Origin of the sequence: Acidovorax sp. Root568, from assembly GCF_001427445.1 — a bacterium.
GTDB lineage: Bacteria > Pseudomonadota > Gammaproteobacteria > Burkholderiales > Burkholderiaceae_C > Acidovorax > Acidovorax delafieldii.
Genome location: NZ_LMGP01000020.1, coordinates 56,600 through 111,892, shown reverse-complemented (window position 1 = coordinate 111,892; position 55,293 = coordinate 56,600). Strand labels below are relative to the sequence as shown.

Sequence of the window (55,293 nt, the reverse complement as noted above, 5' to 3'; positions counted from 1 at the left end):
AGGATGTAGCGGCCCGCCACGCCCATGCGCGAGGGGGCATCGGCCGCCTTGGGCTTTTCGACAATGCGCTGGATGCGGATCAACGGGCCACCGGCAGGCTCGCCCGCCACGATGCCGTACTTGTGCACCTGGTCCTCGGGCACCTCTTGCACGGCGATCACCGATCGGCCTTGCTGGCGGAACGCGGTCGCCATCTGCGCCAGCACGGGCTGACCGCCCTGGGGGCCCACCATCAAATCGTCAGCCAGCAGCACGGCAAAGGGCTCCTTGCCCACCAGGGGCTCCGCGCACAACACTGCGTGGCCCAGCCCTAACGAGCGCGGCTGGCGCACAAAGGCGCAGTCCATGTCGCTGGGCTGGATGGAGCGCACCAACTCCAGCAGTTCCTTCTTGCCGGCTGCCTCCAGCTCGGCCTCCAGCTCGTAGGCGGTGTCGAAGTGGTCTTCAATGGCGCGCTTGCTGCGGCCGGTCACAAAAATCATGTGGCGGATGCCGGCGGCGTATGCCTCTTCCACTGCGTACTGGATCAGCGGCTTGTCCACCACGGGCAGCATCTCCTTGGGGCTGGCCTTGGTGGCGGGCAGAAAACGCGTGCCCAGTCCGGCAACGGGGAAAACGGCTTTGCGAACGGTCGTGGCAACAGTCATGGGGCTCCTCTGGACGGATGGGTGACGGTGTGCCCGGGCTGCACTGCAGTCCGTAACCCACACCGGCAAAACATGAAAACGGGGCGGACAGCCCCTACGGGACGGGCTGCCATGGCGCAGTATGGCCCGGGTTTTAGCCCAGCCTTGTCAGCTGATCGCGCAATCTGCCCAGCGTGGCGCCGAAGTCGGCAATGCGCTTTTTCTCCTGCTCGATCACCGCCGCAGGGGCCTTGGCCACAAAGGCTTCGTTGGACAGCTTGTTGTTCGCCTTGGTGATCTCGCCGTCGATGCGGGCGATTTCCTTGGACAGGCGCGCCTTCTCAGCCGCCACGTCGATCTCCATGTACAGGCACATGCGGGCGTCACCCACCACGGCCACGGGCGCGGCCTGTGCGGCGGCGGCCCAGGCGGACTCGTCGTCAAACACCTTCACCTCGCTGAGCTTGGCCAGCGCCTGCAGCACCGGGCCCACGCCACGCATGAACTCGGTGTCGCCCACCACGTACAGGGGCAGGCGGGTGGAGGGAGACACGTTCATCTCGCCCCGCAGCGCGCGGCATGCGTCCACGAGGCCCTTCACGCGGCCCATGTGGGCAATCGCGGCCTCGTCGATCTTCTCGGGCTGGGCCTGGGGGTAGCGCGCAATGCTGACCGATTCGCCCGGGATGCCGGCCACAGGTGCCACCACCTGCCACAGGGCCTCGGTGATGAATGGGATGATGGGGTGGGCCAGGCGCAGGATGGCTTCCAGCGTGCGGATCAGCGTGCGGCGCGTGGCGCGTTGCTGCGCTTCGGTGCCGTTCTGGATCTGCACCTTGGCGATCTCCAGGTACCAGTCGCAGTACTCGTTCCAGACAAAGTCATAGATCGTGTTGGCCACGTTGTCCAGGCGGTATTCCTCAAAGCCCTTGGCGACTTCGGCCTCGGTCTTTTGCAGCAGCGAGCTGATCCAGCGGTCGGCCTGGCTGAACTGCATGTAGCCGTGGGCCGCGCCGCCGGGCTGGCACTCTTCCTTGGTGTGCTCTTTCAGGCCACAGTCCTGGCCTTCGCAGTTCATCAGCACAAAGCGGCTGGCGTTCCAGAGCTTGTTGCAGAAGTTGCGGTAGCCCTCGCAGCGCTTGCTGTCGAAGTTGATGCTGCGGCCCAGCGATGCCAGTGCGGCAAACGTGAAGCGCAGCGCATCGGCGCCATAGGCCGGAATGCCCTCGGGGAATTCCTTTTGCGTGTTCTTGCGCACGGTGGGCGCGGTCTCTGGCTTGCGCAGGCCGGTAGTGCGCTTGTCGAGCAGGGGCTCCAGCGCAATGCCGTCGATCAGGTCCACCGGGTCGAGCACGTTGCCTTCGGACTTGGACATCTTCTTGCCCTGCGCGTCGCGCACCAGGCCGTGGATGTACACATGCTTGAACGGCACGCGGCCCGTGAAGTGCGTGGTCATCATGATCATCCGGGCGACCCAGAAGAAGATGATGTCGTAGCCCGTGACCAGCACGGTGCTGGGCAGGTACAGGTTGAAGTCGTCGGTGGCGCTGTCGCCCTGGTTGGGCCAGCCCATGGTGCTGAAGGGCACGAGGGCGGACGAGTACCAGGTGTCCAGCACATCCTCGTCGCGACGCAGCTTCTTGCCGGGCGCCTTGGCCTGGGCTTCGGCTTCGTCGCGGGCCACGATCACGTTGCCTTCTTCGTCGTACCAGGCCGGAATCTGGTGGCCCCACCACAGCTGGCGGCTGATGCACCAGTCCTGGATGTTGTTCATCCACTGGTTGTAGGTGTTCACCCAGTTCTCGGGCACAAAGGTCACTTCGCCGCTGGCCACCGCGTCGATGGCCTTTTGCGCAATGCTCTTGCCCGTGGGGTCCTGGTCGCTCACCTTGCTCATGGCCACGAACCACTGGTCGGTCAGCATGGGCTCGATCACCTGGCCGGTGCGGGTGCAAATGGGCACCATGAGCTTGTGCTTCTTCACCTCGACCAGCGCGCCGATGGCTTCCAGGTCGGCCACCACGGCCTTGCGGGCCACGAAGCGGTCCATGCCCTGGTACTTGGCGGGGGCGTTCTCGTTGATGGTGGCCTGCAGCGTCAGCACCACGATCATGGGCAGCTTGTGGCGCTGGCCCACGGCGTAGTCGTTCTGGTCGTGCGCGGGGGTGACCTTAACCACCCCGGTTCCGAATTCCTTGTCCACGTACTCGTCGGCGATCACCGGGATCTGGCGGTCGCACAGCGGCAGGTTGACCATCTTGCCGATGAGGTGCGTATAGCGTGCATCCTCGGGGTGCACCATCAGCGCCACGTCGCCCAGCATGGTTTCAGGCCGGGTGGTGGCCACCGTCAGGCTGCCCGATCCATCGGCCAGGGGGTAGGCGATGTGCCACAGCGATCCGTCTTTTTCTTCGCTCTCGACTTCCAGGTCGGACACGGCGGACTGCAGCTTCGGGTCCCAGTTCACCAGGCGCTTGCCGCGGTAGATCAGGCCCTGCTCGTAGAGCTTCACGAAGGTGTCGGTGACCACCTTGGAGAGCTTGTCGTCCATGGTGAAGTATTCACGGCTCCAGTCCACGCTGTCGCCCATGCGGCGCATCTGCGTGGTGATGGTGTTGCCGGACTTTTCCTTCCACTCCCACACCTTGCTCACAAAGTTCTTGCGCGCCTCGGGCGGGGTGGGGCCCATGTCGTAGCGGCTGATGCCTTGCTCCTGCAACTGGCGCTCCACCACGATCTGCGTGGCGATGCCCGCGTGGTCGGTGCCCGGCACCCACACCGTGTTGAAGCCGCGCATGCGGTGGTAGCGCGTGAGGCTGTCCATGATCGTCTGGTTGAACGCATGGCCCATGTGCAGCGTGCCCGTCACATTAGGCGGGGGCAGCTGGATGGAAAAGGCGGGCTCGCCCGCCTGGGGCTGGCCCGTGCCACGGTGGCCTGCGGTGCCATACCCGCGCTTTTCCCATTCGGGGCCCCAATGGGCTTCCAGCGCGGCAGGTTCAAACGACTTGGACAGGCTTTCGAGGCCGGGTTGTGGTTGGGGCGTGCTCATGGGGTGTCGCAGTGGGGGCAGTGGGGCGGAGCGGCCGCAGGGAGCGCTCCGACGAACAAGAGGGTGAACCGCACATTTTAAGGGACCGCCACCCCGGCGCTGGCCCCGCGGGGGCTTGGGCCGTTTGGCAATTGCGCGCCGTCTGTCGGCCGATTCTTTCCAATGGTTACCTTGAGCCTGGGTGCGCGGGTGAATGCGTCCCGATAATCCCGCCCCACAGAGCGAGGAGGGCGCGGCAACGCGGACCAGGCTCTGAGAGCGGCTAACAAAACTCCCCTGGCGTCGTTGTCTCGCCTTGTCGTACTGCTTGTACTGCCTGCGGCGAAACGCCTAGCCAGGGCCGCTCCGCTGAGTTTTGTTAGCCGCTCTAAGGATCACGATTTACAACAAGGACTGGTGCAGTGGCTTGCGGGGGGCGTTCAGCCTTCCGGTGCCACGGTGCCGGGCCGTCACAACCATCTGAACCTATGACGTTTCAATCTGCCTGGCGCCTGGGCCTGGTCAAGGTCTTTGCCTATGCGCTGCTGGCGCTGTTTCTGGTGCCTGCGGTGACCTACGTGTTCACCCGCCATGTCCAGACCGACCAGGACACCCGTTTTGTGGCCGGTATCAGCCAGCGCATCGATGCCGAAAAGGGCCTGCCCGCCGACGAGAAGCAGGCGCGCAAGGACTACTACCGCAGCAACCCGCCGTCCACCATCTGCAGCAATGCGGACCCCGAGGCCCGCGAATACCGCGAGGCGCTGTGCGACACCTTCTCCGATGTCTGGCAGTTCCACATGGCGCGCAAGCTGTCGCTGTGGACGCTGGTGGCCAGTGCGGCGCTGCTGCTGGCGGTGCTGGGGCTGGGGGCACTGGCGTTTGCTGACCGCACCCTGCAGTACGCGAGCTTTGTGGCGGGCTGGCGCCTGACCTCCTGGGCCAGCGCCACGGCGCTGGTGGTGCAAGGGGCAATGGCAGTGTGGCTGTCGTTCTGGGTGACGGCGTTTTTCTTCCACAAGTACTCGCCCAAGCTGGTGCTGTTTGTGGGGTTTGCCGTGGCGGCGGGGGTGCTGGTGGCGGTGGCGGGCATCTTCAAGCGGGTGCAGTCCAGCAACCAGGTGGTGGGCGAGCTGGTGGCCGAGGCCGATGCGCCGCTGCTGTGGCAGCGCATCCGCCACCTGGCGCAGCGCCTGAAGACCGAGCCGCCCCGGCACATCGTGGCCGGCATCGATGCCAACTTCTTCGTGACCGAGGCTCCGATCACCGTGGGCCAGCAAACCCTCACGGGCCGCACGCTGTTTGTGAGCCTGCCGCTGCTGCGCATCCTGGACCAGACCGAGGCCGACGCCGTGCTGGGCCATGAACTGGCCCACCTGCGCGGGGGCGACACGCGGCGCAGCGCGCAGTTGGGGCCCAAGCTGGTGCAGTTTGACCACTACCGCCATGCCATCCGCACCGGCGGGCTGTCGGCCATGGCGTCGCCCCTGCTGGACCTGTACCGCACCATCTTCGAAATCGCCCTGGCCAGCGACAGCCGCGAGCGCGAGTTCAAGGCCGACCGCCTGGCGGCCAAGCTGGTGAGCCCGGCGGCGATTGCACAGTCGCTGGTCAAGATTGCCGCCTACGCCCAATACCGCTACCGCATCGAGGACGAACTGTTCGGCCGCAACGAGCGGCACGACAACAGCACGCTGGGCATTGCCAGTTTTGTGGCCCAGGGCCTGGCGCCGTACGCAGCATCGCCCGACTTTGTGGATGCGATGAAGACGGCCAATGTGCCGCACCCCTTCGACTCACACCCCGCCATGCCCGAGCGCCTGCGCAACGTGGGCATGGCCCTGAAAGAGCGCGACTACGGCGCCATCGCCGTGCGAGTGCCCGCCACCACCTGGGTGCAGGAGATCCTGACTGCCGACGCCATCGAGCAGCGGCTGTGGAGCGCCTACGAGCAGCAGTTTGCGCAAGATCACGAGCGCAGCCTGGCCTACCGCTACGAGCCCGCCAACGACGAGGAGCGGGCCCTGGTGCTGCAGTACTTCCCGCCCGTGGTGTTTGCCCTCAAGGGCGACGCGACAGTGGAGGTGAGCATTGACGGGATCCGTACCTCGGCCGATGAGACCACGGTGTTCTGGGACGCCATCAAGGGGCTGGAATTCAAGGAAAGCAGCTTTGGCAACGCGCTGATCGTGACCCACCCCGAAAAGAACGCCCTGGGCCTGGGCGCCAAGACCAGCAAGATCAAGCTGCCCGGTCTCAAGAAGGACAAGGACCAGTTCAACGCCGTGGTGGGGGCCTACTGGCAGCGCCACCAGATCATGCGGGCGCAGCAGCAGGCAGCGGGATAGCTGCTATCTTTTGTATAGCTTTTGGGGCAATGGGATGTAGCGCTTCAGCGCTGCAGGGCCAAAAATCCCATCGCAAAGCGGTGGGAGGGCCGTTGGACGGGGCTGCGCACCACAGCCAGTGCAGCCGGCCCCATGGACCGTGGAGGCCTCTGGGGTCAGGTCGGCTTACTTGCGCACAAACTCCGGCCGGTCGTTTTGCTGGGGCTTGAGCGGCGCATCCACCTTGCCTTCGGCGCGTTCCTTGCGCCATTGCTCCTTGCGCGCCGTCCACTCGCGCAGGCGGGCGTGGGCCACGGTGCTGTCTTTTTCCATCTGCTCGTCATTGGCCAGCTGGGCCGACAGCTCCAGGCGAATGCCGTTGGGATCGAAGAAATAGATGCTCTTGAAGATGTGGTGGTCCGTCACGCCCAGCACTTCCACACCATGCGCCTCCAGGCGCTGCTTGGTGTTCTCCAGCTCCTGCACGGTGTTCACGCGGAACGCGATGTGGTTGACCCACAGGGGCGTGTTGGGCGAGGGCTCGGCCTTCACATCGTCGCCCAGGTCGAAAAAGGCGATAAACGAGCCGTCCTGCAGGCGGAAGAAGAAGTGGGTGTAGGGGCAGTACTCGCCGGTGCTGGGCACATAGTCGCTCTGGATGATGTGGTACAGCGGCAAGCCCAGGATGTCTTCATAGAACTGGCGCGTTTCCTCGGCGTCGCGGGCCTTGTAGGCGTAGTGGTGCAACTGCTGGACGGCGGCGGGTGCCGGCAGGTTGGCCAGGTCGGTCGGGTTCAGAACGGCGTTCATGCAGAGTCTCCTCAAATCGGTGAATGCAATTCTACTATTCGTAATTGATTTACGTTAAGTTAATTTTTTATACCCAGAAGGCTTGCAGATGAGGAAGGGCTGGCCCAAAGAAAAAGCCACCCGGTGCAAGGCGCACGGGTGGCTGGTCGCAAGCAGCCGGAGGCAGGGCGGAGCAAGTCAGACCGCTGCACCCCAGGTCTGCTCGGCCTGGTTTACTGCTTCACGGCTTCGATCTGCACCACCAGGCGCACGTTCTTGGGGAAGCCCCATTCCACGCCGTAGTTCATGCCCCACTGGGTGCGGTCAATGGTGGCTTCAAAGTCGCCGCCGCACACTTCGCGCTTGAGCATGGGGCTGTCGTAGCAGTTGAACTGGTTGGCCTTGAGGGTCAAGGGGGCGGTCTTGCCCAGCAGCGTGAGCTGGCCTTCCACGCTGGCGACCTTGTCGCCGTTGAAGACGAACTTGCTGGAGACAAACTTCATCGTGGGGTGCTTGGCCGCGTCGAACAGGTCAGCGCTTTGCAGGTGCTTGTCAAAGGCGGGCGTGCCCGTGTTCACCGAGGTCACATCGAACGTGATCTCGGCCTTGCCCGACTTGCCGGCCTTGTCGAACTGGACGGTGCCTTCCTTCTTGTCGAAGCGGCCACGGTTCACGGCAGCGCCAAAGTGGCTGATCTCGAACGAGGCAAAGGTGTGCGTCGGGTCGATGGCGTAATTGGCCGATTGAGCTTGGGCAGCACCGGCGAACAGGGTGGCAGCGGCGGCCAGGGCGAAGAGGGACTTGCGCATGGAAACTCCTGATGGGTCAAAAAGGAAAGGACAAAGGGAAAGGGGAGGTCGCTAGCAGCGGCGGCCAAATGCAGAGGGGCGCAGCGCTCAGAGCTTGCCGATGCCGGTCAGCGCGAGCTTGAACTTGACCTGTACGTCGTCGGCCACCATGGAGGTGTCGGCCCACTCGTTTTCGCCAATCTTGAAGGCCAGCCGCTTGATGGGCAGCGCGCCTGTGGCGGTGGTGGTGGTGCCGTTCTGGGTCAGCGTCACGGGCACCACCACGTTCTGGCTGTTGCCCTTGATGGTGAGCGCTCCCGCCACTTCAAACTTGCCGCCGCCCAGGGCCTTGATGCTGGACGACACGAACTGGGCCTGCGGGAACTTGGGCACGTTGAACCACGCGGGCTTGGGCAGCTCTGCATCGGTCTCGCGGGAGCCCAGCGTGGCGCTGCCGGTGTCCACCGTGAAGGCGATCTTGCTGGTGGCCAGTTTGGCCGGGTCAAACGCTACCTGGGCGCTGAACTTCTTGAACTGGCCTTCCAGTGGCACGCCCATCTGGCGGGCGGTGAACTGCACCTCGCTCTGCGCGGGCACCAACTGCTGCTGGGCCAGGGCGGCTTGCGCGCCCGCAACGAGGGCAGCGCCGATCACGATGCGGGACAAGGTAGAAGACAGATGCATGCAGAAACTCCGTTCAATTCACAAAAGGTGGAAGCGGTGGTCGCAGGGGGGCGAGCGACCTTTGAGGTGCGCAAGGCGCCCACCAGGGGTTGCCATGGCGCCCTGGAGGTGGAGGCTGGTTATTTCCCGGGGAGCATGCGGTGCAGCAGGCCATCACGGTCGACCAGCTGGTGCTTGAGCGCTGCGGAGATGTGCAGCAGCGCCAGCGCGGCCAATGCAAACGCGGTGTACTGGTGCCAGGGCTTGATGGCCTCGGCCAGGTCCTTGCTCACCGGCACAAGGTCGGGCAGCTGCCACAGGCCCAGGAACACGATGGGGAACCCCGCCGCCGAGCTGTAGGCCCAGCCAATCAGGGGCACGGCGAAGAAAAGCACGTACAGCAAGTGGTGGGTGCCGTGGTGTGCCAGCTTCTGCCAGCCGGGCATGGTCTTCTCGATCGCCTTGGGCAGCGCCGGTGGGCGGTGCGTGGCGCGCCACAGCAGGCGCAGCGCCGACAGCACCAGGATGGTCACGCCGGCCCATTTGTGCCAGTTGTACAGCTTCAGCCGTTGGGGCGAAAAGGGCAGGTCAGCCATGTAGACGCCGACGCCAAACAGAGCGATCAGCGCCAGGCCCAGCACCCAGTGCAACAGCATGGCGGTGCGCGTGTACCGGCGCGGGGTGTCGAGGGTCGTCGTGGAAGTGGCTGTCATCAGCGAATCTGGAGGTCGGTGTAAAAATGAGGTGAGCGAAGGCTGCAAGGGCCGCCGGACTTGGCGGCACAACGCGCTGGGCGATGGCGCAGTGTAGGAAGCGCTGGCTGTGATCAGCTTCAGGCAGATTGATGCCTTGATTCAAATTTATTGAATCGATATGCCTTGAGCGCTCAAAGTTCCCCAATGCTGTGCAATTTCTGCGGAGCGGCTATTTGCTGGCATCCGCAGGGCACCGGCGTGGCGCCTGCATGGACCTTGCTGGTGCGCCGGTGCCCCTGTGGAGACACCTTGGCGAATGGGGGAGGTGGCGTGGCTGCATCAAGTGCAGCGATGGCGGGCGGTACGGGGGCGGGGCGCCAGAGCAACCCGCGATGCCCGGGTTATCGGGCCAGCGCGGCCTGTTTCCAGGCGCTGACGGCGGCGCTGTCGTCGCCGCGTTGCTCGGCCAGTTCGGCCACGTGGCGCCAGGCGCTGGCGCGCATTGGCGCGTCGTTGAGCTGCTGGGCTGCCTGGGTCAGCAGCTGCTGGGCTTTGCCCCACAGCTGGCGCTTGAGGCAGGCCATGCCCGCCAGGTATTGCAGGCGGGCGTCGCGTGGGTTGGCTTGCTGGGCGGACTCGATGCGGGCCAGCCAGGGGCCGTCGAGCGCATCCAGCCCCGCCTCCAGCGCACGCACCAGCTTGAGGGCGTGTTGCTCGGCCAAGGCATCGGGCAGCTCCACCATGCGTTCCCACACGGGCAGCAACCAGGCACGCACCTGCGTGGCATCGCCACCCAGTGCAGCCAGCCGCTGGGCGGCGTGGATGGCCAGCTCGGGCATGTTGCGCTCGCTGGTCTCCAGCGACAGCCAGATCTGCTGCAACTGAGCGACATCGTGCGCGCTGTTGATGAGTTCGGTGGCCAGGCCGCGCACGATGCTCTGTGCGGCATTGGGTGAGAACGCACGGTGCTTGCCCAGCAGGCGTGCGGTGTCCAGCGCCTCTTGCGTCTGGCGCGCCAGACGGGTGGCCTTGAGCTTGATGCGCAGCGCCAGAGTGCGCCGCGCGGCTCCCTGGGGCAGGGCTGCCAGGCGGTCGAGCGCCGCGTTGGCATCGCGGTCGTCCAGCGACCAGCGGGCGGCGCGCATCTGGGCGCCTTCGTGCATTTCCTGCTCGTTGATGGAGCCGCGCATGGGGGCTTCCTGCAGTGCGTCCTGCAGGTGGCTTTCGCGGGTGGCGCGGTCTTGCAGTGCGTGTGACGCCTCGGCGGCGATCATGTGGGCCAGCGCGCGCAGCTGCTTGCCGTGGGGCACCGCCTCGCCGCTGGCCTCCAGCGCGTGTTCTTGCGACAGCGCGGCCACAGCGGCCTTGCGCGAGCGGATGAACCGGCCTCCCAGCATGTGGGTCAAAGCGTCGAGCAGTGCACCGTGCATGGCACGCTCTTTTTGCTGCACGCGCCAGCGGCGTGCCTGGTGTGGCAGCGCCAGCAGCGCCGCCAGGGCCCGCAGCGCCGCATACACGGTGACAAAGCCGCCCACCAGCAGCAATACCACCATGTTGAGCGACAAGTCGATGCGGTAAGGCGGCCAGTACAGGGTGACGGTGCCCTGGTTGTTGCCCGCAAACAGCGCGGCCGCCACCGCCACGCCAAACAACGCCAAAAGCCAGAGTGCAGCGCGCATATTGTCAACGTCCCGCAGCGGCGGTGGCCAGGGCCGACAGGGTTTCGTCCAGGCGCGGCAGCTCGGCCGCCTTCATGCTGGCCTGGGCCTGCTGCAGGGTGGAGGCCACGTTCTGGGTGCGGCGCGATGCGGGGTCGAAATACTTGTTGAGCGCTGCGGTGGCCGCGGTCAGGTCGGCACGGGCCGACTCGAACTGGCGTGCCAGGATGCCCAGGCGTGCATTGAGCAGCTTGAACTTGAGGTTCTCGCGCAAAAAGAAGGTCTGCTCAGGGGCCAGCAAGATGGCTTCGGGCTGGTCGATGCGGCTCACGCGCACCAGGCTGCGGGCCTCGTCGCGCACCACCTCCCAGCTACGCTGCAGGGCCGCTTGCCACCAGGCCAGGCCCTCGGTGGGGGCGGGGGCACTGCCAGGGGCTGCGGGGCCGGCGGACAGGCGCTTGGTCGAGGCGGCCTGGGCCACGGCATTGAGCACGGGCAGGTCGTCCACCTGGCGCACCAGGTCGTCCAGGCGGGCCAGCAGGCCAGCGGTGTCGGTCACGGTGGCGCGGGTCAGGCGGTCCAGGTCGCGGCCGATGGCGCGCTGCACGGGGGCCAGGCGGGGCTGGGCAGAGCGCTCGATGCGTTGGTTGGCGCTTTTGAGCGCTGCCACCAGCGGCTCCAGGCTGCCGGTGAGCTGGGCCTGTTGCTGCGCCAGGCGGATGGCCGACTCAATGTCCACCACCAGGTTTTCATCGCGCGAACGCGACAGGCTTTGCATGAGTTCTTCGAGCTGGCTGCGCTGCAGGGCGACCTCGCTCACGCGGGCCTCCGCCACCGAGAGGCGAGCCGCTGTGTCGCGCACCAGCTCTTCGGCCTGGCGGGCCATGGTGCGGGCCTCGATGGCCAGGGCGCCCGAGTCGGCGGACTGCCGGGCCAGTTGCTCCTGAATGGCGCTGAGCTTTTGCCACAGCAGGCCGCTGCTGACCAATGCGGCCACCGCCACCGTGCCCAACAGCAAGGTCATGGCGCCACTGCGGCCGGTGGCAGCGGCTGGCGCAGCGGCCGAGGGGGCCGGGCTCACTGCTGGCGCGCCCACAGCGGCGGCCACAGGGGCTGCAGGGGGCGTGGAGGGCAGATCGTCGGGGGGCGCAGAACTCATGCGGCCGATTCTATCGAGGCCACCACGTCTTCCAGCGCCGGACGGCATTCCCGCACGGTGCCAAAGCCCGCTGCGCGGGCCGCTTCGGCGATGCGCGGGTGGGTGGTCAGCGCCTGTGCTGCGCCCCAGTATTGGCCGGGCAGGGCCTCGGCCAGGTGGGCCACCGCCTCGGAGCTGCTCAGCAGCCAGACAGCGCCGTCGTGCGCCGCCTGTTGCGCCAGCGCCACCTCCTGGGCCGTGAAGCGGGGCGCGCCGCGTTGGTAGGCCACCACAAACTCCACCTGACCGCCCTGCGCCTCGATCTGCTGGGCCAGCCACTCGCGCCCATTGCCCTGGGGCGATTCGTGTGCGCCCTGCGGCGTGGCGGAGCGACCGCGCACGATCAGCACGCGGTCGCCAGGCCGCACCTGGGGGGCCACTTGGCGCCACAGCGCTTCCGAGTCGAACTGCGGCGCGTCGGGCGCGGGCCCGTCGATGGCGCTGCGCGGCACGCCCGCCTGCTCCAGCGCGCGGGTGGTGCCTGGGCCGGGCGCCCATGCTCTTGTTTTTGTAGCTGCCAGGGCATGAATATCCAGCACTACAGGGTGATTTGGCTCAAAGAAGTGCGCCACGGCGTTGCCGCTGACAAACATCAGAGCGCGGTAGGTGCCGACGTTGGCGCGGGCCTCGTCCAGCGCCTGTCGCAGGGCAGCGTCCGTGCAGGGGCCAATCGCAATCAGGGGCAGCGCCACAGCCTGTATGCCGTGTGCGCCCAGTTGCGCCACCCAATGCGCCGCTTCGCGGGCAGGGCGTGTGACGATGACCCGGGGCGCTGAGGTGCCCATCTCAGGCTCTTAGGCCGGGGTGACGCCGCGCGCACCCCCAGCACGCAGGCGCTGCGCAATCGCGTCGCCCAGTGCTTCCGCTTGCGCCAGTGTGGTGACCGGGGCAGAGGCCTGGGCGCGCACCAGCGGGGCTTTGTCCTCGGGGTCGCCCCAGGCGGCGTCCAGCTGCAGCACGCCCTGGGTGAAGGTGCCGTGCGCTGCCAGGGGCATCGAGCAGCTGCCCCCCATGGCGCGGCTCACGGCGCGCTCGGCGGCCACGGTCAGCCAGGTGGTCTGGTGGGCCAGCGGTGCCAGCGCGTCGATCAGGTCTTGCCGGTCGCTGCGCACCTCGATGCCCAGCGCGCCCTGGCCTGCAGCAGGCAGCATGGCGCTAGGCTCGAACGTGGTGCGGATGCGGGCTTCCAGCCCCAGGCGCTTGAGGCCTGCGGCGGCCAGCACGATGGCGTCGTACTGGCCTTCGTCCAGCTTGCGCAGACGGGTGTCGAGGTTGCCGCGCAGGGGCTCGATCTTCAGGTCAGGCCGCAGAGCCTGCAGCAGCACCTGGCGGCGCAGGCTCGACGTGCCCACCACGGCACCCTGCGGGAGGGCGTCCAGGTTCTCGTAGCGGGGGGAGACAAAGGCATCGCGCGGGTCTTCACGCTCCATCACGCAGGCCAGGGCAAAGCCCTCGGGCAGCTCCATGGGCACGTCCTTGAGCGAATGCACGGCAATGTGGGCGCGGCCTTCTTCCAGCGCCACTTCCAGCTCTTTCACAAACAGGCCCTTGCCGCCCACCTTGCTGAGGGACTTGTCCAGAATCTGGTCGCCCTTGGTGGTCATGCCCAGCAGTTGCACGCTGTGGCCACGGGCTTCGAGCAGCGCTTTGACATGCTCGGCCTGCCACAGCGCAAGGCGACTTTCGCGGGTGGCGATGACGATGAGGGGCGTTGGCGAGGGGCTCAAGTTCGTAACCTGTTTGTAATTATTCAGCGGCGCAGGATGCTAGCATGCGCCCGCACTGGGGCTGGTGCGGCCTGCGGCCATGCGGGCTCAACGCGCCAGGCCATCCCACCCATCCCGGAGACTCCTGCATGAAACGATCCGACAAGGACCAGCCCCTGATTGATGACATCCGCCTGCTGGGCCGTATTCTGGGCGACGTGATCCGGGAGCAGGAGGGGGTGGAGGCTTATGAGCTGGTCGAGCAGGTCCGCAAGCTCTCCGTGGCCTTCCGCCGCGACGCCGACCAGGAGGCCGACCGCGCGCTCAAGAAGCTGCTCAAGTCCCTGTCGGGCGACCAGACGGTGAGCGTGATCCGCGCCTTCACCTATTTCAGCCACCTGGCCAACCTGGCCGAAGACCGCCACCACATCCGCCGCCGCGCGGTGCACGAGCGCGCAGGCGACACGCAAGAGGGCAGCATCGAGGTCGCCCTGTCGCGCCTGCGCTGGGCAGGCATTGCGCCCAAGACGATTTCGCAGACGCTGGCGGGCAGCTACGTGGCCCCCGTGCTCACGGCTCACCCCACCGAGGTGCAGCGCAAGAGCATTCTGGACGCCGAGCGCGACATCGCCCAGTTGTTGGCCACACGCGACGACATCCAGGTGCGCGCCCAGCTCTACAACAGTGCCAAGGACGCGCTCACCCCGCGCGAGCTGGCTGCCAACGAAGCCCTGCTGCGTGCCCGTGTGGCGCAGTTGTGGCAGACGCGCCTGCTGCGCTACAGCAAGCTCACGGTGGCTGACGAGATCGAAAACGCGCTTTCTTATTACGAAGCCACCTTTCTGCGTGAGATCCCCAAGATCTATGCGGACCTGGAAAACGAGCTGGGCCAGTACCCTGTGCACAGCTTCTTGCGCATGGGCCAGTGGATTGGTGGCGACCGTGACGGCAATCCCAACGTCACCGCGCAGACCTTGCAATATGCCCTGAGCCGCCAGGCCGAAGTGGCCCTGCGCCACTACCTGACCGAGGTGCACTACCTGGGCGGCGAGCTGTCGCTGTCGGCCCGCCTGGTGCAGGTGTCGGCCGAGATGGAGGCCCTGGCCCAGCGCTCGCCCGACACCAACGAACACCGCGTGGACGAGCCCTACCGCCGTGCGCTGACTGGCATCTACGCGCGCCTTGCCGCATCGCTCAAGGATCTGACCGGTGGCGAAGCCGCGCGCCATGCGGTGGCGCCACAAAACGCCTATGCCAGTGCCGAGGAGTTCCTGGCCGACCTGCAGGTGATCGAGGCCTCGCTGCAGTCCCACCATGGCCAAGCCTTGGCTGCCGAGCGACTGCACCCGCTGATCCGCGCCGTGCAAGTGTTTGGCTTCCACCTGGCCACGGTGGACCTGCGCCAAAGCTCCGACAAGCATGAGGAGGTGGTGGCCGAGCTGCTGGCCAAGGCCCGTATCGAGCCCAACTATGCCAACCTGCAAGAGGCCGCCAAGCGCGCACTGCTGATCAAGCTGCTGAACGACGCGCGCCCGCTGCGCGTGGTAGGCGCCGAGTATTCCGCGCACGCCCAGGGCGAGCTGGCCATCTTTGAAACCGCCCGTGTGATGCGCGAGCGCTTCGGGCATGAGGCGATTCGCCACTACATCATCAGCCACACCGAAACGGTGAGCGACCTGCTGGAGGTGCTGCTGCTGCAAAAGGAAGTGGGGCTGATGAACGGCACGCTGGATGCCGAGTCGAAGAACCTCCTTATCGTGGTGCCCCTGTTCGAAACCATCGAAGACCTGCGCAATGCCGCGCCCATCATGCGCGAGTTCTATGCGCTGCCCGGTGTGGCAGCTCTGGTGCAGCGCAGCGGCGGCGAGCAGGACATCATGCTGGGCTACAGCGACAGCAACAAGGATGGCGGCATTTTCACCAGCAACTGGGAGCTGTACCGCGCCGAGATCGCCCTCGTCGAACTCTTCGATGAACTCGCCACCACCCACGGCATCCAGCTGCGCATGTTCCATGGCCGGGGCGGCACTGTCGGCCGTGGCGGTGGCCCCAGCTACCAGGCCATTCTGGCGCAGCCGCCCGGCACCGTGCGCGGCCAGATCCGTCTGACGGAGCAGGGCGAAGTCATCGCCTCCAAATACGCTAACCCCGAAATCGGCCGACGCAACCTGGAAACTCTGGTCGCCGCCACGCTCGAAGCCACCCTGCTGCAGCCCACCAAGCCCGCCACCAAGGCGTTTTTGGATGCTGCTGCGCAGCTCTCGCTGGCCAGCATGGGCAGCTACCGTGCGCTGGTGTACGAGACCCCGGGCTTTACCGACTACTTCTTCAACTCCACGCCCATCCGCGAGATCGCCGAGCTCAACATCGGCTCGCGCCCTGCCAGCCGCAAGGCCAGCCAGAAGATCGAAGACCTGCGCGCCATCCCCTGGGGCTTCAGCTGGGGCCAGTGCCGCCTCACGCTGCCCGGCTGGTTCGGTTTTGGCTCGGCTGTGGAAGCCTTCATCAACACCGAAGGCAAGGACCCCAAGGCCCAGCTGGCGCTGCTGCAGAAGATGTACCGCCAGTGGCCATTCTTCCGCACCCTGCTGTCCAACATGGACATGGTGCTGGCCAAGAGTGATCTGGCCCTGGCGTCGCGCTACAGCGAACTCGTGACCGACGCGCGTCTACGCAAAAAGGTGTTCACCAGCATCGAGGCCGAGTGGCACCGCACGGCCGATGCACTCACCCGCATCACGGGCGACAAGCAGCGCCTGACGCACAACACGGCGCTGGCGCGGTCCATCAAGCACCGCTTCCCGTACATCGATCCGCTGCACCACTTGCAGGTCGAGCTGGTGCGCCGCTGGCGCGCAGGGCAGGGCGACGAGCGGGTGCAGACCGGGATTCACATCTCCATCAACGGGATTGCAGCGGGGCTGCGCAATACAGGCTGATCTGCGGGCACAGCGGTCCGAACCCGCACTTTCCGGCTCGCTGCCATCGCAGGCACCCACAACAAAAAGGGCTCCCAATGGGAGCCCAGTTTGTTTGGCCAGTGTGGAACTGTGTGTCTAAAACACCTCCCATGGCAGCAGCATCCGCACCGCGCGAAGTGCCACCACCATGGGAAGTCCCGCAACTGCGTCAATCGGTCATGCGATTACATGGCGCTGAATTCGCCCGAAGGGATCTGGCCGGTGCGCACGGCTTCGGCAGCCTGGGCACGCACGGCAGCGCGGTCAGCGGTGGATTGGTAGGTCACTACACGCGAGCCTGCGGGTTCCATGTTGTGGGTGCGGGCTTCGACGACAGCTTCGGTAGCCACTTCAGCGCGGGTGCGGTTGGTGTCGAACTTCAGGGCAAATTGCGAGCCATCGGCTTCGTCTGCATGGGCGCCAAAAGCAGCGAAAGCGGCAACAGCGGCGACGGAGAGGAAACGAGCGGTCTTGTTCATGATGAAAATCCTTGAAAGTTAAAAAGCGTCTCAAAAAAGCCAGTCGCCTTGCGGGTTCGGCTCATCGATGGGATGAACTGTACGCCGATGGTGTTCAGGGAAAAACCACCCAGTCGCAAACTAACTGTTCCAGTATTGGAAACAATCACCAATGACAGTTGGGTGGCGCAGTTGCGCCCTGGTGTTCGGTAATTCGGGGAGCTGCATCTCTGGTGCGATGCCAGAGTCCACGTGTGGAACAGGTGCAGAGATCCGGACCGCCCGAGCCGCAGTGACGGCGTCAGTGGCAGACGCCGCGTCGCTCGGTGGCCAAGTCGCTCAGTCGCCCAGCAACTCGCCCACGGCCTTCAGGTCTTCCACCCGGTCGCACACGGCCTTCACGGCCATCATCACCGGGATGCCCAGCAGCAGTCCCCACAGGCCCCACAGCCAGCCCCAGGCCAGCACGCTGATGAACACGGCCACGGGGCTCATGCTGCTGGTGCGGCTGGTGAGCCAGGGGGTCAGCAGGTTGCCGATCAGTGTGTGGATGACCAGCGAGGCACCGCCAATGGCCATGGCCATGTCGAGCGTGCCGAACTGCAAGAAAGCCACCAGGGCCGAGGCCCCTGTGACCAGCGCCGAGCCGATGTATGGCGCGAGGTTGAGCACGGCTGCCACCACCCCCCATACGGCGGCGTTTTCCAGCCCCAATGCCCAATAGGCCGCGCCGGTGGCCAGGCCGACCAGCACGCTGGTGAACACCTGCAGCAGCAGATAACGCTGTATCTGCTGGGTGATGTCCTGCAGCACATGGATGGTGACCTTGCGCCGCTCCAGGCTGGTGCCCGCAATGCGCAGCAGCTTGTCTCGGAACAGGTTGCCCGAGGCGAGGGCAAAATAGGTCAGGAACACCACCACCATCAGCTGCCCCAGCGCCGACATCAGGCCCATGGTGCCGCTCCACAGGTAGTCGCGGATGTTGAAGGGCGGACGCTCCACGATCACCCGCTGCACGCCCCGGCGGGGCGCTGCGCTGGCGGCGCTGTTTTCGTTGGCGGCCTGCTCGATCTGGGTGGCCGCCTTCTGCACAGTGTCCAGCGGACTGCTGCCACCCGCGCGTGCCTTGAGGTTGTCGCGGACCTTCTTGGCGGCGACAGGAACCGAGTCCACCAGTTGGGCCGCCCCGTCGCTGAGCGACCAGGCCGTGCTGGCCAGCCCGGCGACGATGGCCACCAGCAACAAGCCCGCCCCCAGCGCCCGCGGCACATGCCACCGGGCCATCATCTCCACCGCTGGCCGCAGCGCAATGGTCAGCAACAAGCTCAGCATGATCGGGATGAACACCGCACTGGCCCAGTGCAGCAGCGCCACGCTGGCGAACAGTGCCAGCAACGCGAGGGAGAGGTTGCGCACGTCCACGGGCATGTGGAGCATGAGAGGGGCTGCGTGGGACGCCGGACCGGCTGCCGGGGCGTACCCTGCTATTTCAGGGGCATCGGAGTCCTGGCGGGGTGCAGCGTCTGCTACCGATGCGGCTGTTGCTTGTCCCTCCTCCAAGGGAGTTTGCGAGGAGGGCGTGGAAGTGGGCTCAGTCGTCATGCGCCGATTGTGAGGGGGCCTTCTAACAATGCATGTAGGCGTTCAGCGCTTGGTACGGCACGGCCCACGGTCCTCAGCAGAGCGGCAAGGTGCGTTCCTTGTTGAGAGCATCTACGGTGCCCAGCAACTGTGGCCAGTAGGTGGGCAGGGCCGACCATGGGGCTCCGATAGCCAGGTTGGTGGCGTACACCATGCCCGTGTTCAGGCGTGGGCGGTTCGCATTCTTCACGGCTGCTTGCATCTCGGTGCAGGTGCTGGCCGAGTGCACCAGCATCGCTTGCGCTGTGTTGGCCTTGGCATAGACCCAGGTGCTCGACGGCTGTGGATCCACGTTCTGGTACGCGGCTGAATTGCCTGCGTAGGTCACCAGCGTATCAGCAACCGCGGCGTAGGCCGGGACAGGGTAGGTGCCAGGATTGCCAACCAGGAGAGGGGTGCCTGGAGCGCTGGCACCCGTACTCATGCCCGAGGTCAATCCCTTGACGTAGTTGTAGATGTCCTGGAAGTAAGCGACCCGCGCGCTGTCGGTGGCCATGCCGTCCAGAAAAAAGCCATCAAGCAGTTTGGGATAGAGCCTGATGTAGTTGTCGATGGTGGTCTTGACGTCGGCGACGGAGAGCGTGCCGCCGCTGCTCGATGAGGTTGCCACATACCCGATCACGCGGTTGCTGGTGCCTGACACCGCCCGGAAGGCTTTGACTGCGGTGGTGAGGTCGCTATCTTCCTTGGTGGAAGCTGTCAGGATGCCGCTGTTGGTGCTGGCGATAACGTTGATCTGAACATCGGGATAGCTGGTCGCTCCGCTCGTCAGCGTGGCCCAGGGGGACGATGTACCGGTGGCCGTGAAATAGGCGGGGACCAACACCTGCAGCGGCTTGTGAGCGGGGCGCACATAGTACGTCAGGCTGTCACTGGCCGAGTTGGCGCTGCTGGTGGCAGTGGCTGTCACCTGAAATGTCGCGGTGGGCGGCAGGCTGCTGACCGTCAAGGTGGTGCTGGCGACACCACCAACCGTTGTGGGTGCCACAGGGGCCAGGGTGCCCGCAGTGCTGGGGTTCACGGCGAAGGTGGCAGCGGTGCCGTTTGGCGCGGCGCTGCCGTTCGTAGAGACATTGACGGACAGAGGCTCCGAGCTGCTGGGTTCAAGCACGTTGTTGGCGGACTGCACGAAACTCACGCTGACGGGGGCCGCAGCAGGCGGAGGTGGCGGTGCAGGCGGCGCGGGCGTGGCAGTTTTGTCCGATCCGCCGCCGCAGCCAGCCAGCGCGGCGGTCAAGGCCAGCAGGGACGCGAGGCGTTGTGTCGTGTTCTTGGTGTGCATGGTCTTCCGGGGTTTATTGGGTGTACGGCTATTGTGAGTGCTTGTAGTGGCGTCACCAAGCGCTGAAATCGCGGCTTAAGGTGGGGAAAGACGGCTTTGTTATGCCGATCACGGATGGCTGGCGCCACTAACATGGCCCCATGCGATCTTCCCTCCTGCGCATTTCGACCGTTGTGCCGTTGCTGGCAGCAACGCTGCTGGCTGGCTGCGGCACCCTGGACGTGCCACGCGCCGACAACTATCCCGCTACTGGCCAGAAAAAGGCCCGCGCCGTGCACCACTGGGATGTGCTGGCTGGGGATGTGGCTGGGCGAGTTGCCGAGAAGATCGCGTCCTGGCCTGCAGGCGAGTACCCCATTCACGTGACGGTGGCGGACAAATCCAGCTTCAACGCGGGTTTCCTCAAACTGCTGACAGTGCATTTGTTGAACCGCGGCGTTGTCCTTTCCACGGTTCCTACTGCGGTGGAGCTGGAGGTGCAGACCCAGGTGGTTCAACACCTGGCCGGTGTTCCGCCCAATTTCCCTGTCCCGATCGCTGGGACCCTCATCGGGACCGGCGTGGGGGTATGGCGTGACTGGAAGGTGCACTATTCGGATCGCACTTTGCTCCCAGGCGTTGCGACAGCACTGGGGGTGGGAGCGGGCTTGGCATTGGACATGGCCCATCTGTACACGCAAGGTGCCGCAGCGGGCGGGCCTACGCGGACTGAAGTTCTGATCACTACGACTCTCAAGAGCCGTGACCGTTATTTGGCTGGTTCCGCAGACCTGTATTACATCGAGCGGGAAGATGCCGCGCTGTACCAGCCAGAGGTCTTGGTGCCCGCACCGGCGCCCACCCCCGTTAAAACCTGGCGGGTGGTGGCACCATGATGCGCCGTTTCCATCCCGGCAAGCTCAGGTCCGCGTGGTGCTTGGGCATGGTGGTGGTGTCGGCCCTGGCGCTGCAGGGCTGCTCGACCAACCCGGTCCACAGCTACTACTACGGCAACAGTGCGGGTGGCGTGTCGCGCACCGACCTGATCGAGGTGAACGACCGGGCAACGGATGCCTTGCTGCTCAACGCGCCGCTCGACGCGAGCCAGCCGCTGTTGGTGGCCACCCTGGTCAATGTGGACCGGCTCAACGAGTCGTCGCGGCTGGGGCGCATCTTTTCGGAGCAGATCGCGGGGCGCATGGTGCAGCGCGGGCTGCGCGTGACGGAGGTGAAGCTGCGCGACAACCTGGTTTTGCACCGCGAACAGGGCGAGTTGCTGCTGTCGCGCGAGGTGCGGGAGGTCAGCCAGGCGCAGAACGCGCAGGCCGTGGTCGTGGGCACGTACGCGGTGTCGGCCTCGGTGGTGTATATCAGCCTTAAGCTGGTGAACCCGGTGGGCAACCATGTGATTGCGGCGCACAACTACGCGGTGCCCGTGGACGAGAACGTGCGCACCTTGCTTGCGGGGCGTTGATGGGTGGATCGGCGTTCTGCCTTGCACCACATTCCATCGGCAGACAGCAGACAGCAAAAAGGCCCCGAATAGGGCCTTATTTGTTTGCTATCTAATCAATAGCTAGAGCGGCAATATGCACTAGCGCATCGGGCGCTTTTGGCTCAAAAAAAAAGCCAAGGTGTCAATGCAACATCAGCGCACCGGCGGTCTTGCTCTTGCCGGCACGGGCGGGCGGGTTGCACAGGCCGCAGGTGAAATGGCGGTTTTCGTACAGCTCGGTCACGAACTGGCCGCTGCACTGGCTGCACTTGGTGCGGGTCAACATGCCGGCGTCCACGAATTTCACCAGGCGCCAGGCGCGGGTGAAGGACAGCAGGGGTTCGATCTCGGCTGTGGCGACTTGTTCGTTGTACAGGCGGTAGGCCTTGGTCAGCAGCTCCACCGAATCCAGGTCCACGCCCTTGGACAGGTACTCGTAGATGTTCAAAAACAGCGAGCTGTGGATATTCTCTTGCCAGGTCAGGAACCAGTCGGTGGAGAAGGGCAGCTGGCCTTTGGAGGGCGACTTGCCCGCGATCTCCTTGTACAGGCGGATCAGGCGTTCATACGACAGCGTGGTCTCGGACTCCAGCACCTGCATGCGGGCGCCCATTTGGATCAGCATGGCTGCGCGTTCGATCTGCTTGGATTCGTTCAGAACGCTTTTGACAGGGGCTTTGGCGGCGGCGGTGGTGGTGGAGGACATGGCGGGCTTTCGGTGAGAACGGGACAACGCTGCGGGCTAGTGCTTCAGAGCACTTCCGACACGCGGCTGGCCATCAGGATGTTGGCGTGCAGGGTGTTGGTGGCGTCGTTGCCCACCTTCTTGGCCGAGTGGTTGGTCAGCAAGCTCCACACCAGGTTGTCGTCCACGCGGAAGCTGCAAAGTAGCGTGTTGCGGGAGGCCAGTTTCATCACTTGCGCGGCCGACAGCGAAGCGAGAATATCGGCAGACTCCTCGTTCATGCCCAGACGGAAAACCGCTTCGGCCTTGTCCTGACGGATCAGGGTTTGGGCCAGCATCAGGTAGGTGAGGTTGGCTTCGCGGATTTCAGCGAGGATTTGTTCGTTGGTCATGGCGGCTTCCTTTTTTCCAGTACCGGGTCTTGCGTGGCCTGCTGACTGCAGGTTTTGCGTGATCCGTTGAAATGGATTGTGAAACCGCCCCAATCAGAAATTAAGTCGGGGTTTGGCTGTGCCGCGTGTCTGGTTTCGCGGTGGGCTGTGTAGGAATTTGCCCTACAAGCAGATCAGGCGTCTGCTGGCTTTCAAGAGGGGTGCATCTGCTGCGTTGGCAGGCGCCGGTCCCCGAATTCTGCTCATGGTTTTGATAGCGCCTGCAAAACCATCTTTTTTGCGCTTTTGCAACCGGCGGCGTTCGTTAGGCGCCGCAGTCAGCGCTGTTCAGCCTTTTTCGACGGGGCGAGTTGGGTCTGAACACCATTCGCTCCAGCTGCCCGCAAACAGTGCGGTGTGCCCCAGGCCGGCAATCTCCATGGCCAGCAGATTGGGCACGGCGCTCACGCCGCTGCCACACTGGTGCACCACGGTTGCAGGATTGCGGCCTGCCAACAAGGCGTCGAACTCTGCGCGCAGTGTGGCTGCGGGTTTGAAGCGGCCGTCGGCGCCGATGTTTTCGGCAAACGGCCGGTTGAGTGCGCCCGGAATGTGGCCGGCCACCGGGTCCAGCGGCTCCACCTCGCCCCGGTAGCGGGCGCCGGCGCGGGCATCGATCACGGTCTGGTCTGCGGGGCGCTGCAGGCGGGCCAGGACATCGCTGGCCGTGGCCAGCTGGCGCAAGGGCTCGTTCAGTGCAAAGTGGGACTGGAAGTGCGACGGCTCTTCTCCGCTGTGGATCGCACCACCTGCGGCCTGCCAGGCCTGCAGCCCGCCGTCGAGCACGGCCACGGCGTCATGGCCTGCCCATTTGAGCATCCACCACAGGCGGCCGCAGTAGTTGGCGCCCTGGCGGTCGTACACCACGGCCTGCATGTTGTTGGCAAAACCCACGCTGGACAGCCACATGGCAAACCGTTCGCGGCTGGGCAGTGGGTGGCGGCCGCCGGATGCGGGCTGGTCAGCCTCCTGCGCCGTCACAGTGCCGGTGGCTCCAGGTGCGCCGTGCTTGGCGCTGAGGTCATTGTCGAGGTTGGCGTACACGGCGCCGGGGATATGGGCTTGCGCATATTGCTGCGCGCCGGCCGTCGGCTGCATGAGTTCGAAGCTGCAATCAAACACCATCAGCGGCGCACCGCTGGCGATGAGGGCTTGCAGGTCGGGGGCGGAGATGAGCGTGGTGTAGGTGGTCATCGGCAGATCAGGTGCAAAGCAACCGGTTGGGCGGGGAGGCCTCCATTGTGGCCATCCCGATGGGGACTGTCCTCGCCTGCGCGCATTGGTTTTTGTATCGGTCAGTGTTCTTCGGCCGGTGCGCCGGGCGCGGCCCGGGCCCGCAAGATGGTGGCCACAATGCCGCTGCCCACGATGAGGGCCATGCCGATCCAGCCGATGGGCGGGATCTTGTCGCCAAACAACAGCACGCTGTAGACGGCGGCAAACACGATGCCCGAATACTGCAGATTGGCCACCACCAGTGTGCCGCGCTGGGTCTTGGCGCTGGCGTAAGCCTTGGTCATGCACAGTTGCCCGCCAGCCGCAAGCACCCCGATGGGCAGCAGCCACAGCGCTTGCCAGCCCGGCCAGTCCGACATGCCGGTGAACAGCATGGCAAAGCCGCCCGCCACCGCGGAGCCCACCGCAAAGTAGAAGACGGTGCGCGACTCAGGCTCGCCCAGGCGCGACAGCGCCACCACCTGCATGTAGGCAAATGCGGCTGACAAGCCGGACATGAGGCCAATCATCCCGGCGAACGCCTGGTTCTGGTCCAGGCTGGGGCGCAGCATCAGCACCACGCCCACGAACCCGGTGAGCACCGTCAGCACCAGCGGGCCTTGCAGCGCAGGCCGGGGCGTGGCGGCGGATGGTCGCCAGGCCAGCAGCGTGCCGCCGACCAGGAAGGCCGCGATCCACACGCTGCTCATGTAGTTGAGCGTCATGGCGGTCGCCAGCGGCAGGTGCGCAATGGCGTAGAACCAGGCGCCCAGCGACGCTACCCCCACGAGGCTGCGCCAGGCGTGCATGCCGGGGTACTGCGTGGACAGCGTCACTTTTTGCGAGCGTGACAGCAGCCAGAGAATCAACATGCCGATGAGGCCCCGGTAACACACCAGCTCGGCGGAGTTGAAGAAGTCCGAGGCGATCTTGACGCACACGCCCATGCTGGCAAACAGGAACGCGGCCAACACCATCCAGAGGGCTTGCATCGGGTTGTGATCTCTTGAAGCGCGCCGTGGGGCGCAAAAATGAAAATAGCTGCCAGCGCTTATTTTTTAAGCACTGGCAGCTATTGTAATGAGAGCAGACCACGGCGGGTCTGCAGATTGGCAGGGTTTTGCCGCCGTATTCAGCGGTTTGGCGTGGTCGGGTCGATGGTGTCCGAGCCCATCGCCTCACGGTACCACTCGTGGAAGTGCTGCATGCCATCTTCCATGGGGCTTTGGTAGGGGCCCACCTCGTTGTCGCCGCGTGCCATCAGGGCCTTGCGGCCCGCGTCCATGCGCTCGCCGATTTCGTCGTCCTCGATGCAGGTCTCCATGTAGGCGGCCTTCTGCGCCTCGACGAACTCGCGCTCGAATGCAGCGATTTCTTCGGGGTAGTAGAACTCCACCATGTTCAGCGTCTTGGTCGGGCTGATCGGGTGCAGCGTGGACACGGTGAGCACATGCGGATACCACTCCACCATGATGTGCGGGTACAGCGTGAGCCAGATGGCGCCATGCTTGGGCGGCTTGCCCTCGCGGTAGGCGAGCAAGGCTTCGTGCCAGCGTTCGTACACGGGGCTGCCGGCCTTGCCCAGGCGGTTGGCTACACCCACGGTCTGCACGGAGTAGTTCTTGCCGAACTCCCAGCGCAGATCGTCGCAGGTGACAAAACTGCCCAGGCCCGGGTGGAAGGGGCCCACGTGGTAGTCCTCCAGATAGACCTCGATGAAGGTCTTCCAGTTGTAGTTGCACTCGTGCAGCTCCACGTGGTCGAGCACGTAGCCGTCAAAGTCCAGGTCGGCGCGTGGTCCCATCTGGGCGAGGTCGGCAGCCACGTCGTAGCCGTTGTCTTCAAACAGCAGGCCGTTCCACTCGCGCAGCTTGTAGTTGTTCAGGTTCAGGCACGGGTCGTGCGCGAAATGCGGTGCGCCCAGCAGCTCGCCCTTGGGGTTGTACGTCCAGCGGTGCAGTGGGCACACGATGTTGCCGCCCGCGCTGCCCTTTTGCTGGGTGTTCAGCGAGCCTTTGCCCTTGAGCATGACCGCCTGCCGGTGGCGGCAGACGTTGGAGACCAGCTCGATACCGCCCTGAGCGTTGCGCACCAGCGCGCGGCCCTCGCCCTCCTGGGGCAGTGCGTAGTAGTCGCCCGCGTTGGGCACAGCCAATTGATGCCCCACATAGCGGGGCCCGCGCTGGAAGATGGTCTCCAGCTCGCGCTGGAACAGCGCATCATCAAAGTAGCTCGAAACTGGTAGTTGGCTTGCGGCCTGCTGCAGTTGAAGACTTAAATCAGACATGGGTGACCTGACCTAAAGACTCCCCACAGAGAGAGTGCGGGAGGTGCGCCCGTGAAGGCGCATCTGGAAAAAGAAAACCGGCTAGGGTGGGTAGCCGGCTCGACGGGAATGGGATTATAGGCGGTGGGGTTATTCCCGCACCCCCGCTACGTGAATAGAAAACACCGGTTCCCGAAAAATAGAGACCTCCCACGGATCGGCCACTGTCTGACACGGGCGCCACAGCGCTGCGCCTAAAATCACCGGTTTTTCACCCGCGCACTGCCGCCCCCTCCATGCCCAAGGCCCCCGCAACCCCTGCTCCTCCCGCCGAACCTGCCAGCTACGAGGCGGCCCTGGAGGAGCTGGAGCAACTCGTGGCCCGCATTGAATCGGGCCAGTTGCCGCTGGACCAGATGCTGGCTGGCTACCAGCGCGGCGCCGCCTTGCTGGCTTTTTGCCGCCACCGGCTCGATGCCGTGCAGGACCAGATCAAGGTGCTGGACGACGGCCAGCTGCAACCATGGAACCAGGAATGAGCGCATTGCCGATGACTTCCTCGACGGTGTTGAACCCGCCCATGGATACGAATCTCTGGAGCCAGAATCACCTCGCCCGTGTGGAGCAGGCGCTGTCCTTGTGGGTGGGCGACGGCGCTCCGGCAGGGCTGGGCGACGCCATGCGTTACGCCGTCCTGGACGGCGGAAAGCGCCTGCGGCCCTTGCTGGTGTTGGCTGCCTACGAGGCGGCGCGCAGCGGCACCTCGCACTCCGTGGCACCCGAGGGCGCGGCGGTTCAGGCAGCTCTGGACGAAGCTGCCCTGCGGGCCGCGTGCGCGGTGGAGCTGATCCACGCGTATTCGCTGGTCCACGACGACATGCCCTGCATGGACAACGACGTGCTGCGCCGTGGCAAACCCACGGTGCATGTGCAGTTTGGCGAAGCCCAGGCCCTGCTGGCGGGTGACGCGCTGCAGGCCTTTGCGTTTGAACTGCTGACCCCCGACAACACCCTGATCCCCGCTGCCACGCAGGCGGCTTTGTGCCGGCTGCTGGCGCGGGCTGCGGGCTCGGCCGGCATGGCGGGCGGACAGGCGATTGACCTAGCCAGCGTGGGCGTGGCGCTGACCGAGGCGCAACTGCGCCAGATGCACCGCCTCAAGACAGGCGCCTTGCTCCAGGGCAGCGTGCTCATGGGGGCCCTGTGTGGCCACGCGGCGCCCACCGCCTACCAGGCCCTGTCAGACTATGGAGCTGCCATGGGGCTGGCGTTCCAGGTGGTGGACGACATCCTGGATGTGGTGGCGGACTCGGCCACCCTGGGGAAAACGGCGGGCAAGGACGCGGCCGCAGACAAACCCACCTACGTATCGTTGCTCGGTCTGGAGCGTGCGCAGGCCTACGCGCAGGAGCTGCTGGCCGATGCCCATGCGGCCCTGGGTCGCAGTGGCTTGCCCGACACCCGTGCCCTGGCAGCCCTGGCGGACATGGTCGTGCGCCGCTCCCACTGAGCCCGGCCCTGGTCCCTGGCGACTCTCTCAATGTCCAAATGCCTGCTGGTGCTTGAATCTCTTGCGCTCGTAGCTATCAAAAGAATAGTCAATGTCCACGACACCCTTCCCCTTGCTGCAGACCATCAATGACCCGGCAGACCTGCGCCGGCTCTCGCGCGCGGACCTCAAGGTGCTGGCGACCGAGTTGCGCGAGTTCGTGCTGCAGAGCGTGTCGCAGACCGGTGGCCACCTCAGCTCCAACCTGGGCACGGTGGAGCTGACCGTGGCTTTGCACCATGTCTTCAACACCCCGGAAGACCGCCTGGTGTGGGATGTGGGCCACCAGACCTACCCGCACAAGATCCTGACCGGCCGCCGCGACCGCATGCACACGCTGCGCCAGATGGGCGGTATCTCGGGCTTTCCGCAACGGGCGGAGAGCATCTACGACACGTTTGGCACAGCGCATTCCAGCACCAGCATCTCGGCAGCCTTGGGCATGGCGCTGGCTGCCAAGCGCAAGGGCGACAACCGCCATGCCGTGGCCATCATTGGAGATGGCGCGATGAGTGCCGGCATGGCGTTCGAGGCGCTCAACAACGCGGGTGTGGCCGACTGCAACCTGCTGGTGGTGCTGAACGACAACGACATGAGCATCAGCCCGCCCGTGGGCGCGCTCAACCGCTATCTCGCGCAACTGATGAGCGGGCAGTTCTACGCCGCCGCCAAGAACGTGGGCAAGACCGTTTTGCGCCCCGTGCCGCCCCTGCTCGAATTTGCCAAGCGCTTCGAGCAACAGGCCAAGGGCATGGTGGTGCCCGCCACGCTGTTCGAGAAATTCGGCTTCAACTACATCGGCCCCATCGACGGGCACGACCTCGATTCGCTGATCCCCACCCTGGAGAACATCAAGAGCCTCAAGGGTCCGCAGTTCCTGCACGTGGTCACCAAGAAGGGACAGGGCTACAAGCTGGCCGAGGCCGACCCCGTGGCCTACCACGGCCCCGGAAAGTTCGATCCCTCCGTGGGCCTGACCAAGCCCGCCACGCCGCCCAAGCAGACCTTCACCCAGGTGTTCGGCCAGTGGCTGTGTGACATGGCGGCGCAGGACCCCCGCCTGGTGGGCATCACGCCCGCCATGCGCGAGGGCTCGGGCATGGTCGAGTTCGAAAAGCGCTTTCCGGACCGCTACTACGACGTGGGCATTGCCGAACAGCACGCTGTCACGTTCGCTGCGGGCATGGCCTGCGAGGGCGTGAAGCCCGTGGTGGCCATCTACTCCACGTTTTTGCAGCGTGGCTACGACCAGTTGATCCACGACGTGGCCTTGCAGAACCTGCCCGTGGTGTTTGCACTGGACCGTGCGGGCCTGGTGGGCGCCGACGGTGCCACGCACGCAGGCGCTTATGACATCCCGTTCGTGCGCTGCATTCCGAACATGAGCATGGCCTGCCCCGCCGACGAGCGCGAATGCCGCCAGTTGCTCAGCAGTGCGTTTGAACAGGACCACCCCGTGGCCGTGCGTTACCCGCGTGGTAGCGGCGCGGGTGTGGCGCCGCTGGCTGCGCTCGATGGCCTGCCGTTCGGCAAAGGCGAGATCCGCCGCGAGCGCAAGGGTGATGTGGACGGCAAGGCGCCCCGCATTGCCATCCTGGCGTTTGGCACCTTGCTGTATCCCGCGCTCGAAGTGGGCGAGGCGATCGATGCCACCGTGGTCAACATGCGCTGGGCCAAGCCCATCGATGAGGCCTTGCTGCGCGAGGTGGCCGAGCGGCACGACGCCCTCGTGACGGTCGAAGAGGGCGCCATCATGGGTGGGGCGGGCAGCGCAGTGACCGAGGCACTCAACGCCATGGGCCTTGTGCGCCCCGTGTTGCAGCTCGGGCTGGCCGATGTCTTCATTGAGCATGGTGACCCGGCCAAGTTGCTGGCGTTGCAGGGGCTGGATGCAGCCGGCATTCGCGCATCGATTGCAGCGCGGTTTTTGCCAGGCAGCGCGGGCTAAAAGGCGGAGGGCTGCGGTCAGCGCAGCGCGTTGGCCTTTGGATGCCGGGAGGGTCTTTGCACCGCTGTCGCGCAGATGCTTGCAGAACCCTGAAGGTGTGTGTTGGCGCCGGACTTTCGCGGGAAAACCCGCAAAAGTCCTGGGGGGCATGTTCCTACAATGGTCCCGGCTGAAACATGTCCTTGGTCGGCCGTGCACAACGCGTGCGCACCAAGTTTTGCAATCAATATATCGGAGAGAACCTCATGGATCGTCGTTCAATCATCAAGCATGCTGGCATTGCCGGTGTGCTGGCTGCAGGCGCTGCGCCCGCCGTCCACGCCCAGGCTGCCATTCGCTGGCGTCTGGCCTCCAGCTTCCCCAAGTCGCTGGACACCATCTATGGCGGCGCTGATGTGTTCTCCAAGGCCGTCAAGGCCATGTCGGGCGGCAAGTTTGAAATCTCCGTGCACGCTGGTGGCGAGCTGATGCCTCCCTTCGGCGTGGTGGACGGCGTGCAGCAAGGCACCGTGGAAATGGCACACACCGTGCCTTACTACTTCTACGGCAAGAACCCCGCCTTCGCGCTGGGCTCGGCAGTGCCTTTCGGCTTCAATGCCCGCCAGATGAACGCCTGGATGTTGCATGGCAACGGCCGCAAGCTCATGAACGAGTTCTACGGCGGTTTCAACATGATCAGCTTCGCAGGTGGCAACACCGGCACGCAGATGGGTGGCTGGTTCCGCAAGGAAATCAAGTCGCCTGCCGACTTCAAGGGCATGAAGATGCGCCTGGGTGGCGGCCTGATCGGTGAAGTGATGCAGAAGCTGGGTGCTGTGCCTCAGAGCATCCCTGGCGGCGAAATTTACCAAGCCCTCGAAAAGGGCACGCTGGATGCCGCCGAGTGGGTGGGTCCGTACGATGACCAGAAGCTGGGCTTCAACAAAGTTGCTCCGTTCTACTACTACCCCGGCTGGTGGGAAGGTGGTCCTGAAGTGGACTTCTTCGTCAACCAGAAGGCGTTCGACGGCCTGTCGGCTGAGAACAAGGCCATCATCGAAGCCGCAACCAACGTGGCCCACGTGGACATGCTGGCCAAGTACGACGCGCTGAACCCCACGGCCCTGAAGCAGCTCGTGGCTGCCAAGACCAAGGTGCTGCCTTTCTCGCAAGCTGTGATGGACGCTTCGTTCAAGGCTTCGATGGAAGTGTTCGCCGAGAACGACGCCAAGAGCCCCGAGTGGAAGAAGATCTACGCCGACATGCGTGCCTTCCAGCGCGACCAGATCCTCTGGTTCCGCTTTGCCGAAGCTCGCTACGACACCTTCATGTCTGCACAGAAGATCTGATAGCCCGGCTGCGGCGCAAGCCGCAGGGCGTGTCGATCAGAAAACCCGCCTGGTTCGCCTGGCGGGTTTTTTTGCGTCTGGTGGGTGGTATGGGGTGGGGTGCTCGGTCCCGCCGTACTGCGGGGCAGATGATGCCGCCGGGATGCCCGGCGATGTTCGGTCGGCTGGCGTTCAAGGTGTCGCCCTTGTTGCTGTGATCGGCAGGTCTGCGTGATCCCTCGGCGCAAACGTTTCTGATGGGATACCAGGGGTGGTTGAGGCCATCGCTTCCCGTGGTGTGCGAAGTCCGTTTAGCGCCACAGGCAGACGCTTGCCAGCGGGTTAAGTGGTGCGAAGAAGCCAACGTCTCAACGCGTGGCGGTCGTTTTGCTGTAGGTCCTTAGGTTTTGGGGACGGCAACGTCGAGCCGTTCGTTGACGGTCCTGTCTTTGAGCACGCTCTGCACGCCATAGGCCCATGAAAAAAGCCCCGGCAGATGACATCTGCCGGGGCTCTGGTTGCTTCAGGGGCTGGTCAACAGCCCTGTGCGGTTCGGATCACTTCTTCTCGTTGGCCAGCGAATCCTGCAGGGCCTTGAGTGGGTCGTCTGCAGCGGGGGCCGCAGTATCGCCAGGGGCAGCTCCAGCGCCTTCCATGCCAGCCGTGGGGTCGGTGGCCTCGGGGGCTCCGGCCGCGTCGGGCATGGTGGCTTCCATTTCCATACGGACCTTGTCCAGGTCATACACCTCGGCCTTGTCCAGGCCGCTGGAGACGATGCCTGGGAAGGCGATGATCAGGCCCACCATCATCAACTGGATGATCAGGAATGGGATGGCACCCCAGTAGATCTGCGGCGTGGTCACCGGCGCAATCATCTTCTTGGTGACCTTGTCGAGGTATTCCTTCGCCGGGGCCACGCTGCGCAGGTAGAACAGCGCGAAGCCGAACGGTGGGTGCATGAACGAGGTCTGCATGTTCACTGCCAGCAACACACCAAACCAGATCAGGTCAATGCCCAGCTTGTTGGCCACCGGGGCCAGCAGGGGCACCACGATGAAAGACAGCTCAAAGAAGTCCAGGAAGAACGCCAGGAAGAACACCATGATGTTCACGACGATCAGGAATCCCAGCTGGCCACCGGGCAGGCCGGTCAGCAGGTGTTCCACCCACAGCGGGCCGTCCACGCCCTGGAAGGTCAGGCCGAACATCGTCGCGCCCACCAGAATGAACACCACAAAACACGACAGCTTGGTGGTGGTGGTGACTGCCTGTTTGAGCAGCGAGAAGCTCAGGCGACCACGGATGATGGCCATGATGCCTGCGCCTAAAGCGCCCATGGCGCCGCCTTCGGTGGGGGTTGCAACACCCAGGAAGATGGTGCCCAGCACCAGGAAGATCAGCAGCAGCGGGGGAATCAGCACGAACGTCACGCGTTCCGCAGCCTTGGACAGCAGGCCCAGGCGGGTGATCTTGTTGACGCTGGCAACCACGAAGGCCAGGGCCACGCCAAAGCACATGGCCACCACGATGGTTTCGTCCAGCGCCACGCGTTCCACCGCCTCGCCTGACCACCAGGTGTGCAGGGCGGCCATGTTCTTGGCCACATACATCGAGGCGGCCACGCAGATGCCGGTCAGCACCAGCAGGGAGGTCACACCGCTCTTGCCGTTGTCGTCACGCAGCGTACGGGCTTCGGGCGGGATCGCAGGCACCCATTGCGGCTTGAAGATTGCCAGCAGGATGACGTACAGCGCATAGAAGCCGGTGAGCATCAGGCCGGGCAGGAAGGCGCCCTTGTACATGTCGCCCACGCTGCGGCCCATCTGGTCGGCAATGATGATCAGCACCAGCGACGGCGGAATGATCTGTGCCAGGGTTCCGGACGCGGCAATCACGCCCGCAGCCAGTCGGCGGTCATAGCCATAGCGCAGCATGATGGGCAGCGAGATCAGGCCCATCGAGATCACCGACGCAGCCACCACGCCCGTGGTGGCTGCCAGCAGCGCGCCCACAAAGATCACGGCCAGTGCCAGGCCACCCCGGATGGGGCCAAACAGCTGGCCAATGGTGTCCAGCAGGTCTTCCGCCATCCCGCTTCGCTCCAATATGAGCCCCATGAGCGTGAAGAACGGAATGGCCAGCAGGGTGTCGTTCTGCATGATGCCGAAGATGCGCAGCGGCACGGCTTGCAGCAGCGCTTCGGGAAGTACGTTCAATTCAATGCCGATAAAGGCGAAGAAAAGTCCACAGGCGCCCAGACTGAATGCGACCGGGAAGCCCACCAGCAAGAAGCAGATGAGCCCCGCGAACATGATGGGGGCGAGGTTATGGGTCAAAAATTCCATGGTGTGTGCTCCGCTTGGTAGGGCCGCTCAGTGAGCCTCGGCCTTGTTCTTGCCGTTGCCCTTGGCGGCTTCGGCCAGGTTGCGGATGGATTCAGCCAGTTCTTCCTCGGCCGTCTTTTCGACCTTCTTGACCGTCGGATCTTCGATCAGGCCTTGCAGGAAGCCCAGGCGCTTGATGAGTTCAGAAATGCCTTGCAGCCACAGCAGCGTGAAGCCCAGGGGCATCATCAGGTACACGGGCCAGCGGATCAGGCCACCTGCGTTGTTGGACATTTCGCCCGATGCCAGTGCGCGCGTGAAGAACGGAACCCCATACCAGAGCACGGCCAGGCACATGGGGGTGAGAAAGACGATGTAGCCGAACACGTCGATCCAGATCTGCGTGCGCTTGGAAAAGCGGCTCGAGATCACATCGACCTTCACGTGCTCGCCCTGCAGCAGCGTGTAGCCAGCTGCCAGCAGGAACGATGCAGCAAACAGGTACCACTGCACTTCCAGGAATGCGTTGGAGCTGATGTTGAACGCCTTGCGCACCACGGCGTTCACGCCGCTGATGACCGTGGAGGCCAGGATCAGCCAGACCACGTACTTGCCGACCTGGGTGTTAATCCAGTCGATCCCTCTTGATAACTTCAATAGAGCCTGCATGGTGTCTCCAATAAAAAGGCTGTGTGTGCGAGATGCCCGGGCCCCGCGCGGGTAGGCGCTGAGGCAGGGCACACTTTGACGACGGCGCGATTCTACGGAGCACTGTAGGCGGAGTCTGACAGCAGCGTGACGGTGTTATCCCGCAGCAGCTGCTCATTCTTCAGCTATCAAAACTGCAGCAATTAGGGTTTCTTCCTAGGCGTGGAAGCACGCTTTTTCCGCGCAAATTGCCACCACGGCAACACCGTGCTCATGGCCTGCACCTCGCCGCAGTGCCAGGCGGTGTAACCCGGCAGTGTGGTCATGTGTGCCAGCCATTCAGGTGTTTGCAAGAGGGTGCGCAGTGCCAGCGTGGCGGGCTGGTCCAGGCTGGCTTTCAGGCATGCCAGGTGGTAGCGCTCGTGCACCAGGGGGACAAAGTCCAGCCCGCGCGCGCGGGCCGCTAGCTCGATGCCCATGCCCACATCGGCAGCCCCTGCAGCCACGGCCTGGGCGATGGCGGTGTGGGAGGGTTCGTTGAGCGCGTAGCCCACGATGCTCTCTGGGTCCATGCCGGCTTGGGCCAGCAGGTCGTCCAGCAGCACCCGCGTGCCCGAGCCCAGTGGGCGGTTGATGAAGCGGGCGCCGGCACGGGCCACATCGGCCAGGCTGTGCAGGCCCAGCGGGTTACCGGGCGCCACCATGAGCCCCTGGGTGCGCTGCGCAAAGCCAATGATCTTGTGCAGCCCGGGCTGTAGCAGTGGCTGGTAGGTGCGCGCGGTGAGCGACTGTGCGGCTGCGTCAGCCACGGTGTGAAAGCCCGCCAGGGTGCAACGCCCCTCGTTCAGCGCACGGATGGCGTCCACGCTGCCGGTGAACCGGATGTCGAGGTGCAGCGCGCCTGCATCGGTTTGCGTTGCGGCATGTGCACGCAGCGCCGCCAATGCATCGTCATGGCTGGCGTAGAGGGTGAGCACATGGGCGTTGGGGTCGAAGGCGACGGCAAACGCGCGCTCCAGGTCGGCGTGCAGCGCGGCAATCTGGGGCGCCAGGCGGGCCTGGGCCTGGCGTTCGGCCCACAGCAGCTTGCTGCCGAACTCGCTGAGTTGCGCCGACTGGCCCTTGCCCCAGATGATCAATTCGCCGCCCAGCTGGTCTTCCCAGCGTTTGAGGGCGCCCCAGACATGGCGGTAGGACAGGTCCAGCGCGCGCGCAGCGCCCGAGATGGAGCCACGCTCGGCCACCGCCTGCAACAGCTCGGGCAACGGATTGCGGATGAGCGCAGTGCCCGCGTCGCGGCTGAGTGTGTAGTGAAGTTGGACCCTATGCACGGGAGTTCATATCGCTGGATATTGGATGGGTGCCTACGATAGCCCAAACCGATCCCCTGGCCCATGTCCACCCTCACCGAAAGCGCGAGCACAGCGCTTGAACTCACCCTCTCGTCCGACCCTGTCCTCTGGACCATCGTGGGCCGTTCCTTGTCTGTCAGCGCCACCGCCTGTGTGATGGCCTGCGGGGTGGGCCTGGTGCTGGGCGCTTGGCTGGGCGTGGCCCGCTTCACTGGCCGTGGCGCCGTGCTGGCGGTGCTTAACACCTTGCTGGCCGTGCCTTCGGTGGTGGTGGGGCTGGTGGTGTACCTGGTGCTGTCGCGCAGCGGGCCGCTGGGGTCGCTGGGCTGGCTGTTCAGCTTCAAGGCCATGGTGCTGGCGCAGGCCATTCTGGTGCTGCCGGTGGTCACCGCGCTCACGCGCCAGACGGTGGAAGACGCCGAGCGCGCGCATGGCGAGCAGCTACGTTCCATGGGCGCCGGCCCGCTGCTGCGCAGCCTGCTGCTGGCATGGGACGAGCGGTATGCGCTGCTCACCGTGCTGCTGGCATCGTTTGGCCGCGCGATCTCCGAGGTCGGCGCCGTGATGATCGTGGGCGGCAACATCGACGGCTTCACGCGCGTGATGACCACCGCCATCGCGCTGGAGACCAGCAAGGGCGACCTGCCGCTGGCACTGGCGCTGGGCATGATCCTGCTGGCCGTGGTGCTGACGCTCAATGTGCTGATTGCGTTGCTGAGGCGCTGGCGCGAGCGGGTGGATGGCTCGGCCTCCAGCACGCCGGTGGGAGTGGCTGCATGAGCGGGCCTTTGCCAACCCCCTGGGTGGACCTGCGGCAGGTGACCGTGCGCTACGGCCGCGTGCAGGCGCTGGACCAGGTCACGCTGCGCATCGCACCCGGCGAGCGCGTGGCGCTGGTGGGCGCCAACGGCAGTGGCAAGAGCACTTTGCTGCGCGTGCTGCATGGCCTGGCCGACACGCATGGGGGCGGCCTGCAATGCGATGCGTCGCTGCGCCAGGCCATGCTGTTCCAGCGCCCGCACATGCTGCGCACCAGTGCCCAGAACAACGTGGCCCTGGCCCTTTGGCTGCGCGGCACCCGCTGGCGCGATGCGCGTCCGCTGGCCCTGACGGCCTTGCAGCGGGTGGGCCTGCAGGGCATTGCAGCGCAGAACGCGCGCACCCTGTCGGGCGGCCAGCAGCAGCGTGTGGCGCTGGCCCGTGCCTGGGCCCTGCGGCCCGATGTGCTGCTGCTCGATGAGCCCACCGCCAGCCTCGACCCCCATGCCAAGCGCGAGGTGGAGGCACTGATGGCCGACTTTGCGGCCAGCCATGGCGCGGCCGGCCCGGCGCACCCCGTGACCATGGTGTTCAGCAGCCACAACCTGGGCCAGGTCAAGCGCCTGGCCAGCCGCGTGATCTACATGGAGCACGGCCGTCTGGTGGCGGACTTGCCGGTGCATGACTTTTTCAATGGCCCCTTGCCGGAGGCCGCCCGATTGTTTGTCAAAGGAGAGCTGGTATGACGGATTTCAAGCCTTTTCGCGCGGGAGCGCTAGTGTCCAAAGCGCTGGCAGCTATTGTTTTGGTAGCGTCGGGTTCAGCGTTTGCGCAGAGCATCACCATGGCCTCCACCACCTCCACCGAGCAGTCGGGCCTGTTTGGCTACCTGCTGCCCGAGTTCAAGAAGGCCAGCGGCCTGGACATCAAAGTGGTGGCGCTGGGCACGGGGCAGGCGCTCGATATGGCACGCCGGGGCGACGCGGACGTGCTGTTCGTGCACGACCAGGTGGCCGAAGAAAAGTTTGTGGCCGATGGTTGGGGCGTGAAGCGCTACCCCGTGATGTACAACGACTTCATCCTCATCGGCCCCAAGAACGACCCGGTGGGCACCAAAGGCAAGGACATCGTGCAAGCGCTGCAGAAGCTCTCTGCCGCCAATGGCAACTTCATCTCGCGCGGCGACAAGAGCGGCACCCACGCGGCCGAGCTGCGCTACTGGAAGCTGGCCGGTGCCGAGGCTGCAAATACATCAAAAGGCAGCGGCTACAAGGAATGCGGCTGCGGCATGGGGCCCGCGCTCAACATCGCGGCGTCAAGCGGCGCCTATGTGCTGGCCGACCGTGGCACCTGGCTCAACTTCAAGAACCGCGCGGACCTGGCCGTTCTGGTCGAGGGCGACACCAAGCTCTTCAACCAATACGGCGTGATGGTGGTGAACCCCGCCAAGCACCCGCATGTGAAGACACAAGACGCGCAGAAGTTTGTGGACTGGGTGGTGTCGCCCACTGGCCAGCAGGCCATTGCGGGCTACAAGATCGGTGGCGAGCAGCTGTTCTTCCCGAACGCAGCGCAGTGAGCGGTCTCCATGGCAAACCGTTCACCCGCGGCGGTAGCCGCTGCCGCCGCCGGGCTGGCCTGGGCCGTGGCCGGTTGTGTGGCCGCGCCCGCCCAGGCGCCCATGGCTGACGCTGCCCCCGTGCAGGTGTATGCCGCTGGCAGCCTGCGCGAAGCGTTCACCGAGATCGCGCGCGACCAAGAGGCCCGCACCGGCCAGAAGGTGGCGCTGACCTTTGGCGCCTCGGGCCTGCTGCGCGAGCGTATCGAAAAGGGCGAGCCCGCACAGGTCTTTGCCTCGGCCGACACCGACCACCCACAGCACCTGGCGGCCCGGGGCGGCTGGCAGGCGCCCGCGGTGTTCACGCGCAACGCGCTGTGTGCGCTGACCAGCGAACAGATCAGCGCCACCCCCGACACCTTGCTGGCCACCTTGCTGCGCAGGGACGTGCGCGTGGGCACCTCCACACCCAAGGCCGACCCGTCGGGCGACTACGCGTGGGCGCTGTTCCGCCAAGCCGACAAGATTCAGCCGGGTGCGTATGCCCAGCTGGACGCCAAGGCCCTGAAGCTCACCGGCGGTGCGGATTCGCCCAAGCCGCCTGCGGGCCGGGGCACCTATGCCTGGGTGATGGACCAGCGCCAGGCCGACGTGTTTCTGACCTACTGCACCAACGCAGTGGCCGCCCAGGCCGAGGTGCCGCGCCTGCGCGTGGTACAGCTGCCAGTCGCACTGCAGGTGGGCGCGGCCTACGGCCTGACTGTGCGTTCAGATGCGCCCGCTGCGGCCCAGGCATTTGCCAGTGCGCTGCGCCAACCGCCTGCTCAGGCGGTATTGCAACGGTTGGGGTTTGGGCTGCCTTGAACGCGGGCGGCCGTCTGGCTGCGAGTGTGTGCACACGCCGCGTCTGCCTGCTTGCTGCGCTCAGTCATCATCGCGGTGGTGGCTGCTGCGCCAGATGGCCCGCACCAGCCACAGGCCACACACCACCGCACCAAAGAAACCGAGGAACCCAAACGCTGGCAGGCCGAACAGCGTGGGCCCGCCTTTCACGGTCATCACGATAGACGAGCCAATGATGAGCGCGGCAATCACCAGCGCCATCGCCAGCCGATTGGCCGACCGGTCGATCTGGTCGCCCACACGCTTGAGGTGCGCCAGCTCAATGCCCACCTGCAGGTGCCCGCGCCGCGCGTTGCGCAGCAGCCGCCCGATGTCGTCCGGCAACTGCTCCACCGTGGCCAGCGCGCGCCGCAGGGTGCTCCAGGCCCGCCCGGCCAGCACCTTGGGCTCGTAGCGTGCGCGCACCACCTGCTTGAGCAGCGGCAGGGCTTCGGTCGCCATGTGAAAGTCTGGGTCGAGGTTGCGGCCCATGCCTTCGAGCGAGATGAAGGCCTTGATCAGCAGCGCCAGATCGGACGGCAGGCCCAGGTGGTGTTCACGCAGGATGGCCGTCACGTCGGCCAGCATCTGTCCCAGGCTCAGCTGCGCCAGGGGCACGCCGTGGTACTGGTCCACAAAGGCTTCGATCTCGGTTTCGAGCTGACCCAAATTCAGGCCCTGCGCGTCGCCCGTCCAGTCCAGCAGCACATCGGCCACTGCCTGGGGCTGGTGCTCCACCAGGCCCAGCAGCAGCTGCAGCAGCTCGTCGCGCCGGCGCTGCGACAGGCGGCCCACCATGCCAAAGTCGATGAAGGCAATGCGGTTGCCCGGCAGGTAGAACACGTTGCCCGGGTGCGGGTCGGCGTGGAAAACGCCGTCCTTGACGATCATCTGCAGCACCGCCTGCGCGCCGCGTTGCGCCAGCACGGTGCGGTCAAAGCCTGCCTCGCGCGTCAGCGCCGCGAGAGCGCCGCCGGGTGTGCCGTCGATGAAGTCCTGCACGTTGATGCGCTCGCGCGTGTAGGCCCAGTGCACGCGCGGGATCACGATGTGAGGCAGTGCGGCCATGTTGGTGGCAATGCGTTCGGCCTGGCGGCATTCGCCGGCCAGGTCCAGCTCGCGGCGCAACGAGCGCGCGAACTCGCGCACCAGTTGCTGGGGCCGGTAGGGCTTGAGCGCTGGCAGCTCTGCCTCGGCCAGCGCGGCCAGGCGCTGCAGCAGGCGCAGGTCGGCCTGGATGGTGTCGGCAATGCCGGGGCGGCGGATCTTGACGATGACTTCGCTGCCGTCCTGCAGGCGCGCGCGGTGCACTTGCGCAATCGATGCGGCGGCCAGCGGTGTCGTGTCAAACCAGGCAAAGACGGCTTCGGGATCGGCGCCCAGGTCTTCGCGCAGTTGCGGGCGCAGGGCATCGATGGGCACGGCGGGCACCTGGCTGTGCAGCTTCTCGAATTCTGCAATCCACTCCGGGCCAAACAGGTCGGCCCGGCCCGCAAGGATCTGGCCAAATTTGACGAACGCGGGGCCCAGCTCTTCGAGTGCCAGCCGCACCTGCACGGGGGGCTCCACGCGGGCCAGGTCGGCGGCGTGGGTCCAGTTCAGCGCCTGGCCCGCGCGCTCCAGCCGGTCGGCCAGGCCCAGGCGGCGCACGGTGTCGCCAAACCCGTGGCGCACCATCACGCCCAGAATTTCCTTCAGGCGCCCCAGGTCGCGGGCGGTGTCCAGCGTCTCGATCAGCATGGGGCGATGATAGGTTCAGAAGTTCAGGGCGGGTTTGTTCACCATCAGGTAGAACACCACGGCCATGGCCACAAAGGCCGGGTAGCCCAGCGCCTCCCACCAGCGGGCGTAGCGCCAGTACAAGGGCGGCAGCACGCCATCACCGTGCGCGGACTGCGCCGCCTCTGCCGCCTTTATCGCCATGTCGCGCATGCGCAACTGCAGCCACACCACGGGCAGCCAGCAGGCACCGGCCACCAGGTACAGCGCAATGGATACCGCGAGCCACGGCGTGCCCCAGGGCAGGCCTGCCATCGCAGCCATGGCGAGCCCCGTGGCGGGCTGGAGGAACACCGTGGGCGTGGTGAACCACCAGTCCGCCCGCACTACCAGGCGCGTGACCACCGCCTGCGCCTGCACATTGCCGCTGCGGTTGGTAAAGAACATGTAGAACGCCGAGCCCAGCCCGGTGCCCACGAGCAGCACGCTGGAGATGATGTGCAGCCATTTGAGGGTGAGGTACAGGCTCATGGCTTGGGCGGTGTCGTGGACGTGTCTTGCAGCAGCACCCACAGGATGGCGGCAATCGGCAGGTTTTTAGTCAGAGGTCCGAAGGGGTGCAGCCACCATGCAGGGTGTATGGCCGTGGCCAGCAGTGTCATGGCCAGCATTACCAGAAGGGCCGCTCCATACGCCTTGCGGCCGGGGCGGAGCGCCAGCCACAGCCCCAGCACCGCATCGGCAGCCGCCCCGGCCAGGATGATGGCGGTGGGTAGCCACGATGTGTTGCCCTCGGTCCACGCGGTGGGCAGGCCCGCCAGCAGCTCGCGGCTTTGGCCGTGCAGTTCCCACACGCTGACCACGGCGGTGGCCAGCCAGACGACCACGAGGCTGGCGCGCAGCAGTTGGGCTGACGCGCGGTTCATGGGCGGGCCTTGTGCGCGGCAGAGGGCGCTGGGCCCTGCGCCTGCTGCCAGTCTGCAATGTCGGCAGCGCGGATGGCCAGGAACTGCGCCAGGCGCTGGAACCGCTGGCGCGTCTTGCGGACAAAGACCCAGTCCACCACAGGCTCCATGACCGCCCGAAAGGCTGCGGGGCCCACTTGAAAGGTATAGGTGTAGATCAGCAGGGACTGGTGGGGGCCTTGCTCTTGGTGGCGCATGGAGGCTGCCCACTGGGAGAAAGGGAACGAACGCCCAACCATGGCCGCAGCCGCAACCACAGGGCGGTCATAGCTGACGAACTGCGTGCGCATGGACAGCGCCCGCAATGCACCGGCGCCCAGGTTCTCGGTGGTGGCGCCCACACTGGGGCAGGGCTCGCCGCTATCCACGCTGGTGCGGCGCACCAGCGAATCCCACTGGCACCGCCACTCGTGGTAGTGAAAGGCATCGAACACAACGTCGGCCCGCGCTGGCATGAGGAAGGTCAATTTCCGGTGGGCCATGGGCTCATTCCTCCACCACATCCGTCACCATGCCCCACTTCGCAAACTCGGGGGCAAAGGCTTCCAGGGGCAGAAGGCTGGCGCTGGTGTGTGCCCCAGTGGGCAGCGGCTGCCCTGCTGCGAGCTGGCGGGCCAGCAGGATGGCGGCCATGCAGGGAATCTCGGGGCCATGGTCGTTGTCGGCCGCAATGTGCCATGCGCGGCGCCGGGGCTGGCCTTGCGCATCCGCACCCGCCACACGTACCACCATGCCGCCCAGCGGCGTGCCCAGAAAGTCCAGCGCGCCGCCCGCGTGGTGCATCAGCCAGGCCAGCTTTTCGGGGTGGGGCAGCACGCCCCAACGGCGCAGCGTTGCCAGGGTGGCGAAGGCTCTTTGCGCCAGGCCGACCTCCAGGGCCGCGCGAAAGGTGACACGGTCGCGGGCCTGGTAATGGGCGGGAAAGATCTCCAGGTCCGGGATGTCGCAGACCGCCCCGAGGCGAGGGCGCAGCCGCTGGAACTGGACGGGGCTGGGCCGCGCCCAGCCGCTGTGCGGCTGCCACCGGCCACCGTCCCACACGTCGATGGGCAGGCCGCAGTAGCTCAGCACGGCCGCCAGCGTGGCCTGGCCCCGGGGCGCTCGTTGCGCAGGGGCAATGCAGATGTCGATGCTGTGGATGTGTTGCCAGCCCGCGCACAGGTGGTCGATGACGGCCGAGGACAGCGCGGGCACCGTGCTGGCGCCAGCGATGGCCGTGCGCCCGGCGGCAGTGAATGCAGCCTGCATCGCGGCCGGAAAGTCGCACACAAACCGGCGACCGTCGGCCAGGTCGATGTAGTGCGCCCCCGCCTCGGCCGCCGCCTGGGCCACGTTGTAGGCTTGCGCCTGAAAAGGGCCCGCCGTATGGATCACCAGACCCACACCCCACTCTCGCAAAGTGGCGGCCAGGCCCGGAGCCTGGTGGTCCAGCGCCACGCCCTGTGTACCGTGGCCCAGCGTGGCGGCCAGGGCCTTCGCTTGCGAGGCATCCCGGCCCGCCACCAACAGGGCCATGTGGTGGCGTGTGGCCTCATCGCCCACCAGGGCGCGGCAGATGCGCGCCCCAAAGTTGCCGTAGCCGCCCAGGACCAGGGTTTTCAGTGCAGCCATGGGGGTCATGCCCCTGAGGCCCAAGGCATGCTGGGCTGCGTGGGCACAAAGGAGGTATCGCTGCCCCTGCCAGGGCCCGGTGTGTGCAGCAAGGCCTGCAGGGCGGCACGTTGTGACTGAAATTGCGTGCGGTGCCAGGTGGGTACGTCAGGCGCTGCAATGGGGCGGCTGAACAGGTAGCCCTGGATGTGGTGCAGCCCGGCGGCGGCGAGGGCCCGCAGCTCTTCGGGCGTCTCCACGCCTTCAACCACCACCGACAGGCCCAGGTCCCGCGCCAGCGCGCTGATGTGCCGCAGCAGCTTCTGGCGGCGGCGGTCGTGTGGCAGCTGGCGTACGAACAGGCGGTCGCATTTGATGCCCGCAATCGGTAGCTCGGCCAGCATGCCCAGGGACGAATACCCGGCGCCAAAGTCGTCCAACAAAACGGCCACACCCAGGGCGCTCAGCGCGCTGATGGCCGCCACCATCTGGGGGCCCAGCGCAATCACGGCATGCTCGGTCATTTCGAGCTTCAGGGTGCGCGGGGGCAGGGCGCGCTGGGCCAGCTGCAGACCCAGCCAAGGCGCGAAGCTTTCGTGCATCAGCGTGACCGGCGCCACATTGACGCTGATGGACACTGCGTCCATCCCCTGCGCCCGCCAGTGGCACAGATGGTCGAGTGCGTTGCACACAATCATGCGGTCCACCTCCGCCGTCTTGCCCTGCAGCTCGCACACCAGCAAGAAGGTTTCGGGGTTGATGCGGCCCAGGGTGGTGTCGGTCAGGCGCAGCAGCGCCTCCAGCTGTACCCCGCTGCGCTGGGTGTGGATGATGGGCTGGAAATGCAGTGCCAGGTTGTCGGGATGCAGCAGACGGTCCAGGTGGTCGGCAATCAGCGACTGCTGAATATCGCTGTGGGCGTTGTGGGCCAATGCCGAGGTGCGCATCATCGACAACCCCCGCCGCAGCAACTGCTGGCGTCCCGCGTCCGAGCGCAGGTTGCTCAGATGCTCCGTGGCCACCGCCATCGCAAACACCAGCATCACGAAGAGCAGCGCGGCGCCATCGGACGCACCCTCAGGGTCGCCCAGGTGCATGGCAAAGGTGTTGACCAACAGCCAGTGCAGCACCAGGATCGCGCCGCCGCACAGCAGCTTGTCCGCCCAGTTCTGGGCCCGGTAGCGGGGGGTGAGCACACTGAGCTTGGCGGCGCGATGGCGGATGGCGCAGTAGCAAGAAATGCCGGTGGCAATGCCCAGCGACAGCGCAGTGGCCAGCAGGTTGATCTGCCCGAAACTCTGCACGTGGCTGCTGGTGATGGTGAAGTGCCCTGCCAGCGTGCCCATCGCCAGCCACAAGCTGGCCAGCGCAATGCGGCGTTTGCTGGCGCCGGTGCTGAGGGTGGGGATGGTGAGCCGCGCACTCACCACCATGATGACCAGGCCGCTGAGCGCGGGCACCAGCTCCAGCACATGGTGCGACAGCTCGTTGTACAGGAACAGGCCCACCACGTCCAGCGCCCACACGATGGAGCCAATGCACAGCGATGCGTGGGATGCGCTGATGCGGCGGCTGGACGGGTCCACCGAATACGCGGTGTGCTCCACCAACTGCTGGCACACGTGCACGACCAGTGCCGCAAAGACCCAGAACAGCAGGCTCTGCAGCAGTGGCGGAAACCCCACCACAAACACCTGCATGGCGTCCTGCCAGATTGAAACCAAATCGTCCACGTGCTCCCGCCCTTTTTTGTATGCGGGTCATCATACGACCGTGCGGCGGGGCCAACGCGTAACAGCCTGTGGCGGGTGTGCGCTTCCGGGTGGTTGGAGGTCACCTGGAGCGAGTGTGGGTTTTTCGTGATTTTTGGGATGCTATTTCAATAATTCAACAATCGTTGTATTATTGATCCATGCAAGAAACCGATGTTGTCCGAGCCCTCGCCGCCTTGGCCCAGGAGGTCCGCCTGCGGGTCTTCCGTGCGCTGGTGGTGGCGGGCCCTGCGGGGCTGACCCCCAGCGACTTGGCCGCCCAGCTGGAGGTGGCGCCCAACACCCTGTCCTTTCACCTCAAGGAGCTGTCGCATGCCGGGCTCATCAGCCAGGAGCGGCAGGGCCGCAACCTCATCTACCGCGCCGCGTTCGACACCATGAATGCGCTGCTGGCCTACCTCACCGAAAACTGCTGCGAAGGCCAGGCCTGTACCCCTGACGGCGCGGTTGCTTCCTGCCATTGCTGACCGTTCCTCACCGTTGCCCCAAGGAGAACCCCATGAAACGCTTCCACGCCCATGTGCATGTCGATGATCTGGCCCAAAGCATCGCCTTCTATTCCAAGCTGTTTGCTGCCGCCCCCACGCGGGTGGAGGCGGACTATGCCAAGTGGATGCTGGAGGACCCGCGCGTCAATTTCGCCATCTCCACGCGCGGCGCCAAACTAGGCCTGGACCACTTTGGCATGCAGACCGACGACGCTCAGGAGCTGGCCGAACTGAAGGCGCGCGCCGAGGCCGCCGACATGGCCTTGCTCGACGAGGGCAACACCACCTGCTGCTACGCCCGCAGCGAAAAGCACTGGGTGACCGACCCGCAGGGCATTGCCTGGGAGCACTTTCACACCCTGGGCGACATCCCCGTCTTCAACGAAGCCACACCGTCTTCATCTGCGGGCGCCTGTTGCGCGCCAGCGGCGGTGGCAGCCCCTGCACCTGCGGCCCCTCGGGCGGCGTGCTGCGGCCCGGCCACTGCCACAACCGCCAAAACCAGCTGCTGCTGAGAGCGCCGCATGACCGCTTTGAACGTTCTTTTTCTTTGCACCCACAACTCGGCCCGCAGCATCCTGGCCGAGGCATTGCTCAACGACATGGCACCGGGCCGGTTCCACGCGTACTCGGCGGGCAGCAGCCCGCGCGACAACCAGCAACCCAACCCGCTGGGCCTGGAGGTGCTGCGTGCCGCTGGCATCTCGACCGAAGGCCTGCGCAGCAAAAGCTGGGACGAGTTTGCCGCCCCGGGAGCACCCGTGATGGACCTCATCATCACCGTCTGCGACAACGCGGCCGGCGAGGTCTGCCCCATCTGGCCCGGCCACCCCGCCACTGCGCACTGGGGCTACGCCGACCCGTCCGCAGGGGACGGCACGGACGACGAAAAGCGCGAGTCTTTCCGCAAGACCTTGCATGCCATCCACCAGCGGTTGGAGCTGCTCATCAACCTGCCTGCCGACAAGCTCGAAAAGACTCTGCTGCAGCACACCGCGCGCGAACTGTCGCGTGCCACCGCCACGCCATGACGGTGCAGTGCAACCCAGCCGGAGCCGTCGTCCCGGCCCCCATGAGCGTGTTCGAGCGCTACCTCACCGTGTGGGTGCTGTTGTGCATCGTGGTGGGCATTGCGCTCGGGCAATTCTTCCCCTCAGTGTTTCAGGCGGTGGGCCGCATGGAGATCGCTAAGGTCAATCTGCCCGTGGGCCTGTTGATCTGGGTGATGGTCATCCCCATGCTGGTGAAGGTGGACTTCGGTGCGCTGGGCGAGGTGCGCAAGCACGCCCGGGGCATCGGCGTAACGCTGGTGGTGAACTGGCTGGTCAAGCCGTTTTCGATGGCGTTGCTGGGCTGGCTGTTCATCCGCCACTGGTTTGCGCCCTACCTGCCTGCGGACCAGCTGGACAGCTACATCGCAGGCCTCATCCTGCTGGCAGCGGCCCCCTGCACGGCCATGGTGTTCGTGTGGAGCCGCCTCACTGGCGGCGACCCGCTCTTCACGCTGTCGCAGGTGGCGCTGAACGACAGCATCATGGTGGTTGCATTTGCGCCGCTGGTGGCGTTCTTGCTGGGCATCTCGGCCATCACCGTGCCATGGGACACCCTGCTGACCTCGGTGGTGCTCTACATCGTCATCCCGGTGGTGTTGGCCCAGTGGCTGCGCCGGTCGCTGCTGGCCAAGGGGCAGGCGGTGTTCGATGTCGTCATGGCGCGCATGGGGCCCTGGTCCATCGCCGCATTGCTGGCCACGCTGGTGCTGCTGTTTGCGTTCCAGGGCCAGGCCATCCTGCAGCAGCCACTGGTGATTGCGCTGCTGGCCGTGCCCATCCTGATCCAGGTGTTTTTCAACGCGGGGCTGGCCTACTGGCTCAACCGCGCGGTGGGGGAGAAGCACAGCGTGGCCTGCCCATCGGCACTGATCGGCGCCTCCAACTTTTTCGAGCTGGCGGTGGCCGCCGCCATCAGCCTGTTCGGCTTTCACTCCGGTGCCGCGCTGGCCACCGTGGTGGGCGTGCTGATCGAGGTGCCGGTGATGCTGCTGGTGGTGCACCTCGTCAACCGCAGCAAGGGCTGGTACGAGCGGGCGTGAGCGACTGACAAAACTCCCCTGGCGTCGTTGTCTCGCCTTGTCGTACTGCTTGTACTGCCTGCGGCGAAACGCCTAGCCAGGGCCGCTTCGCTGAGTTTTGTCAGCCGCTCGCAGGTGCTCAGCCCTTGGCGGTGGTGAGCAACGCCACCGCCTTGCGGGCCAGCGGCGCTGCCAGCATCACCGCCGGGAAGGCGAATAGCCACCCTGTGAGCCAGGCGCCTGTCCAGAGGCTCACAAAGTCCTGCTGCGGTTGCAGCGCGCGAAAGGTGGAGATGCCCGACACCAGCAGCGACATCACACCCGACAAGATCAAGCTGAAAAGCACCGGTCCATAGCGGGCGGGGATCATGCTGCCACCTCTTCGCCAGGCTGGCGTGCGGCGGCACCTCCAACACCGCCCAGGCGCTGCAGTGTCTCCGCAAAGTGCTGGCCGAACATGCGGGCGGTCTTGGTGTCGCCGGGTACAAAGGCATCGGCGGCCGCCCCGTGGCCTGCCTGCGCCATCAGGCCCGACCAGGAGCCGAGGCGGTTGGCCGCCTCGTCATACGGCACCCCGGCGTGTTGCTCGGGCAGGATGGGATTGCCCACCCACACCATGCCGTGCTGCATGGCAAACACCCACATCGACATCAGCGTGGACTGCTTGTCGCCCGCCGGCAGTGACGACACGGTAAAGCCCGCCGCCAGCTTGTTCTTGAGCTGCTGCGTTTTCCACAGGCGGCCCGTGGCATCCATGAAGGTCTTGAACGGCCCGGACACCCCGCCCAGGTAGGTGGGCGAACCCAGGATGACGCCGTCGTAGCGCAGCAGGCGGTCGGGTGCCTGCGCCAGGTCGTCGGCGCGGAGCAGTTCGGCGAGGACGCCCGGCACAGAGCGTGCGCCGTCCAGCACGTGGTGGGCAATGTGTGCGGTGTGGCCGTGGGCGCTGTGATAAACGGTGGCAATGTGTTGCATGGTGTGGGTTCCTTGGGAGTGATTTCGGGGGAGAAGGCGCGGGACAGGTCAGCGTGAAATCAGTGCGATGACCAGCGCGGAGAGATACAGGCCCAGGCCAAACACGGTGTGGTTGGCCAAACTGCGCAGGCAGTTCTTGAGCGGGGTCGGTGTGCGCGATGCCGCAAAGCCCGAGCCCATGGCGGGCTGCATCACCAAAAGCGGCGCCGCCACGGTGCCCATGCCCACGGCCAGCGCGGGCCACAGGGTGGGGCTGTGGACCCAGGCAGCGCCCTGCAGGGACAGCAGCACCCCGGCAAAGGCCACGCCCACGGCGTAGTGCGTGAGCCAGCCCCAGGCCAGTTCGCCGCGCACCGGGGCTGCCTTGGCGATGGCTGCGTGGGCGACTTGCCCGCGCACCAGGTGGCCTACCCAGCGGCCGATGAAAGCGAAGTTGAGCGTGGGCACCCCCAGCCTTTTGAGCAGCAACAGCCAGGCATCCATGACGGCGGTGGCGCCGATGCCCAGGAGCATGGCGAGGGGAATGTCTTGCAGTGAGAGAGTCATCAAAACACCTCGGAAAGTTGACGGGAGAAGGTTTTGAACGGAATATAGAAGTTCAAGTCAACTTGAGGTCAAGAGGTTTTTTCATGGACATTGCCGAAGTCGCCAAACGCTCCGGGCTGCGGGCGTCCACGCTGCGGTATTACGAAGAGAAGGGCTTGATCCAGTCGGTGGGGCAACCGGGGGAGCGCCGCCGGTTTGCGCCCGGCGTGATGGACCAGCTGGCGCTGATTGCGCTGGGGCAATCGGCCGGTTTCTCGCTGGACGACATCCGGTCCATGTTCTTGCCCAGTGGCGAGCCGAACATCGACCGGCAGCTGCTGTCAAGCAAGGCCGACGAACTCGACACTATGGTCAAGCGCCTCAAGGCCATGAGCAATGGGCTGCGGCACGCGGCCGCCTGCCCGGCCGAGAGCCACGCCCAGTGCCCGTCCTTCCAGCGGCTGCTGAAAGCCGCCGCTGACGGAGCGCTGGAGCGTCAGCAGCGGCGCAGCGCGCAGCCGGTGGTGGGGCTGCGCCGGCCGCGTGCCTGAGCTGCCCAACGCGCCCTGGTTTGTGGGTGACTTGATTGCTATCTATTTGATAGCTATTCAGGCATATTGCACTAGCGCTATCGGCCAATAGGGCTTGACATGGAGTCGCCGGGCGCCTGCACGACGGTGTGGGCAGCGGCGCGGGCCCGTCACCCGCCTTTGGGGGCGCCGAGCTTGCGGTACACCGTGGCGCGGCTGATGCCCAGCGCGCGCGCCGCCTCGGCCACGTTGCCGCGCGCTTCCTGCACCGCGCGGCGGATCATGGCCACTTCGGCCTCGCGCAGCGGGGCGGGCGCGGATGCAATGCCTGGCACCGCCGCTGTGTGGGTGTCGCCCACGGTGCGGGCGTGCGCAGGCAGCTGCGCCAGCGCGTGCAGCCGCAGGCCCGACCACAGCGGCAAATCCAGCGGTTCCCGGCGCTGCTGGCGGGCCGCGTCGAACAGCATGGTCCAGGGCATGGCCAGCAGGTCGCCGCAGTGGGTCCGGGCGCCGGGCAGGCCGGGGGTGCGCAGGGGCTGCGGCACCAGCTGGCGGGCCATGCTGTTGGCACCCACCACGCAGCCGTCGGCGTCCAGCGTCAGCAGGCCGTCGCCTTCACCGCCCAGCGGGCAGCCCGGCCAGTTCACGCGCAGCAGCAGGGCATGGGGCAGTTGCAGCAGCAGTGCGTCTTCCATGGCGCGGGCCGACCGGGCCACCAGGTGGCGCAGCTCGGGCCGTTCGGGCACATCCACACCCGTCAGGTCCAGCATGCCCATGCAGCGGCCCTGGGGGTCGAACAGCGGCGCTCCGGCGCAGCTGTAGCTGGCGTTGTCGTCAAAAAAATGCTCGCCCCGGTGCAACCACACAGGCTGCAGCTCTTCCAGTGCGGCGCCGATGGCGGTGGTGCCCACTGCTGCTTCCGATAAATCAATGCCCACGCGGCCAATGGCGCTGGCGCGCGGGTCGCTCCGGTCGCAATGGCCTTGCACATCGACCACGATGCCGCGTGCGTCGGTGAGCATGGCGAAGTAGCGCATGCCCGCAATGGCCCGGGTCAGCTGCTCCAGCACCGGCCGGGCAGCGCGCAGCAGGTGGTGGTTCTGCTCCTGGCTGTGGCGCAGCGCCGTCGCGCTGACGGCGTCAAACGCCACGCGCCGCGTGGGCTCCAGGCCCCGCGCCAGGCAGCGTTGCCAGGATCGCGCAATCCACGGCTCCACCTCGGCGCGCACGGGCGCTGCACCGTCGGACAGCAGGCTCTGGCGCGCCTGCGCAATCAGCGCGTGGCGGTCAGCAGCGGGGTGGGGCGCGGAGATCAGCATGGTGAAAAGGCTCCTGGAGGTCCGCATGATGCGGTAGTCCACTGAATCCGGGAAATCGGGGGTGCGTGAGGGTCTGGCAAGGCCGCAATCTAGGCGCCGGGCGCAGCCGTGTCGTACACCCGGCGAGCACGGCAACAACGAGTGCGGCCTTGCCAGACCCTCACCCTGCGGGCCAGGGCTGCGGCGGGTACCCGGCGGCGTTGCCTGACTTGCCAAGGCAGCCAGCCTTGGCAGCGCCAGGCGCCTTGCCGTGCATCCCGCCGCAGCCCTGGCGCACCCCCGATTTCCCGGATTCAGTGGACTAGTGTGCATTGCAGCATGTTTCATTTTGAGAATATCCAGCCATGGGCCCCGGAAATCTAGGGTTGTCCCTAGGGATGGGGCGTGGGGCGCGGCAGAAGATTCGCGAGCGATGAGCGTGATCCTGATCCCCTCCGCGAGATCGTGAGCGCGCTCCTATCCAGCCAAAACCACTCCAGGAGACAGCCAGATGCAAGTCCAGTTCACGGTCAACGGGCGCGCTGCCAGTGTTGACGTCCCCCCCAATACCCTGCTTGTCCATGCGCTGCGAGAGCACCTGCTGCTCACTGGCACCCACGTGGGTTGCGACACCAGCCAGTGCGGGGCGTGTACGGTGCATGTGAACGGCCGGGCCGTCAAATCCTGCGCGATGCTGGCGGTGCAGGCCCAGGGGGCCGAGGTGACGACCATTGAAGGCATGGCCACCCCTGACGGCACCATGCACCCCATGCAGGCTGCGTTCAAGGAGTGCCATGGCCTGCAGTGCGGCTTCTGCACGCCGGGCATGGTGATGAGTGCGGTGGACCTGTGCAAGAACCACCCGAACGCCAGCGAAGGCGAGATCCGCGAGCTGCTCGAAGGCAACATCTGCCGCTGCACCGGCTACCAGAACATCGTGCGCGCAGTGCAGGTCGGCCAGAAGGCCATGGCCGGCGCCTGAGCGCGCCCGCCGTCCCCACGCCAGAACAATCCAAGGAGACAAGACCATGGGTGCATCCGACTTTTCCAAGCTGCCGCACATCGGCGAATCGCTCAAGCGCAAGGAAGACTACCGCTTCCTGACCGGCGCAGGCCAATATACCGACGACGTGGTGCTGGCCGCGCAGAGCCATGCGGTGTTCGTGCGCTCACCGCACGCCCACGCCAAGATCAACAGCATCAACATTGACGCTGCCAAGGCCGCGCCCGGCGTGCTGGGTGTGTTCACCGGTGCCGACGTGGCCGCCGACAACATCAATGGCCTGCCCTGCGGCTGGCTCATCACCAGCACTGACGGCCAGCCCATGAAGGAGCCGCCACACCCCATCCTGGCGCAGGGGAAGGTGCGCTATGTGGGCGACCACGTGGCCATGGTGGTGGCGCTGACCCAGCAGCAGGCACGCGATGCGGCCGAGCTGGTGGAGGTGGACTACGACGTGCTGCCTGCCGTGGTGAATGTGGCCGATGCCGCATCGGGCGCCGTGGCCGGTGCGGCGTTGCACGACATTGCGCCTGACAACCACTGCTTCAAGTGGGCCATCGGCGACAAGGGCGCCGTGGACGCCGCGTTTGCCAACGCAGCGCATGTCACCCAGCTCGATCTGATCAACAACCGCCTGATCCCCAACGCCATGGAGCCCCGTGCCGCCATCGGCAGCTACAACCGCGCGAGCGATGAATACACGCTGTACGTCAGCAACCAGAACCCGCACGTCGAGCGCCTGCTGATGACGGCCTTTGTGATGGGCCTGCCCGAGCACAAGGTGCGCGTGATTGCGCCCGATGTGGGCGGCGGCTTTGGCTCCAAGATCTATCTGTACGCCGAAGACGTGTGCCTGACCTGGGCGTCCAAAAAGCTCAACCGCAACATCAAGTGGGTGGCCGACCGCAGTGAGGCGTTCTTGAGCGATGCCCACGGCCGCGACCACGTGAGCCACGCCGAGATGGCGTTGGACAAGGACGGCAAGTTCCTGGCGCTGCGTGTGCACACCCACGCCAACTTGGGCGCCTACCTCAGCACCTTTGCCAGCGCGGTGCCCACCATCCTGTACGCCACGTTGCTGGCGGGGCAGTACAGCACGCCGCAGGTGTATGTGGAGGTGGACTCGTGGTTCACCAACACCGCACCGGTGGACGCCTACCGGGGTGCAGGCCGCCCTGAGGCCACCTACCTGCTGGAGCGCCTGGTCACCCGCTGCGCGTGGGAGATGGGACTGCCGCAGGACGAGATCCGCCGCCGCAACTTCATCAAGGCCTTCCCGTACCAGACGCCGGTGGCGCTGCAGTACGACACCGGCGACTTCCAGGCCTGCATGGATGGGGCGAACAAGCTGGCCGACGTGGCCGGGTTTGAGCAGCGCAAGGCCGCCAGCGCGGCCAAGGGGCTGCTGCGGGGCATTGGGTATTCGTCGTACATCGAGGCCTGCGGCATCGCGCCGTCCAACATCGCCGGCGCCCTGGGCGCACGCGCAGGTCTGTTCGAATGCGGCGAGGTCCGTGTGCACCCCACTGGCAGCGTGACGGTGTTCACCGGCTCGCACAGCCACGGTCAGGGGCATGAGACCACCTTTGCGCAGGTGGTGGCCGCGCGCCTGGGCATCCCGGTGGAGAACGTGGACATCGTGCACGGCGATACGGGCCGCGTGCCGTTCGGCATGGGCACGTATGGCTCACGCTCCATCAGCGTGGGCGGCGCGGCCATCATGAAGGCGCTGGACAAGATCGAGGCCAAGGCCAAAAAGATTGCTGCGCACCTGATGGAAGCGAGCGATGCCGACATCGACTTTGCGAATGGCGAATTCACGGTGCGTGGCACCGACAAGAAGATCCCGTTCGGCCAGGTGTCGCTGGCAGCCTATGTGCCGCACAACTACCCGCTGGACGTGCTGGAGCCGGGCCTGAACGAAACCGCGTTCTACGACCCGACCAACTTCACCTTCCCGGCAGGCACTTACATCTGCGAGGTCGAGGTGGACCCCGCCACCGGCCACACACGGGTGGACAAGTTCACGGCGGTGGACGACTTCGGCACCATCATCAACCCCATGATCGTCGAAGGGCAGGTGCATGGCGGACTGGTGCAGGGCATTGGCCAGGCGCTGCTGGAGAACTGTGTGTATGACCGCGAAACGGGCCAGCTGCTCACCGGCAGTTTCATGGACTACGCCATGCCACGTGCCGATGACTTCCCCGAGTTCAAACTGGGCCATGTGTGCACGCCCTGCACCCACAACCCACTGGGCACCAAGGGCTGCGGCGAGGCCGGGGCCATTGGCTCGCCACCGGCGGTGATCAACGCCGTGCTGGATGCGCTGCGACACCTGGGTGTGAAGGACTTCGACATGCCCGCGTCGCCGCACCGCGTCTGGGAAGCGATTCAACACGCCAAGGCATAAGGAGATCCACCATGTACGCATTCACTTTTGAAGCGCCTTCCTCCACCGCCGCTGCCGCGCAGCTCATCGCCCAGGGCGGCAAACTGCTCGCGGGCGGGCAAAGCCTGCTGCCGTCCATGCGGCTGCGCCTGGCCAACCCTGAAAAGATCGTGGACCTGAACAGCATTGCCGAGCTGGCGGGCATCCGCCGCGAGGGCAACGCGCTGGTCATCGGCGCCATGACGCGCCATGCCGACGTGGCAGCCAGTGCGGATGTGAAATCCGCCATCCCTGCGCTGGCCGACCTGGCTGCCCACATTGGCGACCGCCAGGTGCGTGCACGCGGCACGCTGGGCGGCTCGGTGGCCAACAACGACCCTGCCGCCTGCTACCCCAGTGCGGTGCTGGGCCTGGGCGCCACGGTCATCACCAACCGCCGCGAGATCCAGGCCGACGATTTCTTTGTGGGCATGTACACCACGGCGCTGGATGAGGGCGAGATCATCACCGCCATCCGCTTCCCGATCCCGAAACGCGCTGCGTACATGAAGTTCAAGCAGGCGGCTTCGCGCTTCTCGCTGGTGGGGGTGTTTGTGGCGCAAACCGACAGCGGCGTGCGCGTGGCCGTGACCGGTGCGGCCAGCAGCGTGTTCCGCCATGCGGGGCTGGAGGCGGCGCTCAACCAGAGTTTCACGCCGCAGTCGGCTGCCAGCGTGAAGATCGACGCGAACGATCTGAACGCCGACATCCACGCCAGTGCCGCCTACCGCGCCAACCTCATCAGCGTGCAAACGCAGCGCGCTGTGCAGCAAATGCTGGGATGACGTGAAGGCAACCCCGCCACCGTGGTACGGCACCCGTTGGCGGGTTTTTGAGTGAAATTGGCTGCAAGCGCTAGAGGAATATTCGCTGTCAGCTATGAATTGGATAGCAATGAACTCATTGAACGCCGCGCCGGTTCCGGCTTCCATCGACGCCCTGGTGCAGGCCCTGCAAAGCGTGGGCTATTTTGCCGACCGTCGCCTGGCCACTGCGGTGTTTCTGGCGCTCAAGCTGCAGCGGCCTTTGTTGCTGGAGGGCGAGCCTGGCGTGGGCAAGACGGCGCTGGCCAAAGCCCTCTCGGAAGTGCTGTCGCGCAGCCTCATTCGCCTGCAGTGTTACGACGGCCTGGAGCAGCGCGAGGCGTTGTACGAGTGGAACTACGCCGCCCAGCTCTTGCACATGCGGGCAGCGGAAGGGCAGGGCAGTGCCGACATGGCGCAGGTGGAGCGCGAGGTGTACCAGGACCGCTACCTCATCCGCCGCCCCTTGCTGCAGGCGCTGCAGGCACCAGCGCCGGGCGCCGTGCTGCTGATCGATGAGGTGGATCGCGCGGACGAGCCCTTTGAGGCCTTCCTGCTCGAATACCTGGGCGAGTACCAGGTCAGCATCCCCGAGATCGGCACGGTGCGCGCCACGGCCACACCGGTCACGCTGCTCACCAGCAACCGCACACGTGATCTGCACGACGCCGTCAAGCGCCGCTGCCTGTACCACTGGCTGGACTACCCCGAGCGCGCGCGCGAGCTGGCCATCGTCCGCGCGCAGGTGCCCGGTGCCAGCGAGGCGCTGGCCGTGCAGGTGGCAGAGTTCGTGGGGCGGCTGCGCAGCCAGCCGTTTGCCAACGCCTTCCAGCGCGCGCCGGGCATTGCCGAGAGCGTGGAATGGGCCAAGGCGCTGGTGGCGCTCGACACCATCGTGGTGGA

Annotated in this window: 51 protein-coding genes and 1 pseudogene (2 of these 52 only partly in view); 21 read left to right on the top strand and 31 right to left on the bottom strand. The window is 65.7% G+C overall.

All coding sequences use genetic code 11. The features are described from left to right. Together galU and ASD75_RS22600 are read right to left on the bottom strand one after the other, a co-directional pair. A protein-coding gene (galU, locus tag ASD75_RS22605) for a UTP--glucose-1-phosphate uridylyltransferase GalU (protein WP_056066808.1) crosses the window boundary here: on the bottom strand, positions 1 to 647 show its 5' portion. The gene continues 241 nt to the left of window position 1, outside the view; only the first 647 of its 888 coding nucleotides appear in the window; its start codon is at positions 645 to 647; its stop codon lies off the left edge, out of view. A 133-nt stretch (positions 648 to 780) separates the two neighbouring features. Next, complete coding sequence (locus ASD75_RS22600; protein ID WP_056748247.1) at positions 781 to 3,678, bottom strand: valine--tRNA ligase; 2,898 nt, start codon at positions 3,676 to 3,678, stop codon at positions 781 to 783. Positions 3,679 to 4,145: 467 nt separating this feature from the next. Between ASD75_RS22600 and ASD75_RS22595 the strand changes: the two genes are divergently transcribed. Continuing rightward, a complete protein-coding gene (locus tag ASD75_RS22595) occupies positions 4,146 to 6,005 on the top strand; it encodes a M48 family metallopeptidase (protein ID WP_056748246.1) in 1,860 nt (619 codons plus the stop codon). A 165-nt stretch (positions 6,006 to 6,170) separates the two neighbouring features. On the opposite strand, the gene ASD75_RS22590 is transcribed toward ASD75_RS22595, so the two are convergent. The 8 genes from ASD75_RS22590 to hemC all read right to left on the bottom strand — a co-directional run bounded on the left by ASD75_RS22590 (position 6,171) and on the right by hemC (position 13,502). Continuing rightward, complete coding sequence (locus ASD75_RS22590; protein ID WP_056748244.1) at positions 6,171 to 6,794, bottom strand: VOC family protein; 624 nt, start codon at positions 6,792 to 6,794, stop codon at positions 6,171 to 6,173. Positions 6,795 to 7,006: 212 nt separating this feature from the next. Next, a complete protein-coding gene (locus tag ASD75_RS22585; RefSeq protein WP_015015334.1) occupies positions 7,007 to 7,582 on the bottom strand; it encodes a YceI family protein in 576 nt (191 codons plus the stop codon). Between the two features lie 87 nt (positions 7,583 to 7,669). Beyond that, positions 7,670 to 8,245 carry a YceI family protein gene (locus ASD75_RS22580; protein WP_056748242.1) on the bottom strand — a complete coding sequence of 192 codons (576 nt, stop codon included), beginning with the start codon at positions 8,243 to 8,245 and terminating at the stop codon, positions 7,670 to 7,672. A gap of 119 nt (positions 8,246 to 8,364) precedes the next feature. Then, the gene (locus ASD75_RS22575) at positions 8,365 to 8,937 is read right to left on the bottom strand and encodes a cytochrome b (RefSeq protein ID WP_056748240.1); all 573 of its coding nucleotides are present in this window, start codon (positions 8,935 to 8,937) and stop codon (positions 8,365 to 8,367) included. Between the two features lie 383 nt (positions 8,938 to 9,320). Further along, complete coding sequence (locus ASD75_RS22570; protein WP_056066830.1) at positions 9,321 to 10,598, bottom strand: heme biosynthesis protein HemY; 1,278 nt, start codon at positions 10,596 to 10,598, stop codon at positions 9,321 to 9,323. Positions 10,599 to 10,602: 4 nt separating this feature from the next. Further along, complete coding sequence (locus tag ASD75_RS22565; RefSeq protein ID WP_056748238.1) at positions 10,603 to 11,736, bottom strand: uroporphyrinogen-III C-methyltransferase; 1,134 nt, start codon at positions 11,734 to 11,736, stop codon at positions 10,603 to 10,605. Further along, positions 11,733 to 12,560 (bottom strand): uroporphyrinogen-III synthase, encoded by an 828-nt coding sequence (locus ASD75_RS22560; RefSeq protein WP_056066838.1) that lies wholly within the window; start codon positions 12,558 to 12,560, stop codon positions 11,733 to 11,735. Before ASD75_RS22560 ends, ASD75_RS22565 begins: the two co-directional genes overlap by 4 nt. A 9-nt stretch (positions 12,561 to 12,569) precedes the next feature. Next, positions 12,570 to 13,502, bottom strand: a complete 933-nt coding sequence (gene hemC, locus ASD75_RS22555; RefSeq protein WP_056066841.1) for a hydroxymethylbilane synthase — start codon at positions 13,500 to 13,502, stop codon at positions 12,570 to 12,572. 128 nt (positions 13,503 to 13,630) lie between these two features. Here hemC and ppc point away from each other — a divergent pair, with 128 nt between their 5' ends. Beyond that, positions 13,631 to 16,420: a phosphoenolpyruvate carboxylase gene (gene ppc, locus ASD75_RS22550; RefSeq protein WP_056748236.1), complete on the top strand. Its 2,790-nt coding sequence runs from the start codon at positions 13,631 to 13,633 to the stop codon at positions 16,418 to 16,420. A 206-nt stretch (positions 16,421 to 16,626) separates the two neighbouring features. Here ppc and ASD75_RS22545 read toward each other — a convergent pair whose 3' ends face one another. The 3 genes from ASD75_RS22545 to ASD75_RS22535 form a co-directional block, all read right to left on the bottom strand. After that, entirely contained in the window at positions 16,627 to 16,920 is a 294-nt protein-coding gene (locus ASD75_RS22545; protein ID WP_056748234.1) for a hypothetical protein, read from the bottom strand. A gap of 318 nt (positions 16,921 to 17,238) precedes the next feature. Continuing rightward, positions 17,239 to 18,336: an AI-2E family transporter gene (locus ASD75_RS22540; RefSeq protein ID WP_056748231.1), complete on the bottom strand. Its 1,098-nt coding sequence runs from the start codon at positions 18,334 to 18,336 to the stop codon at positions 17,239 to 17,241. A 238-nt stretch (positions 18,337 to 18,574) separates the two neighbouring features. Continuing rightward, positions 18,575 to 19,822: a spherulation-specific family 4 protein gene (locus tag ASD75_RS22535; RefSeq protein ID WP_056748230.1), complete on the bottom strand. Its 1,248-nt coding sequence runs from the start codon at positions 19,820 to 19,822 to the stop codon at positions 18,575 to 18,577. A gap of 140 nt (positions 19,823 to 19,962) precedes the next feature. Here ASD75_RS22535 and ASD75_RS22530 point away from each other — a divergent pair, with 140 nt between their 5' ends. Further along, positions 19,963 to 20,697: a hypothetical protein gene (locus ASD75_RS22530; RefSeq protein WP_056748228.1), complete on the top strand. Its 735-nt coding sequence runs from the start codon at positions 19,963 to 19,965 to the stop codon at positions 20,695 to 20,697. Next, entirely contained in the window at positions 20,694 to 21,275 is a 582-nt protein-coding gene (locus ASD75_RS22525) for a FlgO family outer membrane protein (protein WP_056748227.1), read from the top strand. The genes ASD75_RS22530 and ASD75_RS22525 overlap by 4 nt, the downstream gene beginning before the upstream one ends. Before the next feature lie 163 nt (positions 21,276 to 21,438). On the opposite strand, the gene flhC is transcribed toward ASD75_RS22525, so the two are convergent. The 5 genes from flhC to ASD75_RS22500 all read right to left on the bottom strand — a co-directional run bounded on the left by flhC (position 21,439) and on the right by ASD75_RS22500 (position 25,914). Further along, positions 21,439 to 22,002, bottom strand: coding sequence for a flagellar transcriptional regulator FlhC (gene flhC / locus ASD75_RS22520; protein WP_015015271.1), 564 nt, complete (start codon positions 22,000 to 22,002; stop codon positions 21,439 to 21,441). Positions 22,003 to 22,046: 44 nt separating this feature from the next. Then, positions 22,047 to 22,373 carry a flagellar transcriptional regulator FlhD gene (gene flhD, locus ASD75_RS22515; protein WP_015015270.1) on the bottom strand — a complete coding sequence of 109 codons (327 nt, stop codon included), beginning with the start codon at positions 22,371 to 22,373 and terminating at the stop codon, positions 22,047 to 22,049. A gap of 327 nt (positions 22,374 to 22,700) precedes the next feature. Then, entirely contained in the window at positions 22,701 to 23,606 is a 906-nt protein-coding gene (locus ASD75_RS22510) for a sulfurtransferase (protein ID WP_056748224.1), read from the bottom strand. A 101-nt stretch (positions 23,607 to 23,707) separates the two neighbouring features. Further along, positions 23,708 to 24,619, bottom strand: a complete 912-nt coding sequence (locus tag ASD75_RS22505; protein ID WP_056748222.1) for a DMT family transporter — start codon at positions 24,617 to 24,619, stop codon at positions 23,708 to 23,710. 140 nt (positions 24,620 to 24,759) lie between these two features. Continuing rightward, entirely contained in the window at positions 24,760 to 25,914 is a 1,155-nt protein-coding gene (locus ASD75_RS22500; RefSeq protein ID WP_056748219.1) for an aromatic ring-hydroxylating dioxygenase subunit alpha, read from the bottom strand. Positions 25,915 to 26,189: 275 nt separating this feature from the next. Between ASD75_RS22500 and xseB the strand changes: the two genes are divergently transcribed. From xseB to ASD75_RS22480, 4 genes are all read left to right on the top strand, one after another. Next, positions 26,190 to 26,432, top strand: coding sequence for an exodeoxyribonuclease VII small subunit (gene xseB / locus ASD75_RS22495; RefSeq protein WP_056066864.1), 243 nt, complete (start codon positions 26,190 to 26,192; stop codon positions 26,430 to 26,432). Beyond that, positions 26,429 to 27,403 (top strand): polyprenyl synthetase family protein, encoded by a 975-nt coding sequence (locus ASD75_RS22490; RefSeq protein WP_082565134.1) that lies wholly within the window; start codon positions 26,429 to 26,431, stop codon positions 27,401 to 27,403. The genes xseB and ASD75_RS22490 overlap by 4 nt, the downstream gene beginning before the upstream one ends. A gap of 91 nt (positions 27,404 to 27,494) precedes the next feature. Beyond that, entirely contained in the window at positions 27,495 to 29,390 is a 1,896-nt protein-coding gene (gene dxs, locus ASD75_RS22485) for a 1-deoxy-D-xylulose-5-phosphate synthase (protein ID WP_056748216.1), read from the top strand. Between the two features lie 245 nt (positions 29,391 to 29,635). Beyond that, complete coding sequence (locus ASD75_RS22480) at positions 29,636 to 30,718, top strand: TRAP transporter substrate-binding protein (protein ID WP_015015263.1); 1,083 nt, start codon at positions 29,636 to 29,638, stop codon at positions 30,716 to 30,718. Positions 30,719 to 31,254: 536 nt separating this feature from the next. Here ASD75_RS22480 and ASD75_RS22475 read toward each other — a convergent pair. From ASD75_RS22475 to ASD75_RS22465, 3 genes are all read right to left on the bottom strand, one after another. Next, on the bottom strand, positions 31,255 to 33,042 hold the full coding sequence (locus ASD75_RS22475) for a TRAP transporter large permease subunit (protein WP_056748214.1): 1,788 nt from the start codon (positions 33,040 to 33,042) through the stop codon (positions 31,255 to 31,257). Positions 33,043 to 33,069: 27 nt separating this feature from the next. Then, the gene (locus ASD75_RS22470; RefSeq protein ID WP_056748212.1) at positions 33,070 to 33,690 is read right to left on the bottom strand and encodes a TRAP transporter small permease subunit; all 621 of its coding nucleotides are present in this window, start codon (positions 33,688 to 33,690) and stop codon (positions 33,070 to 33,072) included. Between the two features lie 182 nt (positions 33,691 to 33,872). After that, positions 33,873 to 35,000, bottom strand: coding sequence for a substrate-binding domain-containing protein (locus ASD75_RS22465; RefSeq protein ID WP_056748210.1), 1,128 nt, complete (start codon positions 34,998 to 35,000; stop codon positions 33,873 to 33,875). A 63-nt stretch (positions 35,001 to 35,063) separates the two neighbouring features. On the opposite strand from ASD75_RS22465, the gene ASD75_RS22460 reads away from it, so the two are divergent. From ASD75_RS22460 to ASD75_RS22445, 4 genes are read left to right on the top strand one after another with little or no spacing between them, the layout of a single operon-like run. Further along, entirely contained in the window at positions 35,064 to 35,801 is a 738-nt protein-coding gene (locus ASD75_RS22460) for an ABC transporter permease (RefSeq protein WP_056748208.1), read from the top strand. Further along, complete coding sequence (locus tag ASD75_RS22455) at positions 35,798 to 36,526, top strand: phosphate ABC transporter ATP-binding protein (protein ID WP_056066886.1); 729 nt, start codon at positions 35,798 to 35,800, stop codon at positions 36,524 to 36,526. The genes ASD75_RS22460 and ASD75_RS22455 overlap by 4 nt, the downstream gene beginning before the upstream one ends. Next, on the top strand, positions 36,523 to 37,359 hold the full coding sequence (locus tag ASD75_RS22450; protein WP_056748206.1) for an extracellular solute-binding protein: 837 nt from the start codon (positions 36,523 to 36,525) through the stop codon (positions 37,357 to 37,359). The genes ASD75_RS22455 and ASD75_RS22450 overlap by 4 nt, the downstream gene beginning before the upstream one ends. A 9-nt stretch (positions 37,360 to 37,368) precedes the next feature. Then, a complete protein-coding gene (locus ASD75_RS22445) occupies positions 37,369 to 38,202 on the top strand; it encodes a molybdate ABC transporter substrate-binding protein (protein WP_056748204.1) in 834 nt (277 codons plus the stop codon). 60 nt (positions 38,203 to 38,262) lie between these two features. On the opposite strand, the gene ASD75_RS22440 is transcribed toward ASD75_RS22445, so the two are convergent. From ASD75_RS22440 to ASD75_RS22415, 6 genes are read right to left on the bottom strand one after another with little or no spacing between them, the layout of a single operon-like run. Further along, entirely contained in the window at positions 38,263 to 39,960 is a 1,698-nt protein-coding gene (locus ASD75_RS22440) for an AarF/ABC1/UbiB kinase family protein (protein WP_056748202.1), read from the bottom strand. Between the two features lie 15 nt (positions 39,961 to 39,975). Further along, positions 39,976 to 40,470 (bottom strand): DUF2269 domain-containing protein, encoded by a 495-nt coding sequence (locus tag ASD75_RS22435; protein WP_056748200.1) that lies wholly within the window; start codon positions 40,468 to 40,470, stop codon positions 39,976 to 39,978. Then, the gene (locus ASD75_RS22430; RefSeq protein WP_056748198.1) at positions 40,467 to 40,865 is read right to left on the bottom strand and encodes a DoxX-like family protein; all 399 of its coding nucleotides are present in this window, start codon (positions 40,863 to 40,865) and stop codon (positions 40,467 to 40,469) included. The genes ASD75_RS22435 and ASD75_RS22430 overlap by 4 nt, the downstream gene beginning before the upstream one ends. Beyond that, positions 40,862 to 41,386, bottom strand: coding sequence for an SRPBCC family protein (locus tag ASD75_RS22425; RefSeq protein WP_056748197.1), 525 nt, complete (start codon positions 41,384 to 41,386; stop codon positions 40,862 to 40,864). Before ASD75_RS22425 ends, ASD75_RS22430 begins: the two co-directional genes overlap by 4 nt. 4 nt (positions 41,387 to 41,390) lie before the next feature. Then, entirely contained in the window at positions 41,391 to 42,515 is a 1,125-nt protein-coding gene (locus tag ASD75_RS22420; RefSeq protein ID WP_056748195.1) for a saccharopine dehydrogenase family protein, read from the bottom strand. 5 nt (positions 42,516 to 42,520) lie between these two features. Then, positions 42,521 to 44,227 (bottom strand): EAL domain-containing protein, encoded by a 1,707-nt coding sequence (locus tag ASD75_RS22415; RefSeq protein WP_056748194.1) that lies wholly within the window; start codon positions 44,225 to 44,227, stop codon positions 42,521 to 42,523. Positions 44,228 to 44,406: 179 nt separating this feature from the next. Here ASD75_RS22415 and ASD75_RS22410 point away from each other — a divergent pair, with 179 nt between their 5' ends. Genes ASD75_RS22410 through arsB form a run of 4 tightly spaced genes read left to right on the top strand, consistent with a single transcriptional unit; the run spans position 44,407 to position 46,846 of the window. Next, positions 44,407 to 44,733, top strand: coding sequence for a helix-turn-helix transcriptional regulator (locus ASD75_RS22410; protein WP_056748191.1), 327 nt, complete (start codon positions 44,407 to 44,409; stop codon positions 44,731 to 44,733). A 32-nt stretch (positions 44,734 to 44,765) separates the two neighbouring features. Continuing rightward, complete coding sequence (locus ASD75_RS22405; protein ID WP_056748188.1) at positions 44,766 to 45,269, top strand: ArsI/CadI family heavy metal resistance metalloenzyme; 504 nt, start codon at positions 44,766 to 44,768, stop codon at positions 45,267 to 45,269. A gap of 9 nt (positions 45,270 to 45,278) precedes the next feature. Further along, complete coding sequence (locus tag ASD75_RS22400; protein WP_056748186.1) at positions 45,279 to 45,785, top strand: arsenate reductase ArsC; 507 nt, start codon at positions 45,279 to 45,281, stop codon at positions 45,783 to 45,785. Beyond that, positions 45,782 to 46,846 carry an ACR3 family arsenite efflux transporter gene (arsB, locus tag ASD75_RS22395; protein ID WP_082565133.1) on the top strand — a complete coding sequence of 355 codons (1,065 nt, stop codon included), beginning with the start codon at positions 45,782 to 45,784 and terminating at the stop codon, positions 46,844 to 46,846. Before ASD75_RS22400 ends, arsB begins: the two co-directional genes overlap by 4 nt. Positions 46,847 to 46,964: 118 nt before the next feature. Here arsB and ASD75_RS22390 read toward each other — a convergent pair whose 3' ends face one another. The 3 genes and pseudogenes from ASD75_RS22390 to ASD75_RS22380 all read right to left on the bottom strand — a co-directional run bounded on the left by ASD75_RS22390 (position 46,965) and on the right by ASD75_RS22380 (position 48,313). Next, the gene (locus tag ASD75_RS22390) at positions 46,965 to 47,195 is read right to left on the bottom strand and encodes a DUF2798 domain-containing protein (RefSeq protein ID WP_056748182.1); all 231 of its coding nucleotides are present in this window, start codon (positions 47,193 to 47,195) and stop codon (positions 46,965 to 46,967) included. Next, positions 47,192 to 47,815: pseudogene (locus ASD75_RS22385) on the bottom strand (flavodoxin family protein); the annotation flags it as partial. The gene ASD75_RS22390 and the pseudogene ASD75_RS22385, both read right to left, overlap by 4 nt. A 33-nt stretch (positions 47,816 to 47,848) precedes the next feature. Further along, positions 47,849 to 48,313, bottom strand: a complete 465-nt coding sequence (locus ASD75_RS22380; RefSeq protein WP_082565140.1) for a DUF2938 domain-containing protein — start codon at positions 48,311 to 48,313, stop codon at positions 47,849 to 47,851. Between the two features lie 116 nt (positions 48,314 to 48,429). Between ASD75_RS22380 and ASD75_RS22375 the strand changes: the two genes are divergently transcribed. Beyond that, a complete protein-coding gene (locus ASD75_RS22375; RefSeq protein WP_015015242.1) occupies positions 48,430 to 48,876 on the top strand; it encodes a helix-turn-helix domain-containing protein in 447 nt (148 codons plus the stop codon). A gap of 149 nt (positions 48,877 to 49,025) precedes the next feature. Here the strand turns inward: ASD75_RS22375 and ASD75_RS22370 are convergent, their stop codons facing one another. Continuing rightward, positions 49,026 to 50,174 (bottom strand): helix-turn-helix domain-containing protein, encoded by a 1,149-nt coding sequence (locus ASD75_RS22370; RefSeq protein WP_082565132.1) that lies wholly within the window; start codon positions 50,172 to 50,174, stop codon positions 49,026 to 49,028. 490 nt (positions 50,175 to 50,664) lie between these two features. Here ASD75_RS22370 and ASD75_RS22365 point away from each other — a divergent pair, with 490 nt between their 5' ends. The 4 genes from ASD75_RS22365 to ASD75_RS22350 all read left to right on the top strand — a co-directional run. Continuing rightward, entirely contained in the window at positions 50,665 to 51,135 is a 471-nt protein-coding gene (locus ASD75_RS22365) for a (2Fe-2S)-binding protein (protein ID WP_056748178.1), read from the top strand. Between the two features lie 46 nt (positions 51,136 to 51,181). Further along, the gene (locus tag ASD75_RS22360; protein ID WP_056748176.1) at positions 51,182 to 53,569 is read left to right on the top strand and encodes a xanthine dehydrogenase family protein molybdopterin-binding subunit; all 2,388 of its coding nucleotides are present in this window, start codon (positions 51,182 to 51,184) and stop codon (positions 53,567 to 53,569) included. Between the two features lie 11 nt (positions 53,570 to 53,580). Then, on the top strand, positions 53,581 to 54,372 hold the full coding sequence (locus ASD75_RS22355; protein WP_056748173.1) for a xanthine dehydrogenase family protein subunit M: 792 nt from the start codon (positions 53,581 to 53,583) through the stop codon (positions 54,370 to 54,372). 109 nt (positions 54,373 to 54,481) lie between these two features. After that, positions 54,482 to 55,293, top strand: the 5' portion of a protein-coding gene (locus ASD75_RS22350; protein WP_056748171.1) for a MoxR family ATPase. 115 nt of this gene lie beyond the right edge of the window; the window shows 812 of its 927 coding nt (coding positions 1-812); it begins with the start codon at positions 54,482 to 54,484; its stop codon lies off the right edge, out of view.

What these genes read in the sequence shown, in the direction of transcription:
- ASD75_RS22600 (WP_056748247.1), bottom strand. Translation starts at nt 3,678, where the DNA reads ATGAGCACGCCCCAACCACAACCCGGCCTCGAAAGCCTGTCCAAGTCG.
- ASD75_RS22595 (WP_056748246.1), top strand. Translation starts at nt 4,146, where the DNA reads ATGACGTTTCAATCTGCCTGGCGCCTGGGCCTGGTCAAGGTCTTTGCC.
- ASD75_RS22590 (WP_056748244.1), bottom strand. Translation starts at nt 6,794, where the DNA reads ATGAACGCCGTTCTGAACCCGACCGACCTGGCCAACCTGCCGGCACCC.
- ASD75_RS22585 (WP_015015334.1), bottom strand. Translation starts at nt 7,582, where the DNA reads ATGCGCAAGTCCCTCTTCGCCCTGGCCGCCGCTGCCACCCTGTTCGCC.
- ASD75_RS22580 (WP_056748242.1), bottom strand. Translation starts at nt 8,245, where the DNA reads ATGCATCTGTCTTCTACCTTGTCCCGCATCGTGATCGGCGCTGCCCTC.
- ASD75_RS22575 (WP_056748240.1), bottom strand. Translation starts at nt 8,937, where the DNA reads ATGACAGCCACTTCCACGACGACCCTCGACACCCCGCGCCGGTACACG.
- ASD75_RS22570 (WP_056066830.1), bottom strand. Translation starts at nt 10,598, where the DNA reads ATGCGCGCTGCACTCTGGCTTTTGGCGTTGTTTGGCGTGGCGGTGGCG.
- ASD75_RS22565 (WP_056748238.1), bottom strand. Translation starts at nt 11,736, where the DNA reads ATGAGTTCTGCGCCCCCCGACGATCTGCCCTCCACGCCCCCTGCAGCC.
- ASD75_RS22560 (WP_056066838.1), bottom strand. Translation starts at nt 12,560, where the DNA reads ATGGGCACCTCAGCGCCCCGGGTCATCGTCACACGCCCTGCCCGCGAA.
- ppc (WP_056748236.1), top strand. Translation starts at nt 13,631, where the DNA reads ATGAAACGATCCGACAAGGACCAGCCCCTGATTGATGACATCCGCCTG.
- ASD75_RS22545 (WP_056748234.1), bottom strand. Translation starts at nt 16,920, where the DNA reads ATGAACAAGACCGCTCGTTTCCTCTCCGTCGCCGCTGTTGCCGCTTTC.
- ASD75_RS22540 (WP_056748231.1), bottom strand. Translation starts at nt 18,336, where the DNA reads ATGCTCCACATGCCCGTGGACGTGCGCAACCTCTCCCTCGCGTTGCTG.
- ASD75_RS22535 (WP_056748230.1), bottom strand. Translation starts at nt 19,822, where the DNA reads ATGCACACCAAGAACACGACACAACGCCTCGCGTCCCTGCTGGCCTTG.
- ASD75_RS22530 (WP_056748228.1), top strand. Translation starts at nt 19,963, where the DNA reads ATGCGATCTTCCCTCCTGCGCATTTCGACCGTTGTGCCGTTGCTGGCA.
- ASD75_RS22525 (WP_056748227.1), top strand. Translation starts at nt 20,694, where the DNA reads ATGATGCGCCGTTTCCATCCCGGCAAGCTCAGGTCCGCGTGGTGCTTG.
- flhC (WP_015015271.1), bottom strand. Translation starts at nt 22,002, where the DNA reads ATGTCCTCCACCACCACCGCCGCCGCCAAAGCCCCTGTCAAAAGCGTT.
- flhD (WP_015015270.1), bottom strand. Translation starts at nt 22,373, where the DNA reads ATGACCAACGAACAAATCCTCGCTGAAATCCGCGAAGCCAACCTCACC.
- ASD75_RS22510 (WP_056748224.1), bottom strand. Translation starts at nt 23,606, where the DNA reads ATGACCACCTACACCACGCTCATCTCCGCCCCCGACCTGCAAGCCCTC.
- ASD75_RS22505 (WP_056748222.1), bottom strand. Translation starts at nt 24,619, where the DNA reads ATGCAAGCCCTCTGGATGGTGTTGGCCGCGTTCCTGTTTGCCAGCATG.
- ASD75_RS22500 (WP_056748219.1), bottom strand. Translation starts at nt 25,914, where the DNA reads ATGTCTGATTTAAGTCTTCAACTGCAGCAGGCCGCAAGCCAACTACCA.
- xseB (WP_056066864.1), top strand. Translation starts at nt 26,190, where the DNA reads ATGCCCAAGGCCCCCGCAACCCCTGCTCCTCCCGCCGAACCTGCCAGC.
- ASD75_RS22490 (WP_082565134.1), top strand. Translation starts at nt 26,429, where the DNA reads ATGAGCGCATTGCCGATGACTTCCTCGACGGTGTTGAACCCGCCCATG.
- dxs (WP_056748216.1), top strand. Translation starts at nt 27,495, where the DNA reads ATGTCCACGACACCCTTCCCCTTGCTGCAGACCATCAATGACCCGGCA.
- ASD75_RS22480 (WP_015015263.1), top strand. Translation starts at nt 29,636, where the DNA reads ATGGATCGTCGTTCAATCATCAAGCATGCTGGCATTGCCGGTGTGCTG.
- ASD75_RS22475 (WP_056748214.1), bottom strand. Translation starts at nt 33,042, where the DNA reads ATGGAATTTTTGACCCATAACCTCGCCCCCATCATGTTCGCGGGGCTC.
- ASD75_RS22470 (WP_056748212.1), bottom strand. Translation starts at nt 33,690, where the DNA reads ATGCAGGCTCTATTGAAGTTATCAAGAGGGATCGACTGGATTAACACC.
- ASD75_RS22460 (WP_056748208.1), top strand. Translation starts at nt 35,064, where the DNA reads ATGTCCACCCTCACCGAAAGCGCGAGCACAGCGCTTGAACTCACCCTC.
- ASD75_RS22455 (WP_056066886.1), top strand. Translation starts at nt 35,798, where the DNA reads ATGAGCGGGCCTTTGCCAACCCCCTGGGTGGACCTGCGGCAGGTGACC.
- ASD75_RS22450 (WP_056748206.1), top strand. Translation starts at nt 36,523, where the DNA reads ATGACGGATTTCAAGCCTTTTCGCGCGGGAGCGCTAGTGTCCAAAGCG.
- ASD75_RS22445 (WP_056748204.1), top strand. Translation starts at nt 37,369, where the DNA reads ATGGCAAACCGTTCACCCGCGGCGGTAGCCGCTGCCGCCGCCGGGCTG.
- ASD75_RS22440 (WP_056748202.1), bottom strand. Translation starts at nt 39,960, where the DNA reads ATGCTGATCGAGACGCTGGACACCGCCCGCGACCTGGGGCGCCTGAAG.
- ASD75_RS22435 (WP_056748200.1), bottom strand. Translation starts at nt 40,470, where the DNA reads ATGAGCCTGTACCTCACCCTCAAATGGCTGCACATCATCTCCAGCGTG.
- ASD75_RS22430 (WP_056748198.1), bottom strand. Translation starts at nt 40,865, where the DNA reads ATGAACCGCGCGTCAGCCCAACTGCTGCGCGCCAGCCTCGTGGTCGTC.
- ASD75_RS22425 (WP_056748197.1), bottom strand. Translation starts at nt 41,386, where the DNA reads ATGGCCCACCGGAAATTGACCTTCCTCATGCCAGCGCGGGCCGACGTT.
- ASD75_RS22420 (WP_056748195.1), bottom strand. Translation starts at nt 42,515, where the DNA reads ATGGCTGCACTGAAAACCCTGGTCCTGGGCGGCTACGGCAACTTTGGG.
- ASD75_RS22410 (WP_056748191.1), top strand. Translation starts at nt 44,407, where the DNA reads ATGCAAGAAACCGATGTTGTCCGAGCCCTCGCCGCCTTGGCCCAGGAG.
- ASD75_RS22405 (WP_056748188.1), top strand. Translation starts at nt 44,766, where the DNA reads ATGAAACGCTTCCACGCCCATGTGCATGTCGATGATCTGGCCCAAAGC.
- ASD75_RS22400 (WP_056748186.1), top strand. Translation starts at nt 45,279, where the DNA reads ATGACCGCTTTGAACGTTCTTTTTCTTTGCACCCACAACTCGGCCCGC.
- arsB (WP_082565133.1), top strand. Translation starts at nt 45,782, where the DNA reads ATGACGGTGCAGTGCAACCCAGCCGGAGCCGTCGTCCCGGCCCCCATG.
- ASD75_RS22390 (WP_056748182.1), bottom strand. Translation starts at nt 47,195, where the DNA reads ATGATCCCCGCCCGCTATGGACCGGTGCTTTTCAGCTTGATCTTGTCG.
- ASD75_RS22380 (WP_082565140.1), bottom strand. Translation starts at nt 48,313, where the DNA reads ATGCTCCTGGGCATCGGCGCCACCGCCGTCATGGATGCCTGGCTGTTG.
- ASD75_RS22375 (WP_015015242.1), top strand. Translation starts at nt 48,430, where the DNA reads ATGGACATTGCCGAAGTCGCCAAACGCTCCGGGCTGCGGGCGTCCACG.
- ASD75_RS22370 (WP_082565132.1), bottom strand. Translation starts at nt 50,174, where the DNA reads ATGCTGATCTCCGCGCCCCACCCCGCTGCTGACCGCCACGCGCTGATT.
- ASD75_RS22365 (WP_056748178.1), top strand. Translation starts at nt 50,665, where the DNA reads ATGCAAGTCCAGTTCACGGTCAACGGGCGCGCTGCCAGTGTTGACGTC.
- ASD75_RS22360 (WP_056748176.1), top strand. Translation starts at nt 51,182, where the DNA reads ATGGGTGCATCCGACTTTTCCAAGCTGCCGCACATCGGCGAATCGCTC.
- ASD75_RS22355 (WP_056748173.1), top strand. Translation starts at nt 53,581, where the DNA reads ATGTACGCATTCACTTTTGAAGCGCCTTCCTCCACCGCCGCTGCCGCG.